Genomic DNA, 40,572 nt, shown 5'->3' on the forward strand with positions numbered 1-40,572 from the left:
TTACCCCTGAGAAATGTGATCTCTAGTCCCCGTACGCCGCTGCAAACGCAGCGAAACCCTCGCCTCGGCCAATGTCTTGAGCGCAGCGGATGACACCCTCCAAACTGTGGGAGGGGGCTTGCTCCCGATGGCTGAGTGTCAGGCACTGATGTTTTGACTGATCCACCGCTATCGGGAGCAAGCCCCCTCCCACATTTGGTTTTGTGTGCAGTCGGGTAATGGCGAGGAAAATTCCGACATGGATTTGGGGTTACCCCTGAGAAATGTGATCTCTAGTCTCCGTACACCGCTGCAAACGCAGCGAAACCCTCGCCTCGGCCAATGCCTTGAGCGGCGACTTGGCCTTTGACCTGGAAGGTTCGAAACGAGAGCAGTTGCTGGCTGATCGCATACACACTGGCGCAGAACCGACGAGCGCCGCAAGCAGCAGGTGACACGCTCCAAACTGTGGGAGGGGGCTTGCTCCCGATGGCTGAGTGTCAGGCACTGATGTTCTGACTGATCCACCGCTATCGGGAGCAAGCCCCCTCCCACATTTGGTTTTGTGTGCAGTCGGGTAATGGCGAGGAAAATTCCGACATGGATTTGGGGTTACCCCTGAGAAATGTGATCTCTAGTCTCCGTACGCCGCTGCAAACGCAGCGAAACCCTCGCCTCGGCCAATGTCTTGAGCGGCGACTTGGCCGTTGACCTGGATGGTTCGAAACGAGAGCAGTTGCTGGCTGATCGCATACACACTGGCGCAGAACCGACGAGCGCCGCAAGCAGCAGGTGACACGCTCCAAACTGTGGGAGGGGGCTTGCTCCCGATGGCTGAGTGTCAGGCACTGATGTTCTGACTGATCCACCGCCATCGGGAGCAAGCCCCCTCCCACATTTGGACTGTGTTCTGTCTGGGAATGATTGGGTGGGCTTTAACGAGGTCGTATATTCGCAGCTTGCGGGCCTTTTAAACCTTGTGTGATGTCAAACTCTACTTTTTGGTTTTCTACCAGGCTTTTGAACCCCTCCGTCTGAATTGCCGAAAAATGGGCAAAAACATCCGCACTCCCATCATCCGGGGTAATAAAACCATACCCCTTCTCCGCGTTGAACCACTTCACCTTACCTGTTGCCATTGCCGTTCTCCTCTACACCGCTGGCCCCACCTGGGTGTCATTGCTCGCACTGACGGGGAGCGCATAAACGCCCTTGGGTTTATGGATCATCTGAAACGTTACCGGCTCACCAATCGACAGTGCAGCCCAATGCCAATCGCTCCAATCGATGAAAACGTTTTCTTCGCCGCCATCCAGCGCAATCAACCACTCTCCCCGGGTCAACTCATAGGATTTGACAGTACCTGTAGCCACTTTCAAGACGGCTCTCCCCTGCATCTCGGTTACTACATACGCGCAGTGCTTGGTAGGTAATAAACAACGGAAAGCACCCTTTGACTACTGTCAAAGTTGACAGGTAGACGTGAGCGACCGATGAGTGTTAGGCGAATCATGCATCCGGGGATTTTTTTCGCTTGCGGGGGTTTCGCGGCTTGGGAGGGGTGGGTAGCACTTCACTGCATTGCGTGCCTGCCGACTGAACGGCAACCGCGTTTCCATCGCGATCTCGGGCAATAAAGCCGATGCCCTTGACCGCATCAAACCACCTGACCGTACCCCTATCCATCACCGCCTCCCGAGCCGCGCAGGGCTGCACGGCTCATCGCTCTATCAAACAGTGAAGGCGGCGTAGTGGCTACTGTCAAAGTTGACAGGTAAACAGCCCTCTCTGTAGGAGCGAGCTTGCTCGCGAAGATGGGTAACGATAACGCAGGAAGCCAGGATGAACTCGCCGACGGTGAGTTTTTCGCGAGCAAGCTCGCTCCTACAGTGAGCAGCAGCGTTCAGGAATCGCGACGCAGGTCCGGCGGGATAGGCAGGTCCTTGAGCGGCTCCGGCCGCTTGCCCTTGCCGGCGCGGTATTGGCGGATCTGGTAGACATAGGCCAACACCTGCGCCACCGCCAGGTATAGCCCGGCAGGGATTTCCTGATCCAGATCCGTGGAGTAGAAAATCGAGCGCGCCAGTTCCGGCGATTCCAGTAGCAGAATGTCATTGGCCACGGCGATTTCGCGAATCTTCAGCGCGGTAAAGTCGCTGCCCTTGGCCAGCAACATCGGCGCGCCGCCCTTCTCCGGGTCGTACTTGAGGGCCACGGCGTAGTGGGTCGGGTTGGTGATGACCACATCGGCGTCGGGCACCGCCGCCATCATCTTGCGCTGGGACATTTCGCGCTGCAGTTGGCGAATGCGTTGCTTGACCTCGGGGCGGCCTTCCTGGTCCTTGTGCTCGTCGCGCACTTCCTGCTTGGTCATCAGCAGCTTCTTATGGCTTTCCCACAGCTGGATCGGCGCATCCACGGCGGCAATGATGATCAGCCCGCAGGCCATCCATAGCGCACTCCAGCCCACCACTTGCACACTGTGAATGATCGCCGACTCCAGCGGCTCATGGGCAATGCGAAGCAAGTCGTCGATGTCGGACGACAACACCGTCAGCGCTACAAACAGGATCAGGATAAATTTCGCCAGGGCCTTGAGCAGCTCCACCAACGCCTTGCCGGAGAACATGCGCTTGAGCCCGGGCCCCGGGTTCATGCGGCTGAACTTGGGCGCCATGCTGCCCGCCGCGAACAGCCAGCCCCCCAGGGATACCGGCCCGATCAGCGCCGCCAACAGCAAGGTGATGAGCACCGGTTGTACCGCCAGGATCGCGATCTTGCCCGAATGCAGCAGGTACAGGCCCATGGCGCCAGGGCTCAACAGCACCTCGCGGGGCAGGGAGAAGTTGAGTTTCATCAACTCCATCAGGTCCAGCGCCAGGCCACCGCCGTAAATCAGCAGGCCACCGGCGCCGGCCAGCATGACGGCCAGGGTGTTGAGCTCTTTGGAGCGGGCGATCTCGCCCTTTTCCCGGGAGTCCTTTTTACGTTTCTCCGTGGGGTCTTCTGTTTTGTCCTGGCCACTCTCGCTCTCGGCCATGGCTCAACGCGCCCGTGCCAGATCACGTAAGAACTGCAAGGCGTCGACCGCCAGCGGTTGATACTGATTGAGAATGTCGGCCATGCCGATCCAGAAAATCCCCATGCCCAATACCAGGGTCAAGGGGAAACCAATCGAGAAAATGTTCAATTGCGGCGCCGCGCGGGTCATCACGCCAAAAGCGATGTTAACCACCAGCAAGGCGGTGATCGCCGGCAACACCAGCAACAAGGAGGCGCCTAGTACCCAACTGAGGCGACCGACCAATTCCCAGAAGTGGTTGACCACCAGCCCCGAGCCCACCGGCAAGGTGGTGAAGCTTTCAGTCATGACCTCAAACACGACCAAGTGGCCGTTCATCGACAGGAACAGCAGCGTCACCAGCATGGTCAGGAATTGCCCGATCACCGCCACCGACACGCCGTTGGTGGGGTCGACCATGGAGGCGAAGCCCATGCCCATCTGGATCGAGATGATCTGCCCGGCAATCACGAACGCCTGGAAGAACAAGGTGAGCGAAAACCCCAGCAACGCACCGATCAGGATCTGCTCGGCAATCAGCAACAGCGCACTGAGGTCCAGCGCATTCACCGGTGGCATCGGCGGCAGCCCGGGCACAATCACCACGGTAATGGCAAACGCGAAATACAAGCGGATACGCCGTGGCACCAAGGTCGTGCCGAACACCGGCATGGTCATCAGCACGGCGGTGACGCGAAACATCGGCAAGATGAAGGACGCCACCCAGGTGCTGATCTGGGTGTCGGTCAATGCCAGCACAGATTGCATCGGGTCAGCCGATCAACTGCGGAATACTGCCGTACAACTGCAGGATGTATTCCATAAAGGTGCGCACCAGCCACGGGCCGGCGACGATCAGGGTGATCAGCATCACCAGAAGGCGCGGCAGGAAGCTCAAGGTCTGTTCGTTGATCTGGGTCGCGGCCTGGAACATCGCGACCAGCAGGCCGACCAACAGGCTCGGCACCACCAGCACGGCAACCATCATGGTGGTCAGCCACAGCGCTTCACGGAACAGGTCGACTGCTACTTCTGGGGTCATAGCCCTATACCCCTCCGAAACTGCCGGCCAGGGTGCCGATAATCAGCGCCCAACCGTCCACCAGCACAAACAGCATGATCTTGAACGGCAACGAAATGATCAGCGGCGAGAGCATCATCATCCCCATCGCCATCAGCACGCTCGCCACCACCAGGTCGATGATCAGGAACGGGATAAAAATCATGAAGCCGATCTGGAACGCCGTCTTCAATTCGGACGTCACGAACGCCGGTACCAGGATGGTCAGCGGCGCCTGATCCGGGGTGGCAATGTCGGTGCGCTTGGACAGGCGCATGAACAGCTCAAGGTCGCTGGAGCGGGTTTGCGACAGCATGAAGTCCTTGATCGGGCCCTGGGCCTTGTCGATCGCGTCCTGGGCCGTGAGTTTCTCGGCCAGGTACGGCTGCAGGGCTTGCTGGTTCACCTTGTCGAACACCGGCGCCATGATGAACAGCGTCAGGAACAGCGCCATGCCGGTGAGGATCTGGTTCGACGGCGTCTGTTGCAGGCCCAGGGCCTGGCGCAGGATCGAGAAGACGATGATGATCCGCGTGAAGCTGGTCATCAGCATCACAAACGCCGGGATAAAACTCAGCGCGGTCATGATCAGCAGGATCTGCAGGCTGACCGAGTACTCCTGGGCGCCGGCGGCGTTGGTGCCCAGCGTGATCGCCGGGATCGACAACGGGTCGGCGGCCAGCACCATCGGCGCGGCCAGTAACAGCATGAGCGTCAATAAAACGCGCATTACTTCTTATCCTTCTGATCCTTGCCCAGCAACTCCATCAGGCGCTGGGCGAATTCTGGCGTGGCAGCCTCGGTCTTGGCCACCGCTACCGGCGACTTGAGCACGTGCAGCGGGGTGATACGGCCGGGCGTGATGCCGAGCAAAATCTGCTCGTCACCGACTTGCACCAGCACCAGCCGATCACGCGGGCCGAGGGCGCGCGAGCCGATCATCTCGATCACCTGGCCGTTGCCCGGGCCGATGCGCTGCACGCGGCGCATCAACCAGGCCAGCACGAAGATCAAGCCAACCACGAGCAACAGGCCCAGCACCAACTGGGTCAATTGCCCGCCAATGCCGCTGCTGACGACCGGCGCCGCAGCCGCCGCTTGCGCGACCGGCTCGGCCGCCAGGGCGCTCAATGGCAGCGCCAGAAACAGTCCCGCCATCGAACACTTCATCTCAGCGCAACTTCTTGATGCGTTCGCTCGGGCTGATCACGTCGGTCAGGCGGATGCCGAACTTCTCGTTGACCACCACCACCTCGCCATGGGCAATCAGCGTGCCGTTGACCAGCACGTCCAGCGGCTCACCGGCCAGGCGGTCCAGCTCGATCACCGAGCCCTGGTTAAGCTGCAACAGGTTGCGGATGTTGATTTCGGTGCTGCCCACTTCCATGGAGATCGATACCGGAATATCGAGGATCACATCCAGGTTCGGGCCGTCGAGGGTCACTGGGTCATTGTTCTTCGGCACGCTGCCGAATTCTTCCATGGACAGGCGGTTGCCGGCCGGTGCCGTGGCGGCGTCGGCGGCCAGCAGCGCGTCGATGTCGTCCTGGCCAACATCGCCGGTTTCTTCCAGGGCCGCGGCCCACTCATCAGCCAGGGCCTGGTCTTCGGCGGAAGTGTTTTCGTGTTCGGTAGCCATTACATGTCCTCGGCGAAGCAAACAATCATAAATAGGGATCAGCGACGGTTGATCGGCTCAACCACTTGCAAAGCCAGGTTGCCTTTGTGGGAACCGAGCTTGACCTTGAATGACGGCACGCCGTTGGCGCGCATGATCAGTTCTTCCGGCAATTCGACGGGGATAATGTCCCCGGGCGCCATGTGCAAAATATCCCGCAGGCGCAACTGGCGACGGGCCACGGTCGCGCTCAGCGGCACATCGACGTCCAGCAGGTCTTCGCGCAGGGCCTTGACCCAACGCTCGTCCTGATCGTCCAGGTCGGACTGGAAACCGGCGTCGAGCATCTCGCGCACCGGCTCGATCATCGAATACGGCATGGTCACGTGCAGGTCGCCACCACCGCCATCGAGTTCGATGTGGAAGGTGGAAACGACGATGGCTTCACTGGGGCCGACGATGTTGGCCATGGCCGGGTTCACTTCCGAGTTGATGTACTCGAAATTGACTTCCATGATCGCCTGCCAGGCTTCCTTCAGGTCGATGAAGGCTTGCTCCAGCACCATGCGCACCACGCGCAGTTCGGTAGGGGTGAATTCACGCCCCTCGATCTTGGCGTGACGGCCATCGCCGCCGAAGAAGTTGTCCACCAGCTTGAACACCAGCTTGGCATCAAGGATGAACAGCGCGGTGCCGCGCAGCGGCTTGATCTTGACCAGGTTGAGGCTGGTGGGCACGTACAGCGAGTGCACGTATTCACCGAACTTCATCACCTGCACGCCGCCCACCGCCACGTCCGCCGAGCGGCGCAGCATGTTGAACATGCTGATACGGGTGTAGCGCGCGAAACGCTCGTTGATCATCTCCAGCGTCGGCATGCGTCCACGGACGATGCGATCCTGGCTGGTCAGGTCATAACTTTTGACGCTGCCAGGATCGGCAGCCATTTCGGTCTGTACCAGACCATCGTCCACGCCATGCAGCAGCGCATCGATTTCATCCTGGGACAGCAGGTCTTGCACGGCCATGTCGTGATCCTACTGCAATACGAAGTTAGTGAAGAGCGCCTGCTCGACCACGACTTTGCCGAGCTCTTTCTGGGCCACTTCCTGCACGCTGGCAGTGACCTTCTGGCGCAGCATTTCCTGGCCGACCGGAGTGGCCAGGCTGTCGAAGCTCTGCCCGGAGAACAGCATCACCAGGTTGTTGCGGATCACCGGCATGTGCACCTTGAGCGCATCCAGGTCCGCCTGGTTACGCGCCAGCAAGGTGATGCTCACCTGCAGGTAGCGTTGACGACCGTTCTGATTGAAGTTGGCCACAAAGGCCGGAAGCATCGGCTCGAAGATTGCCGGTTGCTTGACGTTACTGGCGGTTTCGGCGGCGGGTGCCGGCTTGCTCGCACCGCTGTGCATGATGTACCAGGTGCCACCAACCGAGGCACCGATGGCCAGGAGCAGGCCCAGCACAATCAACAGGATCAGCTTGAGCTTGCCTTTGCCTGCGGGTGGAGTTGCTGCGTCGTCGCTCTTCGCCATGCCAATAATCCGTCACTATTCGGGGATTCATAGATCTTCGGAAAGGCAAGAGCAAGTGTTATGCCAGAGTTGTCTGGAATGAAGGCAACCCACATTTGGATCTCTATTTGACTTAGGTCAGGCGTAATAGTCGACAGCGCTGGAGCCGATCACAGTTGAGGTCACTGGCGCTGCAACTTCAGCCACGTCAACGTGACTGTCAGTGTCAGCGCTATCACCACGCCGACTGCTACTGCTCACGCCCCGCGCCTGGCCCTGCTGTTGCTGCTGCTCCTGCCCACGGGATTGGTCGGACACATTGACGTCCACCTGCCCCATCCCCTGCTGGGCAAACATCTCCCGCAGGCGACCGGACTGGCTTTCCAGGGCCTCACGCACCACCGCATGCCCACTCATGAAGCTGACCTGCGCCTGCTGGTCTGCCGTCATGTTGACCTTGATATCCAGGCGCCCCAGCTCAGCCGGCTGCAACTGGATCTCCGCCGACTTGAGGTTGGCGCTGGACAAGTACATCACGCGGTTGACCACCTCCTCGGTCCAGCCGCTCTGGTGCATGGCCAGCGGCGCATTCGCCACCGGCGGCAAGGCATTGGCGGTTTTCGGCGTGGCGGCCTGGGTCAGTGCAGCCAAGCGGTTGGCAAAATCATCGACGCGGGTGTCGCTGCTGGCGTCTTTCAGATCCTTGAGGCCACCCTCAATCAGCCCGCCGAAGGCTTTGTCGCCGCCCTGGTCAGTGCTGTCCTTGGCGGCTTGCTGGTCGACCATATTGGCCAGGCCGGCAGCAAAGTTCTGTGCGGCGGAGGGCTGATCCTGCGTCGGCGCTGCGGTTTTCTGCGGCGCCTGGCTGCTGGCCGACACGTGACCGCCCTGCTCCATCGCCAGGCGCACGGCCGGCATCGAGTCCAGGGGGTCGGCCTCCGGGTCGAAGGCCGGTTGCTTGGGATCGTCCGTAGCGGCGACAGGTGGCGCAACGAGCGGCTGGGCGTTGTCGTCTTTGGCGGCGACAGGTGCCGCAGTTTCCACCGGTACCGGAATAGGGACCGGCGTGACGGCGGCAACCACTGCCGGGTCGACGACGGGATCGACCGGAGGTTGCTGCGCTACAGACGGGTCGGCAGGTTTGTCGTCGTCGCTGCCGTCGGACTTGGCCGGCGACTTGGCAGGCAAGGGATTGCCGCTATCGGCAACCGCTGGCGTGCTGGCGGCAGGCTTGTCATTGCTGGCAACCGGCTTGGAACTGGTGTCCGAAGGCTTGTCGCGGGTGACTTTCACCGGGCTGTCGTCGGTCTTCAGCGCTGGTTTCACGCTTTGGTTGGCAAACACTTGAGCGAAGCCAGGGCCCTTGTCGCGCGGGTCCACAGCCGCAACCGCAGGTGCAGCGGCAGGCGCTTGAGGCTTGGCCGCGGCGGCAGCCTGAAGGAGCGAATTGGGGGCGACTGGCATAGGTAAAGGTCTCCACTGCACAGGGGGTCGGGGATGCAGTATTGGGAGCAGGAGCAAGAGTTGGGCCAAGTCTGCGGGACAAGGACAAATGACAGGTAAAACACAGTCTAAATGTGGAGCGGGCTTGCTCGCTCCCACAGTTTGATCCGCACAGGACGGGTACAACTGTGGTGATTCAGAGACCGAAGCGCTGCCTTTCCGACTCATACAGCGGCCGCACCAACGCAAACTCATGATCAATCTGGTCAACCAGCGCACCCAAGTCCGCCGTCAGCTCGACGGACTCCGCCTCCAGCCGCTGACACAAATACGCCAACCGCACCGCCCCAAGGTTGCCACTGCTGCCCTTGAAGCTATGGGCAATGCGCCCCAACGCCTTGGCATCATCACGCGACTTGCGCAACGCCTCGACGCGCTTTTGCGAATCGTCCAGAAAGGTGTCAAGCAACTTGGGGTACTCAGCTTCCATGACGTCCTGCAAACCCAACAACACTTCAGGGTCCAGATGAATCTCAGCCACTTGCTCGCTCCTTGATCAAGAATCGGCGGATTATGCCAGAGCCTTCCAGCAAAACTCCACGCAGACACTGCGCCCGCCATCCGACCAGCGTACATCGCTGCTCAGTTGACGCACCAGGCTCAAGCCTCGGCCAGACAGACGGTCGATGTCCAGGGGCCGAGCCAGTACCTGCTCCACGTCAAACCCAGGGCCGCTGTCCTCGATGCGCAGCGTCATTTTGCCGCCCGTGTCGGTCGGTACCACGTGCACATGCACTCGCACATAACCGTCATTCAATTGCGTGAGGCGCTCATTGCGCTGGCGGTAATAGTCGGCAAACCCACGCGCATCACGCTTGAGCCGTGAATCCAGGCCCAGCACGCCATGCTCCAGGGCATTGGAATACAGCTCGGCCATCACACTGTAAAGCGCCCCGCTCTGCTCGCGCAGGCCGTGGACCTCCAGGAGCAGTTGCAGCAAGTAAGGCAGCGGGTTGTAGTTTTTAAGGGTCTGCGCGCGAAACTCGAAACTCACCGACCAGTCCAGCGGGCAAGACTGGCCGCTGTCGGCATACATCGGCTCGACGGCCCGCAATGGCTGAGCGGCCTGCAAAGTGATCTCGACCATGCTGACGTCATCCCGTGCCTGGCCACGGAACGCCGCCAGGGCGCGCTCGATATCTTCGAAAAGGCGGTCGGGCACGCGATTGGTGGCAAACACCTGTTGCAAGCGCTCGGCGCCGAACAGTTGATCGTTAGCATTAGCCGTATCCAGCACACCGTCGGAGAGCAAAAACACTCGGTCGCCCAGGGCCATCGGCCAGACTTCCGTGCTGTCATCAAACGCCTCGGCCGATAGCACGCCCAGCGGCAAATGCCGCGACACCAACGGCGTACGCTTACCCGTGGCGACTTCATGCACATAGCCTTCGGGCATGCCGCCGTTCCACACCTCCACCACACGCCGCTGGGCACTGAGGCACAACAGGGTGGCGCAGCAGAACATGTCCACCGGCAGGATGCGCTTGAGCTTGGCATTCATCTCGCGCAAGGTTTGCGCCAGGCCATAGCCCTTGGCGGTCATGCCGTAGAACACCTCGGCCAGGGGCATGGCCCCGATGGCCGCAGGTAGGCCGTGCCCCGTAAAGTCGCCAAGCAACACGTGCATATCGCCAGACGGGGTATAGGCCGCCAGCAGCAAGTCGCCATTGAACAGCGCGTAGGGCGATTGCAGGTAGCGGATATTGGGCGCAGCGTTGATGCAGCCCGTATGGGCGACCTTGTCGAACACCGCCTTGGCCGCACGCTGCTCATGCAACAGGTAGTCGTGGTGCCTGGCGATCAGGTCACGCTGTTGCAATACTGTGGCCTGCAGGCGGCGCAGGCGGTCCATGGCGTTGATCTTCGCCGCCAGGATCACCTGGTTATAGGGCTTGGGCAGGAAGTCATCGCCGCCGGCATCCAGGCACTGGGCCAGGGCTTCGCTTTCGCGCAGCGAGGTGAGAAAGATGATCGGCACCAGCGCCTCGCCCGCCAACTGCTTGATCTGCCGCGCCGCCTCAAAGCCGTCCATCACCGGCATAAGGGCGTCCATCAGCACCAACTGCGGCCGCTCGCGGGCAAATACCTCGACAGCTTGCGCGCCGTGGGTAGCAGTGAGCACCTGATGGCCCTGACGCCGGATGATGGTCGACAGCAACAGCAAATCGGCGGCGCTGTCTTCGGCGATCAGGATCGTCAGTGGCTCAAGGACTGGGGCCAGGGCGCTCAACTGAGATCAAACAGTTTGTCGAAGTTGGAGATGGCGAGGATCTTGCGCACATCGGAGTTGCTGTTGATCACCTGCACTTCAGCGTCGTCGCCACCGGCATGGTCACGCAACAGCAGGAGCATGCCCAGGGCCGAGCTGTCCATGTAGGTGGTTTCCTTCAGGTCCACCACGTAGATCTCGGGCACTTTGTAGAACCGCTCGTAGGCATCACGAAAGGCTTGGTGGCTACCGAAATCGAACCGCCCCTTGACCGTGATCGTCAACTTCGTCCCATCCAGGGATACTTCTGACTTGACTGACATGTGACTGCTTCCTTGTCATTGGCACTGTGCAACAAGGTTTAGCAGGCGAACCGGATCCGAGCAACACCGTCGATCAAATGTGGGAGGGGGCTTGCTCCCGATATAGGTGTGTCAGCCAACAAACTCATTGCTGATGCACCGCCATCGGGAGCAAGCCCCCTCCCACATTTGAACTGCATTTCAGGTTAGAACTGTTCGGGGCGGGGAAGGCGTTGGGACAGCTCATCGAGCAGCTTTTGCTCGCGCTTGTCTTCGATGGCCCGCGCTTCGTCGATATAGCGCTGGACCAGTTTGCGCAGCCCTTCAACCCGGGCAAACGCCTGCTGCCAGCTTTCCCGGGCCTTATCGAGGTTGCTCTGGTGCCAGGCCAGGCTCTGGCGCTGCTGGCCGACGGCGGTTTCCAACTGGTTGAGAAAGCCCTGGTAGCCCATCAGCCACTGGCCGGACACGCCCTTGCTGCCGCGCTCGATCCACTGCTGCTGGTACTCGCCGCGAAAGCGCTCCAGGTCGCCCAATTTGCTTTCGGCCAGGCGTACCTGGCCTTGAAAGTAACCCAGGCGCTGCACAGCGGTTTTTTCGGCCTTTTCGGCCATGTCCACCACTGGGGCCAGACGCGAGGAGCGAGTGCTGGCCATGGCTTAGCCGCCGGGCGCCGGGGCGAAGATCGAACCCAGGTGCGCTTCGCTTTCGCCCATGCTGATTTTGTCGTTGAGGCCCTGGCGCAGGTAGCTCACCAACTGCAGCTGCAAGGCGATGGCCAGGTCGGTCTCGCGATCGCCACCGGCCACGTAGGCCCCCACGCTGATCAGGTCACGACTCTGTTGATAGCGCGACCACAGCTGCTTGAAATACTGCGCACGGGCCATGTGTTCCGACGTGACCACTGCCGGCATCACCCGGCTGATCGACGCTTCGATATCGATGGCCGGGTAATGCCCCTCTTCCGCCAGGCGCCGTGACAGCACGATGTGGCCGTCGAGCACGCCCCGCGCCGAGTCGGCAATCGGGTCCTGCTGGTCATCGCCTTCGGACAGCACCGTGTAGAACGCGGTGATCGACCCCCCGCCCGCCTCGGCATTACCGGCGCGCTCCACCAGCTTGGGGAGCTTGGCGAACACCGACGGCGGGTAGCCTTTGGTGGCGGGCGGCTCGCCGATGGCCAGGGCGATTTCCCGCTGGGCCTGGGCGAAACGCGTGAGCGAATCCATCAACAACAGGACGTTCTTGCCCTTGTCGCGAAAGTATTCAGCGATACGCGTGCAATACATGGCCGCGCGCAAACGCATCAGCGGCGCATCGTCCGCAGGCGAGGCGACGACGACCGAACGCTTGAGCCCTTCTTCGCCCAGGCTGTGTTCGATGAACTCTTTCACCTCACGGCCCCGTTCACCGATCAGCCCGACCACGATGATGTCGGCCTCGGTGAAGCGCGTCATCATGCCGAGCAACACCGACTTGCCCACGCCGGTACCGGCGAACAGGCCCAGGCGCTGGCCGCGACCGACCGTCAATAAACCGTTGATGCTGCGAATGCCCACGTCCAGCGGCACGCTGATAGGGTTGCGATTGAGCGGGTTGATGGTCGGGCCGTCCATCGGCACCCAATCCTCGGCTTTCATGCCGCCCTTGCCGTCCAGCGCACGACCGGCGCCATCCAACACGCGGCCGAGCATGCTCATGCCCATGGGCAGGCGGCCGGTGTCGGCCAGCGGCACCACGCGGGCGCCGGGAGCAATGCCCGCCAGGCTGCCCACCGGCATCAGGAAAATCTTGCTGCCCGAGAAGCCCATCACTTCCGCTTCGACCTGCACCGGGTGGTAGCTGTCGTCGTTGATCACCATGCAGCGGCTGCCCATGGCGGCACGCAAACCCTCGGCTTCAAGGGTCAGGCCGACCATGCGCAGCAGGCGCCCTTCGAGGATCGGCTGGCCAGGCAACTGCGTGACCTCGGCGTAGCCGTCCAGGCGCTTGGCGAAGCTGGTGCGTTCAAGGCGCATCAGAGGCGTCCAGGTCAACGCTCAAGTCAGGCTCTGCCGGATGCAGGGCTTGCTCATGCAGTTGATCAAACAATTTGGCCATGATCTGGCTGATACGGGTTTCCACCGTGGCGTCGATCCGGCTGTGTTCGGTCTCGACACGGCAACCACCAGGCAGCAACGAGGCGTCCTCGACGATGCGCCAGGTTTCTTCATGGCGCTCGCGCAAGGCTTTGACCTGTTCGAAATCCTGGGGGTTGATGTACAGCCGCACATTGCCGACGCCCAAGGGCAGCAGCTTGAGGGCTTCGCGCATCACCTTTTCGATCTGAGTGGACTCCAGCACCAGCTCACGCTGGATCACCTGGCGGGCGATGTGCTCCACCAACCCGACCATGGACTTTTCCAGTTGCGAGTCCTGTTCGGCGATCGGGTCGAACAGGCCGCCCATCAAACGTTCCAGGCTGGCCAGCTTGACGCTGAGCGCCTCCTCGGCTTCCTGGCGGACCTTGAGCGTGGTGCTGCGAAAGCCGTCTTTTTCACCGGCCGCAAAACCTTCGTTGTAAGCCTCCTGGCGGATGGCTTCCAACTCTTCAAGGGTCAGTGGCTGGACTTCATCCAGCGGCACTTCTTCCATTTGCGCGGGCGGTTCCTCTACCGGCTCAGGCTCGGGTTCCGGCACATGCGGGTCGAAGCTGGGCAACGACCAGATATCGAACCCACCGACATCCCGCGCGCGAATCAGATCGCTGGGCGTCTCATCTTTGTTCGACATGCGCGGGGCCTTAGATCATTTCTTCGCCGCCCTTCCCGCCGAGAACGATTTCTCCGGCTTCGGCCATACGGCGGGCAATGGTGAGGATTTCCTTCTGGGCGGTTTCCACGTCGCTGACGCGTACCGGGCCTTTGGCTTCCAGGTCGTCGCGCAACAGTTCGGAGGCACGCTTGGACATGTTCTTGAAGATCTTTTCTTTGACGTTTTCGTCGGAGCCCTTGAGGGCCAGCACCAACACGTCGGAGGACACTTCGCGCAGCAGCGCCTGGATGCCACGGTCGTCGACATCGGCGAGGTTGTTGAACACAAACATGAGGTCTTCGATCTGGCCGGACAGGGTGTCGTCGATCTCGCGGATCGAGTCCATCAACTGGCCTTCGACCGAGCTGTCGAGGAAGTTCATGATGTCGGCCGCACGCTTGATACCGCCCAGGGTGGTGCGCGCGGCGTTGGAGTTACCCGAGAACTGCTTCTCGAGAATCGTGTTCAGTTCTTTCAGGGCCGCCGGTTGCACGGTGTTCAGCGACGACACCCGCAGGATGATATCCAGGCGCACTTTGTGGTCGAAGTGGCCGAGCACTTCGCCGGCCTGGTCCGGGTCCAGATAAGCCACGACAATGGCCTGGATCTGTGGGTGTTCGTAGCGGATCACGTCGGCAACCGCGCGCGGTTCCATCCATTTCAGGCTGTCGAGGCCACTGGTATTGCCGCCCAGCAGGATGCGGTCGATCAAGCCGTTGGCTTTGTCTTCGCCCAGGGCCGAGGTCAACATCTTGCGGATGTAGCTGTCGGAGCCCACGCCCAGGCTGGTCTGGTCGCCGACGATCTCGACGAACTCACTCATCACCTGTTCGACTTGCTCGCGGTGCACATTGCGCATCTGCGCCATGGCCACGCCCACCCGCTGAACCTCTTTGGGGCCCATATGGCGCAGCACTTGCGCAGCGTCGGTCTCACCCAGGGACAACAGCAGGACTGCGGCTTTGTCGACCTTGGTGAGCTTGGCAACAGCGGCTCGATTATCACTCATCTGCGTTGATCCACTCTTTCACGACCTGGGCCACACGGCCCGGGTCTTCTGCCACCAGACTCTTGATTGCGTTCAACTGAGCGTCATAGCCTTCGCTCGGGCTTGGCAACAGGATGCTTTGCGGGCCACCCAGGCTGACGCGGTCGTTGGCCAATTCGCCATCCAGGCCGCCCATGCCGCCCAACTCGACGTCGCCGCCGGCCAACGCGAGCTGCTTCTTGCCGTGACCGGTGATGTTGTTGAGCACCGGGCGCAACACGCCGAATACCAGCACCAGGATGAACAACACACCCAGCACTTGCTTGACGATGTCCCAGAACCACGGCTGAGTATAGAACGCCGGGTCAGCGATCACTTCGCCACGTTCGGCGGAGAACGGCATGTTGATCACGCTGACGCTGTCACCACGGCTGGCGTCGAAACCAACGGCGTCCTGTACCAGGCGAGTGAAGCGCGCCAATTCGTCGGCGCTCCATGGGGCACGAGTGACCGCACCATCAGCGGGGTTGACCTTGACCTGATCATCGACCACCACCGACACCGACAGGCGGTTGATCTTGCCCTGCTGCTGCTTGGTGTGGCTGATAGAACGGTCGAGTTCGAAGTTCTTGGTGGACTGGTTACGCTTGTCCGCCGGGTACGGTGCGAGCATGGGCTGGCCAGTGGCCGGGTCCATGATCTGCTGGCCGTTGGCGTCCAACAGCGGCTGGCCGGGCTGGATGGCACCTGCGCTCGCCGCAGCGCCACCAGTGGTTTGCGGCGCCGAAGCCGGGGCCGGTGGCTGGTTGCTCAGGGCACCCGGCACACCTTGCGGGCCATTGCTGGCAGTGCGTTGTTCGCTGGTGGACTGCTCACTGCGCAAGGCCGGCTGGTCGGGGTTGAACTGCTCGGACGTCGACTCAACGGCGCTGAAGTCCACGTCGGCGGACACTTCCGCTTTGTAGCGATCATTGCCCAGCACCGGTTGCAGGATGTTGTGCACACGCTGGGTGAGCATGCTTTCCATGCGACGGCTGTAGTCGAACTGCTTGCCGGCCTGAGTCAGCGAGGAGTTCTCGGCCTGATCAGACAGCAGGTTGCCCTTCTGGTCCACCACGGTGATTTGCGATTTGCTCAGTTCGGGAACGCTGGTGGCCACCAGGTTGATGATCGCCAGGACTTGGCCAGGCTCCAGGGAACGGCCGGAAAACAGCTCGACCAATACCGAGGCGCTCGGCTTGCGTTCGTCACGCACGAAGACCGAGCTTTTCGGAATGGCCAGGTGCACGCGGGCGCCCTTGACGTTATTCAGGCTGGAGATGGTCCGCGCCAGTTCGCCCTCCAGGCCACGACGGTAGCGGGTGGCCTCCATGAACTGGCTGGTGCCCAGACCCTGGTCTTTATCGAGGATTTCAAAGCCGATATTACTGTCCGACGGCGTAACGCCGGCAGCGGCCAGTTTCATCCGCGCACGGGCCACATCATCGGCCTTGACCAGCAGAGCGCCGGAGTTGGGCTCCACGGTGTAGGCGATGTCCGCGGCGGCGAGGGTTTCCATGATCTGCTTGGAATCCATGCCCGCCAGGCTGCCATACAGCGGGCGGTAATCAGGTTGCTGCGACCACAACACCACGGCAAAACCAATCGCCACGCTGGCAGCCAGGCCGACCATCAGGCCCACCTGACGCAACATGGTCATTTCCGAGAGGTTTTCCAGGAACGACAGGCCAAACAGCGGCGGCTTGCCGTCTGCCTTGGCGGGTGCGTTGTCCACGACTGCTTCTGCCATGACTTAAATCTCGTCCTTAAACCGGCATCTGCATGATGTCTTGATAAGCCTGAACCAGCTTGTTACGTACTTGGGTCAAGGCTTGAAAGGAAACACTGGCCTTTTGCGAAGCGACCATCACATCGGTGAGGTCCACGCCGCTCTTGCCAATCTCGAAGGCGGTGGCCAACTGATTCGACGCTTGCTGGGTATCACTGACTTTGTTGATTGCCTGACCGAGCATGTCGGCAAAACTGCTTTGGCCCAATTCCGGCGCTGGCGCGACGGATTTCGGTTGAGCCATGGCATCCATTTGCATGGAGCGCATATCCAACATCAACCGATTGAACTCAATACCCTGGCTCATGACCTTCTCTCTCCGACGACCCGCAATTTTTTGACACTACGCAGCGGTTGCTAGGGGTGGTAGCAACAAGGGTGCCAGATCCGTGGCGATTCGTAAGAAAAGGCGACAAACCCTGTCGGCCTATGTATTTGTTATGTCGCGAAAAGATACGCTTCCACGTCCATTCCCGCGTCGCGCATCTGCGCCAGCTTGTAACGCAGGGTGCGGGGGCTGATACCCAGGCGCTCGGCCGCCTCTTTGCGACGACCCCGTTCGGTGCGCAGGGTGTCGATGATCATCTGGAATTCGCGGCGGCGCAGGTCATCGCCCAGGGCGCCGACTGACTCCCCTTCAGCGGCGACCGGTGCCGGCGCCAGGCTCGGCAACGGTGCAGCGCCGCTGCCCATGGCCAGGCAGAAGTCTTGCGGCTGGATCAAGCCGCCCTGCTGCAAAATCAGCGCGCGCTGGATGGCGTTATCCAACTCACGCACGTTGCCAGGCCAGGGGTAACCGATCAGGCAGGCCTGGGCTTGGGCCGACAACCGCGCCTGGGCATGCTTCATTTTTTTGACGTGATTATTCAGCAGGCGCTCAGCCAGCGGAATGATATCCGCCGGGCGCTCACGCAACGGGCGCCAGGCCAGGGGGAATACCGAGAGCCGGTAGAACAAGTCTTCACGGAAGCGCCCCGCCGCCACTTCACCCGCCAGGTCACGGTTGGTGGTGGCCACCACACGGATATCCAACTGGATCGGCTTGCGTGCGCCCACACGCTCCACTTCCCGCTCCTGCAGGACCCGCAGCAATTTGGCTTGCAGGCCCAGGGGCATTTCCGAAATTTCGTCAAGCAGGATCGTGCCGCCGTCAGCCTGTTCGAACTTGCCAGCCTGGGCCGCAATGGCGCCGGTGAACGAGCCTTTTTCATGGCCGAACAAGGTGGCTTCCAGCATGTTGTCGGGAATTGCCGCGCAGTTGATGGCGATAAAGGGCTGTTTGGCGCGACTGGATTGCTGGTGGATATAACGCGCCAGCACTTCCTTGCCGGTGCCCGACTCGCCGGAAATCAACACGGTGGAATCGCTGCGCGCCACTCGGGCGGCCAGCTCCAGCAATTGCGCGCTGGCCGGCTCAAAGGCAATCGGACCTTCACCCTCGATGGCCGGGATCACGCCCAGGGCATGCCGGGCGACCAGTTCGATCAACGCCCTGGGCTCGAACGGCTTGACCAGGTAATCCGCCGCACCTTGGCGCATGGCGTCCACCGCACGTTCCACGGCGCCGTGGGCGGTCATCAGCAGCACCGGCAGTTGCGGCTGGCGCGCACGCAGCAGGCCGAGCAATTGATGACCATCCATGCCAGGCATGTTCACGTCGCTGACCACCAGGCTGAAAGACTCTTGCTCCACAGCCTCCAAGGCGTCCTCGGCAGAGCCCACCGCACGGTAGTCATGGCCCGCCAGCAGCAGCGTGTCAGCCAGTGCCTCACGCAGGGCGCGATCGTCTTCCACCAATAAAACCTTGATTGCCATGCTCTTCTACTCCGCGCTTGCCGCGCCAGAAAACAGCGGCAAGGTCATCAATGCACAGGTGCCACGCCCCAACCGGGAACGCAGTTGCAATTCTCCCTGATGGGCACGTGCCACTGCCTTGACCACGGTCAGGCCCAAGCCGGTACCGTTGGTCTTGGTGGTGAAAAAGGGTTCGCCCAGGCGCTGCAGCACCACGGGGTCAATGCCACTGCCGCTGTCACTGATGCACAGGCGCAGGGTTTGCTCGCGGGTGTACAGGTGCACCTTGAGCCGTGCGCCCGGGCCGCTGGCCTGGGTGGCGTTTTCAATCAGGTTGAGCAGCGCGCCGACCAGCGTGTCACGGTTGCACAGCAACTCGCCTTGGTGGCTGTCACACTGCCAACGCAGGTTGGCATCCTGAACATGGGTGGCAGCTGCCGCCTGCAAGGACTGCATCAAGCCGGCAGGCGTGATGCGGTCGGTCAGTGGCAACTCACCGCGGGCAAACACCAGCATGTCGCGCACCTGGTGCTCCAGTTCATGCAGGCGCTCCTTGAGGCGCCCGGCAAATCGTTGATGGGTGGCGGCCGGCAGTTGCTCATCAGTCAAATGACTGGCGTAGATCAACGCCGCCGAGAGTGGCGTACGGATCTGATGCGCCAAAGAAGCGACCATCCGCCCTAACGACGACAACCGCTCATGCCGGGCCAGCTGGTCTTGCAGGTGACGGGTTTCCGTCAGGTCGTTGAGCAACACCAGTTGGCCAGGCTCGGCGTCCAGGGAACGGGTGGCGATGGACAGGCGGCGCCCATCTTTGAGGGAGATTTCATGGCCGTCGTCTTCACGGGGCGCGAAGCAACGGGTAATGACTTCGCGCCACAGCTCGCCTTCCAGCGGCAGCCCGAGCATGTCGCAGGCAGCCGGGTTGGCTTCGCGTACGCGGCCCTGATCGTCGATGACGATCACACCACCCGGCAGCAGTGACAGTAGGTTTTGCAGACGGTTGGCCAGGCGCTCTTTCTCCGCCAGCTCTTCCATGCGCTGGGCGCTGACGACGGCCAACTCGCCTTTAAGCTCGGAGACCCGCGCCTCCAGCAGGCTGTAGGAGTCAGTCAGTTGGCTGGACATCTGGTTGAACAGCGAAAACGCCTGTTCAAGACCCTGCCGGCTCTGCTGCTCTACAGACGGGACAAGCCCCTGGAGCTCAGGGACCGAAGATAGTTGGGCGGCGTGGGGCATCATGCTCTCTCGCTTGGCTGACCGTCAGTTAAACGGAACGTTGCGAGGGCTGTAGCAATACCCGTGCCGAAAAAAAACTACTTACAAATCAGCAGGTTAAAAAACAGGCGTCAATCCTCCGCCTGTTCATCACCCTCTTTGCGACTCATACCGTACTTGCGCATCTTCTCCACCAGGGTGGTTCGACGGATACGCAGACGCTCAGCAGCACGGGCGACGATGCCGTTGGCGTCGTCCAGGGCTTGCTGGATAAGCCCTTGCTCGAGGTTGCCGAGGTAGTCTTTCAGGTCCAGGCCCTCTGGCGGCAACATGGCCGTGGCACCGAAATCCGGGGTATGGCCGTTGATGGCCACCCGCTCTTCCATGTCACTGCGCAGGCTGTCCACCAGTTGCTCGTCTTCATCATCGACGTAGCGGAATTTTTTCGGCAACTCGACCACGCCGATCACACCATAGGGATGCATGATCGCCATACGCTCCACCAGGTTGGCCAGCTCACGAACGTTACCTGGCCAGCCATGGCGACACAGCGACATGATCGCCGCCGAATTGAAGCGGATCGAACCGCGCTTTTCGTGCTCCATGCGCGAAATCAGTTCGTTCATCAGCAACGGGATGTCTTCCACGCGCTCACGCAGCGGAGCCATCTCGATCGGGAATACGTTGAGGCGGTAGTACAGGTCTTCGCGGAAGCTGCCAACCTCGATCATGCTTTCGAGGTTCTTGTGGGTCGCGGCGATGATGCGCACATCAACGCTCTGGGTCTTGTTGCTGCCCACACGCTCGAAGGTACGCTCTTGCAGCACACGCAGCAGCTTGACCTGCATCGGCAGTGGCATGTCACCGATTTCGTCAAGGAACAGGGTGCCGCCATTGGCCAGTTCAAAACGCCCGGCACGGCTGGTGATTGCCCCGGTAAAGGCGCCCTTCTCGTGGCCGAACAGTTCACTTTCCAGCAGCTCCGCGGGGATCGCCCCGCAGTTGACCGGCACGAAGGGCCCGTCACGACGCTTGGAGTGATAGTGCAGGTTACGCGCCACCACTTCCTTGCCGGTGCCCGACTCGCCCAGGATCAACACACTGGCGTCGGTGTCGGCCACTTGCTGCATCATCTGACGCACGTGCTGGATCGCACGGCTGGTGCCGACAAGGCTGCGAAACAGGTTGGGCTCACGGTGACGACCGCGCTCACGGGCCTGGTCGTACATCTCGCGATAGACCTGGGCACGGTGCAGGGAATCGAGCAATTTGCTATAGCTGGGCGGCATTTCCAGGGTGGAAAGCACGCGACGGCGCTGGTCTTCCGGAAGGTCAACGGAAGAAATATCGCCCATCAGCAACACGGGAAGGAACTCATCCCAGGTCGACAGTGTCTTTAACAGGCCCAGAACTGCGCCAGGAGCGTTTACCGTCCCGATCAGCACACAAATGACTTCACGGCTCGATGACAAAGAGCTGACCGCCTGCTGCCAATCATGGCTACCGCAGGGCAAATTTTCTTCACCGAGAAAATTTAAAATCACCGCTAAATCGCGGCGACGGACGCTATCGTCATCAATCAGCAGAATTTTGGTTTCACGCCACATGCAATAGCAACTTCCCTAGTAAAACGCTTCTGCCCCAGAGTGAGGGCAATCTAGACGGATGTAAGATTTATTACCTTACTAGACGCCTGAAATCTGAAAACAGCACTAGTTAAGTCAAAAATGCTGGCACAGTCAAATATATGACGCGCCGTTCGGGATTAACTGAGCCATTCAACCGAACAGATGGTAAACCTTTGACGCACTTTCCGCTCGGTTGATCAACGACATCTCTTCGAAAATCGCCTGGCGCTCGCCAGTCGTCACCTCAAGCAACTGCTGATACACCGCCAGCAAGCTCTCCAGCTTTTCCCGTAGGGCGTCTTCGTCCACCGGCGCATTATTAAGCGCCTCATCGATGACCGCACGGCAACCCATATCCAGTTCACCGATGGCGTCCCAGTTACGTTGTGCCAATGCATCGACCAAGGCTTCGCGGGTCTCGTCAATCCGTTGCAGGGCGTGGCTCATGACATCATCCTCAGGCCCGAGGGCCTACAGTGTTGCAATACCGTCCCAGCCTTCCTTGAGCGTAATCATCAGGCCGGCCACTTCATCGATCATCGTGACATCGCTCTTGCTGTTGGCTTCCAGCAAACGCGTGGTCATGTAGGCATACAGGTTATCCAATTGCTGCAGCGCGGCCGGATCATCGGTTTTTTCCGGGTTCAAGCCGTCACGCAAGCCAATCAGGATGTCGATCGCCTTGCCCAGCAACAAGCCCTTTTGCGCGATATCACCACGAGCCATGGCACCCTTGGCCTGAGCCATGCGATCCAACGCGCCCTCCATCAGCATCTGCACCAGACGGTGCGGGCTGGCCTCGGAGACCTGGGCATGGGAATTGACCTTCTGGTATTGGCGAAGGGCTCTCATGGGATTCATGTTTCTACCTCGTGACAGGCAACAGCTAAAAAGAATGGGCTCTGATTATTATGTCGACGGTGTCGCAAAAAACTTTAAGCCGATGGTTTGGCGAAGGGCACGCCCGATCAAGGTAATCGCCTTGTCGGGCAACCTCAGTGAGGATCAACTGGTCTTCGGACTATTCAGCGCATTAAGCGTGGTCATGACGCTGGAGCGCTGGCTGGTGAGCTGGGCGACCAGGTTGTTCATCGTGGTGTATTTGGCCGTCAAGCTCGTCTTCAATGCCGCCATGCGCGCAGTCAAAGTGTCTTGCTGGGTTTGCAGGTCCTTGATGTTTGCCGAGAGCGTCGACGAACGCGTGGCGAGAACCCCGGTGCCACTCAGCGCGTAGCTGTCAGTCGCGGACTTCATCCGAGCCAGCAGCCCCGTGTCACCGTTGAAAATGCCGCCGATATCAGTCGGGTTGGTCGCAACAGCCGCACTGAACAGCTTATCGTCGATACTCAGCTTACCGGTCTTCTGGTCGGTGTTCACACCGAACTGGGCCAGGGATTTCAACGACCCTGTCCCCCCCAACGCGTTCAGCTCGGTGCGGACGGCCGAGGTCAGGGTACGCAGGGTAGCGTCGCCCGTCAGCGCGGCAGGCGTCGTGGAACCATCAGCGTTGGTGGTTACTGCGGTCTCAGTGCTGATCGCAGTGATCAAGGCGTTATAGGTATCGACAAAACCCTTCACCGAACTTTTGAGGGTGTCTGTGCTTCGCGCGACCGTGATGGTCGACGCTACGCGCTGAGCATTAGGGTCCGTAATGCCAGCAGGCAGAGGCGACACCGCCGTCAACTTGATGGTCACGCCGCTGATCGCGTCGCTCAGGGTGTTGCTCTTGGATTCCTGAGCGGTGCCGTCAATGGTGTACTTCGCATTCTGCGGCGCAGTCACGACTGACGTTCCGGCCTCCATGCCGGTATTACCACCAAGGGTAATGTCGGTGCCAACACCGGTATTGGTCGACGTCATGACCAGACGGGAACCGGTGGCGTCAGTCAGGATGTTAGCGCTCAGACCTGCACTGCTGTACTGCGCGTTGATCGAGTCACGCACCTGCTGCAACGTTGCGCCCGGCGGAACACTGACACCATAGCTCTTACCGGATTGGGAAATCTCCAGGGTCGTCGAGGTAGTGCCCGTATTGACGACCGTCTTTGCCCCCCCCACATAAGTCTGGGTAGCCACCTTCGAGGCGGTTGCCAATTGGTTGACCACCAACTGGTAACTGCCCGCAGAGGCGCCGGCGCCCAGGGTGACGGTCGAGACGTTGTTATCCGAGGTCGTTGCCGCCAAACCGCCGATACTGGCGTCTTTGGACATGTTGTCCATGGCGCCGCGGAACGCATCAAGTGCTGCTTGAATTTTGCCGATCGAAGACAGCTGGGCGGTCGACGTTTGCGTCTGTTTGTTGATCTGCGACTGCTTGGGTGCTTGTTCCGCGTTCACCAATGCCGTCACGATCGACTGGGTATCGATGTTCGTAACTGGGCCGCTAACCGTTATATCACCCATGACTGTTCTCCTGATCCGGGGCTGGCGCTTTCTTGACGGACGACGCCTCAAGCAGCTTCAGCAACAAAATTCATGCCAGCTCAGACTTTCGCGTCAAACAACACACTGCTGGCGTCGTGAAGGCTTTGTGCGAGTTTCAACGCAGTTTCCGAAGGAATCTGACGAATCACCTCGCCGCTTTCGGTCGCAATGACCTTGACCACCACTTGATGGGTGGAGTCATCGATGGAAAATTCCAGGTTGCGCTGGGCAGCCTGAACGAAATTGCGAATATCCGTGACCGCCTGTTCAAGGTCGGACGGCTTCGAGTCTTGCTTGGTTTGCACCGCGGCAACCGTAGGATCTACCTTGGCTCTCTGCGGGTCGGCACTTACAGGAGCAGGAGCACTCTGTGGCGCCACTGCCGGATAAGACAGGTTCAACTTGACGCTCATGTCCATGTCCAATCTCCTCATCATGCAAAAGACAAAAGGGCACGTAAACGCGCCCTTCCGTCAGTCATCTACCCATGGCTATTACTGAAGCAGCTTCAGTACAGCGGAAGGCAGTTGGTTGGCCTGGGACAGGATCGCAGTGGAAGCCTGTTGCAGGGTTTGTTGCTTGGTCAGCTGAGCAGTTTCTGCAGCGTAGTCAACGTCCTGGATCTGACCGCGAGCGGCGCTGGAGTTGTCTGCAATGCTCTGCAGGTTGGCAACGGTGTTGTCGAAACGGTTTTGTACAGCACCGAGGCCAGCACGCTGGGAGTCGATGTCCGAGATCGCCTGGGTGATCACGTCGATCGCGTTTTGCGCGTTGGCAGCGGTAGTCACGTCGGTGTTGTTGACGGTGGTTTTGGTGGAGTTGGCAGCGGTAGCAGCACCGGCAGCGAACACACCGGCTACACCCGGGCCGTTCAGCGCGTAGCTGCTGGAGGAGTTCAGCGAAACAGCACCGGTAGCAATGATCGCGGTGGCGGCCAGTGCAGTAGCAGCACCGTAGGTACCGGTGCCGTCTTTGGTTGCAACCGAGATACCAGCAGCACCGCCGTCACCCGCGTTGAAGGTCAGGTTCTCACCGGTGTCGGATTTAACCGACAGAGCGTTGGTCGACGAATCGTAGTTAACGCTGATGCCCAGCTTGGCAGCGTTGGACGCCAGTTGGCTAGCCAGGTCGGAAGTGCTGGTCACGCCAGTGAACTGAACGGCTGCACCGCTGCCCACTTGCAGGGTGAAGTTAGCGTTCGGAGGAGTAGCAGCACCAATGGTAGCCGCGTTCACGGTGAACTGAGCTTCGGTGCTGGCGGTAGCAGCCAGGCCGCCGACGGCGCCGTTCATTTGAGCAGCGATCTGCTTGGCGGAAGCGCCAGCTGCCAGGGTAACGGTTGCAGACTGGCCACCACCGGTAACGGTGATCGCGCCACCAGCAATACCTGTTGCCGAAGGCGTCAGGGATTGGGTTTTCAGCTGCTGCGAACCAATGTTGTTGGCTGCAACGTTACCGATGCTCATGTCGATGGTCTGGTGGGCGTTGGCGCCGACCTGGAACGAAGTCGTACCGAACGAACCGTCCAGCAGGTTCTTGCCACCGAAAGTAGTGGTGGTTGCAATACGGGTCAATTCAGCAGTCAGAGCGGCGTATTGAGCCTGGTTCGACTTACGGTCTTCAGCGCTTGGCGAGCCGTTAGCGGATTGCAGAGCCAGGGTACGCATGCTTTGCAGGATGTTGGTGGACTGCTGCATCGCGCCTTCAGCGGTCTGAGCAATCGAGCTGCCGTCGTTGGCGTTTTTGATCGCAACGCCCAGGCCGTTGATTTGGCTGGTCAGACGGTTGGAGATTTGCAGGCCGGCCGCATCGTCTTTGGCGCTGTTGATACGCAGGCCGGAGGACAGACGCTGCATGGAGGTTTGCAGGGCACCGGAAGCCTTGTTCAGGTTGTTCTGTACGGTCAACGAAGCAAGGTTAGTGTTTACTGTTAAAGTCATGACGAAATCCTCGTGGGTGGTGTACTGCGGCTTCCGGCCCTGGCAACCGCCGGGTGTGGCCTAGAGAACCTTCGTAATAGTTATCGTCGTGAAAGCAAGTTGCTTGAGGACTTTTTTGATTTTTTTTACTAGCACGATGCCACCCTTTGCAATTCAAGCGTTTACGATAGCTCAACCCCCCGCATTTGCTGGATTTTCTGGCGCCAAATAAAAAACGCCCAGGCTCTTTCGAGCCTGGGCGTCTTTTTGTGCAGCACGATCAACGCCTCACGAACGATAGAGAATCGCCGAACCCCACGACAAGCCCACACCAAACCCACTGATGGCGACACGCTTCCAGTCGGCATCCATCATGTGCTTTTCCAGCAACAGAGGAATGCTCGACGAAACGGTGTTGCCGGTCTCGACCATATCCTTGATGAACTTCTCAACCGGGGCGTCTTCGAAACGCCGGGCCACGGCATCCACGATCGCCGCGCTGCCCTGGTGAATGCAGAAGGCATCGATTTCGTCAGCCTTGAGCCCCGACTCGTCGAGCAGCTCATGCAGATGCGCCGGCACTTTGAGCAAGGCAAAGTTGAACACCTGGCGGCCATTCATGAAAAACACACCATCGCTGACCTTCAGGTGCGGCGCCCCGGAACCGTCGGTGCCGAACTTGGACTTGCCCAGCAACCAGGGAGCCTCTTCGCCCATCCAGGTGGCGGTGGCGGCGTCGCCGAAGAGCATGGTGGTGTTGCGGTCTTGCGGGTCGACGATCTTCGAATACGGATCGGCGGTGATCAGCAGGCCATTTTTCAGGCCGGTGGCTTCCATGAAGCCCTTCATCGCGTAGATGCCGTAGACATAGCCGGAGCAGCCCAGGGAGATATCAAACGCCGCCACGTGCGTAGGCAGGCCCAATTTGTCCTGGACGATAGCGGCCGTATGGGGCAAGCCCTCTTCATCGCCGTTCTGGGTCACAACGATCAGCGCGTCGATGGATTCGCGCTTCAATTGCGGGTTGTTGGCAAACAAGGCATTGACCGCCTCGACACACAGGTCGGAGGTTTCCTGCGCAGCGTCCTTGCGAGGCAGGAACGCCGAACCGATCTTGCCGATGATGAATTCTTCATCCTTGGCGAACTTGGCACCCTGGGCGTAATTATCGATCCCGTCTGCCGGCACGTAACTGGCGATGCTTTTTATGCCAATCATTGTGGCTTCCCAATACTAAATAGCTGGAGAACACCCCTCGGGCTACGCCGGGAGTGCTGACAATAAAGGGGATAACCCCGTAAAAAACTCGCTGAAAGCCGTCCAGTAAAGACCTTCGGGCGACTTATCCTTTTCACACGATACAGTGAAGATGCGCTTTATGACTCACAGGTCACTCAATTTTGTGCGCTTTATGCAAAACCCTGCAACATTCCCTGCGCTAAAACGACAACGGCCCACCCTGTTGCCAGGGTGAGCCGCGTACTCTGCCGCCGATTACATCCGGCTGAAAAGGCTCAACTGGGAGATTTTCACGAAGGCCAGTTGCGAGGCTTGCAGCATGGTCTGCTGCAGCGTCAGGTCGATGGCTGCCTGCCCCATATCGACGTTCGCCAGCGACGACATCGTAGACGTGTTGGCCAAGCCCAGGCTGGTGTTTTCCTGGCCTTGAATATCCAGGGCGTTCTGGCGTGCACCAATCGAACCGCGCACTTGGTCGATTTGCGCCGAAGCGTTGCTCAGGTTACCGATCGTGGTGTTCAACGCATCCTTGAGCGCGTTCTTGGCGACCTGGTTGCCCTCCGCAGGCGCCAGCAGCGCCTTGCGCAACTGGCCCAGGGTGTCCAGGGCGTTCATATTCTTATTACTGGTGGCACCAACCGAAAACTGGTCACCGGCGCCCGGCGTGCCGCTTATGCCAAAGGTCACCCCAGCGGTGGTGATCGACGTCGCGCCCGCCGCGATGGTACCGCTGGCAATGGCCTTGCTGTTGGCGCTGTACGGCTGGGCGAACACCTGATAGTCGGTGCCGCTGGTGAACTTGATGACGGCGCCCGAATTAGGAAAGGTACTGGCGTAAGCAGCCTGATCCGTCACGCTACCACCGGTCAGTTGCGCCGTGGACGCATTGCTGGCCGTGCGCGAGACGCTGAAAGTGTCCGGCTTGCTTTCCAGCGTGAACGCCTTGCCGGCCACCAGGGCATCAGAAGGAGCACCCGTGGCAACATCCGGGCCCAGGTTCAGGCGGATGTCGAACATGACCCCGCGCAGGTTGACGCTCGAAGCGCCCTCCTTGGTGGCATCGAATGTACCGTTGCCGGTGATTTCAGAGGTAACGTCGTTACCGTCCTTATCGGTCACGCTGTATTGGGTACTGCTGGCGAAGGTCAGCTTATAAGGCTGGCCATCGGCAAAACTCTTGGTGTACGCCGTGCCGGAGGTGACCAGGCCAGCCGAGATCGCGACCGAACCGTCATTGACCGACGGCGGCAACAGCGTCGCTTGGGTGCGACCGGTGTTGGACGAGCTCTCGAGCAGTGCCTTGCCGGTGTCGCCCGCAGCAATCGTCAGGTTGCTCGATACTTGCAGGCTCAGCGGCGTCTCATCCCCCTGATAGGTGTAGGTGCCATCGTTGTTACGGCTGTAAGGCGGGGTATCAGTCTTGGCCCCGGAGAACATGTAATTGCCGCTGGAGTCCTTGGAGTTGAGCAGACCCAGCACATGATCCTCAAGCGCCCCTACCTGGCTGGCAAGCGCCTTGCGATCGTCGTCGCTGAGCTGCAGGTTACCGGCCTGCAATGCCAAGTTCTGAGCGGTTCCGAACGCGAGGTTAATGCTTTGCAGCACGCTTTCTTCGTTGGTCAGCGAGTTTTGCAGGCTGGTGATGTTGCCGCTGTATTGCCCCAGCATGTCTTTCTGCTGTTGCAGCATCAGCAACTGAGCGGCCGCGACCGGGTCATCCGAAGCGGTCTGCACACGCACACCGGAACTCGCCTGGTCCTGAGCCTTCACCACACCCGCGTAGTTGTCCTGATACTTGCTGGAGCTGGTGTCGAAATACTGCTGTGTAGAGATACGCATCGTTCCAGACTCCTTTAAAGGGCGTTAATCAGTGTGCTGAAGGTTTCTTGCGCGGCCTTGATGATCTGCGACGACGCGGTGTAGTACTGCTGGAACTTGATCATGTCGCCCGCCTCCTCGTCCAGGTTGACCTGGGACACGGAGTTGCTGGCCGCCTTGTTCGCCGCCAGCAAGGCCGCAGTGGCGGTGCTGTCGGTGTTGGCCTGGGCAGCCTTGGAACCGACCTGGGAGACCAGCCGGCTGTTGGCACTGACCAGGCTGACACCCGCATTGCCATCCACCGCACCGACCGTCGCCTTGGTCTGCAACCCCAACAACTGCTGGGCGTTGCGGCCGTCGGAAGTGGCGCCACTGTTGAACGAAAAGGTGGTGCTGTCGCCGTTGGCGGGCGAACCGGACACCGTGGTGTCAAAGCTGAAGCTCTGGCCTGGAATCAACGTGCCGGTAGCATCGCGCATCGGCACATTCACGGTGATCTTGTTGCCTTGGCCCGGGATGATGCTGCCGGTGCCGATGGCGTTGCCCTGGGCATCATTGACGGTGTACGACTGAGTACCGTCCGCCGCTGGATTGCCGAACACCATCTTCACCGGCATCGAGTTTTCGATCCCGGTGCGCAGTTGAGCGGTAGCGGCGCCGCCGTTGATATCGATCGGCACCGTCAATGTCGGCGGCGTGAATGCGCCGGTGCCGGTGTTGGTCTTGCTGGCATTGCCGGCCAATGGCCCGGCGAATGCGAGTTTGTTCGGGTCCTTGAGGTCGACACTGATACCGCTGGCACCGTTGGCCGTCGGGCTGACCTTGAAGCTGTCACCGGCCGCGACAGGCCCGTTGCCATTCAACGCCAGGGTGAAACCATCGATCACCGGCGGCGGTGCCGTGGTGGTGTCGAACGAGCCCATGGCCTTGCCATCGGACCGCACCACGTTGTACTGGTTGCCACTGGTGAAGGTGACCTTGTAGTCAAACGTTGACAGCTTGCTGCTGTCGGCAATCGTTACGTTCAGGTTGCCCGAGCCTGCGCTGTTACCGGAGGCGGCCTGGCTGCGCTGGGAGATAGCGGCTGCACTGTTGATATCACTGAACAACGAGGAACCGAAATCGCTGTTCAGGTCCAACCCTTGCCCCAGTTGGCTGTTGACGCTGTCGGCAGCGGCAATGGCAATGCGCCCCAAGTCGTTGATCGCAGGAATCAACGCATCACTGCGATACCGCAACAGTCCACCGATGCTGCCGCCACTGACCACATTACCGATGTCCATCGGCACGTCGCCCATGTTCAGCTGAAGGGTGTACTGGCTGTTGTCGCTCTTGCTGGGGACGGCCGAAATGGTATTGGCGACATTACCCTCGACCAGCGATTGCCCGGTGCCGGTGGTGATGCTGAGTTGGCCGTTCTTTTCGGTTGCGGTCACGCCGATCAGTTCGTTGAGCGAACGCACCGCCTCATTGCGCGCATCCAGCAGGTTGGCCGGGGCGCTGGTCGTCGAGCCTTGGGCCTGGGAAATCTGGCCGTTCAGCGAAGCAATCGACGAGGTCAGTTTGTTGACCTGGTCACTCATGGTGCTCAGTTGGGCGTTGATGCCTTCTTTTTGCTGGGTCAACTGCGTGGAAATCGCATTGAAACGGTTGCTCAGGGTCTGGGCACTGGTGATCAACAACTGCCGTGCAGACACATCACTCGGCGTCGCCGCAGCGGTCTGCAAAGAGGCAAAGAACGCACTGAGCACGGCGGACATGCCGGTGGACTTGTCCGACAGGGTCTTGTCGATCGCAGCGGCCTGGCCTGCGTAGGCGGAGGCATCGCTGTTGAGCGCGGTGCTGCTCTGGTAGGCAGCACCGAGGAAATCGTTATAAATGCGGCGCACATCCGCCAGGGTCGTGCCGCTGCCGATGAACACGCCACCGTATTGGTTGTTGGCGTTGGCGTTCTGGGTGGTCTGCTGACGCGAGTATCCCGGGGTATTGACGTTGGCAATGTTGTTACTCAGGACCGACAGCGATCCTTGAGCGGCGTTGAGCCCTGACATCCCGATACTGAGCAAACTCATGGTTCAGACCTTATAAATGTGTGGTTGCGCCAGCGGCAGCGTAATTCTGGTAACTGTTCATCGTTTTTGCGATCTGCGAAATCTTGCTGGCGTAATCCGGGTCGGTTGCATAACCGGCTTTTTGCAACTCGCGTACAAACTGTTCCGGGTTGTCGGCTGATTTCACAACTTCTTTATAGCGATCATTGCTTTGCAGCAACGTCACCAGGTCATGGAAGCTGTCCTGGTAGGAGTTGTAGGAGCGGAATTGCGCCGTCTCCTTGACCATCGCCCCATCGCGAAACTCGCTGGTGATGGCACGCGCTTTGCCACCCTGCCAACTCTGGCCGGCTTTAATACCGAACAGGTTGTGGCTGCTACTGCCGTCCTGGGCGCGCATCACCGATTTACCCCAACCGGTTTCCAGCGCCGCCTGGGCGACCAGGTACTTCGGATCGACGCCAATACGTGCCGCCGCCGCCTTGGCCATCGGCAGCATGGTGGCGACAAATTCATCCTGCGAGCTGAACGCTTTCTTCGCGGGCGCCAGCGGCGGCTGGGCAATGGCGCGGCCATAGACCTGCATGCGCCCGCTCTGCACCGCAAAGCTGTGCGCGCTGCTGTTGACCACATTGTCATCGGCAGCGCTGTTGCGCAGTGGCGCGGTTTTTGCGACGCCCGCCACATCCGTGTTCGGCACGATGCCGGCAAGCAGACGATCGGTCAGCTTGCTCGGCAAGGCGATACGGCGCTGGTTCATCAGCGCCATGTCGTTGGCGTGGGTATTGCTGCCCTCGGGGACGGCGACACGATACGCCCACAGAGGACGCTGGCCATTGGCGCGACCCAGTGGGCCCTCAGCTTTAGTGCCTGCGGCGATTTCAGTCGGCACATCGACTTTCTTCACCGGCGCATCCGCCGCCGGGCCTTGCAGGGTGGCGGCCTGGGCGTCCACCGGCTTGTTCTTCTGCATCTGGCGCATCAGCACGTCCGCCAGACCGATACCGCCACCTTCACGGGACATCGAGACGGCCAGTTGCTGGTCGTACATTTCCTGGTATTGCTTGGCGGCCGGGGTGTTCAGCGGGTTGTCCTTGCCCAGGGCCTCGGTGGCCGAACGCATGGACTTGAGCATCTCGCTCAGAAACAGCGATTCGAACTCCTGCGCCACCTTGCGCATATTGCCTTCGCTGTTCTTGTCGGCACCGACCTTGAGCTGGTTAAGCCGGTTCAAGTCGGAGTAAGACCCCGAATCCGCCGTGCTGCTGATCCCGCTCTTGCGCATATCCATGGCCATGGCCTCAGATCACTATCAGGTCGGCTTGCAAGGCGCCGGCCTGTTTCAGGGCTTCGAGGATCGCCATCAAGTCGCCAGGGGCTGCGCCCACCTGGTTCACCGCACGGACAATCTCGTCCAGGGTGGTACCGGGGCCGAACTTGAACATCGGCTTGGCTTCTTGCTGAGCATTCACCCGTGAACGGGGCACAACTGCCGTCTGGCCATTGGACAACGGCCCAGGCTGGCTGACGATCGGGTCTTCGGTGATGGTCACGGTCAGGCTGCCGTGGGTCACCGCCGCCGGCGACACCTTGACGTTCTGGCCAATCACGATGGTGCCGGTACGCGAGTTGATAATGACCTTTGCCACCGCCTGGCCCGGGTCAACCTCAAGGTTCTCCAGGATCGACAAGTAGTCGACACGCTGGCTTGGGTCCAGCGGCGCCGTCACGCGAATCGAGCCGCCGTCGATGGCCTGGGCCACGCCCGGGCCGAGCATGTCGTTGATCTTGTCGACCACGCGCTTGGCGGTGGTGAAGTCAGAGCGGTTGAGGTTCAGGGTCAGGCTGTTGCCCTGGTTGAAACCGCTGGGCACGGTGCGCTCTACCGAGGCGCCGCCCGGGATCCGGCCGGCCGACGGCACGTTGACGGTGATCTTCGAACCGTCGCGACCTTCGGCATCAAAACCGCCCACCACCAGGTTGCCCTGGGCGATGGCATAGACGTTGCCGTCGATACCTTTGAGCGGCGTCATCAGCAACGTGCCGCCGCGCAGGCTTTTCGAGTTGCCCATGGACGACACGGTGATGTCCACCACCTGCCCGGGCTTGGCGAACGGCGGCAAATCGGCACTGATCGACACCGCTGCGACGTTCTTGAGCTGTACGTTGCCCGAACCTGGCGGCACCTTGATGCCGAACTGCGAGAGCATGTTATTGAAGGTTTGCAGGGTGAATGGGGTCTGGGTGGTCTGGTCACCCGTGCCATTAAGCCCGACCACCAGGCCGTAGCCGATCAACTGGTTGGACCGCACGCCGGAAATGCTGGCGATGTCCTTCAGGCGTTCGGCCTGGGCCACCGCGCTCAAGGAAAGCAACAGGGCCGCCGCCATCAGCTGTTTGAGTTTCAAAGTGGCCACCTAGAAAGGGAACAGCGGGCTAAGGAAGAAACGGTCAAACCAGCCCGGCTGGCTCGCATCGGCAAACGAACCCGTACCCGAGTAGGTGATGCGTGCATCGGCAATTCGCGTCGAGGAAACGGTGTTGTCAGTGGAAATATCATCGGCGCGGACCATGCCGGCAATGCGCACCAACTCGTCGCCGGTATTGAGCGTCATCCACTTTTCACCGCGTACGGCAATGATGCCGTTGGGCAGCACATCGGCCACGGTCACGGTGATCGAACCCGTCAGGCTGTTGCCCTGCCCTGCGGCACTCTTGCCGTTGGTGGCGCGGTCGCCGCTGTAACCGGCATTCAGGCTCAGGTCGCCATCGCCCAACGGGTTATTGGTGCTCGGCACGCCGCCGAACAGTGAGGTCAGGCCAATGCTGGTCTTGCTGGTCTTGCCAATCTGCGAGTTGGCGTTCTTGCTGGCCTGGGTCTTCTCGTTCAGGGTGATGGTGATGATGTCGCCGACGCGGAACGCCTTGCGGTCGCTGTACAGGTTCTGTTCAAAACCGGCCTGGTAGATCGAGCCATTGTTGGCCGCTGCCGGCAACGGCGTGCGTGGCAAGACCGGCGCGTAGTACGGGTCATTGGGTTTCGGCGTCGGGGCGACACAGCCCGCGAGCACGGCGATCCCACTCAATGCCAGAACAGAAACATAGCGATTCATGACCCTAACCTCACGGTGTTGCAGGCGCCCTCAAGGGCGCCCCATAGACTTGATTACAGATTCTGCGTTACGAACGAAAGCATCTGGTCGGCGGTGGAAATCACCTTGGAGTTCATCTCGTAGGCGCGCTGGGTCGTGATCATGTTGACCATCTCCTCAACCGTGCTGACGTTGGAGGTTTCCAGGGTGCTTTGCAGGGTGGTGCCGAAACCGTTCAGGCCAGGGGTGCCGATTTGCGGCGCGCCGCTGGAGGCGGTTTCCAGGAACAGGTTGTTGCCCGTGGCCTGCAGGCCCGCCGGGTTGATAAAGTCGGCGGTTTGCAGGTTACCGATCACTTGCGATGCCGGGTTACCGGCCACGGTGATGGACACGGTGCCGTCGTTACCGACGGTGAAGGTCTTGGCATCGGCAGGCACGACGATCGCGGGCTCCAGGGCAAAGCCGTTGGCAGTCACGATCTGGCCGTTGGAGTCCAGGTGGAACGTACCGTCACGGGTGTAGGAGGTCGTGCCGTCCGGCTGCAGGACCTGGAAAAAGCCACGGCCGTTGATGGCCATGTCCAGCGGCTGACCGGTTTGTTGCAGGTTACCGGCACTGAAGTTCTTCTGGGTGCCGACGATCTGCACACCGGTACCCAGTTGCAGGCCCGACGGCAGTTCGCTGTTCTGGGTCGACTGGGCGCCTGGCTGACGTTTGATCTGATAGAGCAAGTCCTGGAACTCGGCGCGATCACGTTTGAAACCCGTGGTCGACACGTTGGCCAAGTTGTTGGAAATGGTGGTCAGGTTGGTGTCCTGGGCGGACAAACCTGTTTTGGCAACCCATAGAGCCGGAAGCATGCTGTTCTCCTTCGTGCGCCTGTTTGTTGGCGCTGCGCTGCAAAATTAGTAATCGGTCAATAACGCTGCTATCAGCTCATCGCCAGAACGCGGGTCATCGCTTGGTCGTCTTCTTTAGCGCTGTTCATCATTTTGATGTGCAGCTCGAACTGCTTGGAAAGCGCCAGCACCGCCGTCATTTCTTCAACGGCATTGACGTTGCTCGCTTGCAGGAAGCCTGACGTCAGCTTGACGTTCGCGTCGGCCTGGGCCGGCTTGCCATCCTTGGTGTGGATGGTGCCGTCCAAGGCTTTAGTCATGTTCTTGAGGTCGGGCTGGACCATCTTGATGCGGTCCACTTCCGCCATCACCCGCGGGCCTTCGCCCATTGCGCGGATACTGATGGTGCCGTCCGAGCCCACTTCGATTTTCTGCTGGGGCGGTACGGCAATCGGACCACCGTTGCCCATGATCGGCATACCGTTGCCGGCCCGCAGCACCCCCAGCGCATCCACATTCATGCTGGCGCTGCGCACGTAGGCTTCGCTGCCATCCGGGGTTTGCACGGCCATCCAGCCATCGCCGCTGACGGCCACGTCCAGGTCACGGCCGGTTTCAATCATGGCCCCTGGGGAGAAGTCAGTGGCCGGCCGCTCGGTCATGGCAAATGCCCGCGCCGGAAAGCTGTCACCGAACACCGGCATCGAACGCGCCTGCTCAAGGTCGCGCTGGAAACCGTTGGTGGAAATGTTCGCCAGATTGTTGGCATGGGCCTTCTGCGCCAGTGCATTCTGGCTGGCGCCGGTCATTGCCACATAAAGGTACTTGTCCACGCTCTTTCCTCTTTCTGACGGACGCTTGCCGCCCACCGCTGTACTGATGAGGCTTAAGCAATTTGCGAACCAACTTTTCAAAAGAGGCTGGAGCCCAGGCGGTGCGGGGGTTTCGTGGAGATATTTGAAATAGGGATGGAAAAAACAGTCGAAAAAACGGCGGACTACTGCCGCCAGCGGCAAACACCAGTCTCACAAGCGACAAAGATCCAATGTGGGAGGGTTTCTACAGTGAGTTATTCATGCTCTGGCTTGCGAGTCGGTGCTGCGCTATCTGCAAGCCTGAGAGCAGGTAATTCTCAAGGTAGAAAGGCAACCCATGTGGGAGGGGGCTTGCTCCCGATTGCGGTCTGTCGGCTAAGCATCTGCTGACTGATACACCGCCATCGGGAGCAAGCCCCCTCCCACATTTTTCGTTGGGTTTCTACAGTGAGTTATTCATGCTCTGGTTTGCGAGTCGGTGCTGCGCTATCTGCAAGCCTGAGAGCAGGTAATTCTCAAGGTAGAAAGGCAAGCCCCCTCCCACATTTTTTGGCCGCGCTGAGTCAGCAAACTATTTATCGGACTTGAGTACTTCGTAATCGCGCAGCTTGTTGGCGATGGTGGTGTGCGACACCCCCAGGCGCTTGCCCAACTGCCGACTACTCGGGTGTTCGGCATACAGGCTTTCCAACACAGCCTTCTCAAAGCGCCCGACGATATCTTCCAGGCTCCCCTCCAGGGAAAAATCACCCAGCGGCTGGCGCACGCCATAGTCTGGCAGCCGGACATGCTCAACTTTGACCGTGCCGCCCTCACACAACGACACCGCCTGGAACAGCACGTTTTCCAACTGCCGCACATTGCCCGGCCAATGGTAATGACTGAGCCGCTCCATCGCCGCCGGGGCCAGCTTGGGCAACGGGCAACCGATCTGTCGGCTGGCCTGATCCAGGAAGTGCTCGACCAACGGCGCGAGGCCGTCAAGGCATTCGCGCAAAGGCGGGATATGCAACGACAGCACGTTCAAGCGGTGATACAGGTCCTGTCGAAACTCACCGCGTGCGCAGAGCTCGGACAAGTCCACCTGAGTCGCACAGATCACACGCACGTCGAGGTACACCTCTTCATCACTGCCGACCCGACGAAAGCAACCGTCCTGCAAGAAGCGCAGCAACTTCACCTGCAACCGCGCACTCATTTCCCCCACACCGTCGAGAAACAACGTACCGCCCGCCGTCAGCTCCAACAGCCCGAGCTTGCCTTCGGCACGCGCGCCTTCAAAGGCACCGGGGCCGTAACCGAACAGCTCGGTCTCGGCCATCGACTCAGGCAAACCGGCGCAGTTAAGCGCCATCAATGGCGATTGCCCGCGTGGGCTGGCCAGGTGACAGGCGCGGGCCAACAACTCTTTGCCGGTGCCGGTTTCGCCTTCTATTAATAGCGGCGCATCCAGCGGTGCCATGCGCCGCGCTTCGCGCACCACCGCCGCCATGACCTTGGAGCTCTGGAAGATGCTGTCGAAACCGCGCAGTTCTTGCTTGCGCACGTTGTAGATACGTTCACCGACCCGGTCGGCACGGTGCAGCGTCAACACCGCGCCGGCCATGGCTTCGCTGTCATCGTGTTCGGAGGATTGCAGGGGCGCGATATCCGCCAGGAACACATCACCCTTGACCTTGACCCGCAGGCCATTGATCCGCGACTTGCTGGCGCGCACCAGTTCGGGCAAATCGAAATCCTCGGCATAGCGCGACAACGGAATACCCGGCACCTCATCCACCCGCACCCCGAGCAACTGCGCCGCCGCACGGTTGGCGGCGACGATAGAGCCGCCCATGTCGATGGACAGCACCGGAAACTCCAGCGCACCCAGCAGCGCATTGAGCTCCATATGCCGACGTTCACTGGGCATCAGCCCCACCCTTTTGACGCCGAATACACCGGCAATCGCCTCGAACTGCGGGCGCAGTGCCTGGAACTGCATGTTCACCAGGTTCGGGCAGAACAGGTAGATGGCATTGCCATGCTCACCGCCGACCTCGCCCTTGGCGACGTTGACGCCGTACCCCACCAACAGGTTGAGGATGTCCCGCAGGATGCCGATGCGGTTCTGGCAGTGCACTTTGATACGCATGGAAAGGCTCGAAAAGTAGGGAGGCGCCGCGTCTTTTTGCCGCTGGGCGCAGATAGTCGTCAAGATTATGTGACAGCGAGTCACCTTTTCACAGCCCAAGACACAGATAAGGCGCATACCCGTAACGAATACTTTACGAAAACCGGTGATTTTTCCTACACACCCAGGCAAGACCGCGATGGAATCCGGCGCTGTTCGGGTTATCAATAGATGCATCGCAGGACATAACAAGAACGAATGCCTAGCAGGAGAGCCGTATGAAGCAGACGCAATACGTGGCCCGCGAGCCCGATGCGCAAGGTTTTATCCACTACCCGCCGGAAGAACATGCGGTGTGGAACACCCTGATCACTCGTCAGCTGAAAGTGATCGAGGGCCGCGCCTGCCAGGAATACCTGGACGGCATCGACAAGCTCGGCCTGCCCCTGGATCGCATTCCCCAACTGGGTGAAATCAACAAAGTGCTGGCCGAAACCACCGGTTGGCAAGTCGCCCGCGTGCCGGCGCTGATCCCTTTCCAGACCTTCTTCGAATTGCTCGCCAGCAAGCAGTTTCCGGTGGCGACCTTTATTCGCACTCGCGAAGAATTGGACTACCTGCAAGAACCGGATATTTTCCACGAGATCTTCGGCCACTGCCCGCTGCTGACCAACCCCTGGTTCGCCGAGTTCACCCACACCTACGGCAAGCTCGGCCTGGCGGCCACCAAGGAGCAACGGGTCTACCTGGCGCGCCTGTACTGGATGACCATCGAGTTCGGCCTGGTGGAAACGCCCCAAGGGCGGCGCATCTACGGTGGCGGCATTCTGTCGTCGCCTAAAGAAAGCGTGTATTGCCTGTCGGACGAACCCGAACACCAAGCCTTCGACCCGCTGGAAGCGATGCGCACGCCGTACCGCATCGACATCCTGCAACCGCTGTATTTCGTATTGCCCGAGCTCAAGCGCCTGTTCGAAGTGGCGCAGGAAGACATCATGGGCATGGTTGAACGCGGGATGGCGTTGGGGCTGCACGCACCGAAATTCCCACCTAAACCCAAGGCCGCGTGAGCCTCAGCTTTTAAAGCCAGGTGAGTCTGTTCCCTGGCCCCGCGTTGCTTTAGGGTGACGCCACTGACGACCGTTTTTCAAACACTCGAATTCAGGACACCGACATGACCACCTTGAACCAAGCCCACTGTGAAGCCTGCCGCGCCGACGCCCCACAAGTCAGCGACGAAGAACTGCCGGTACTGCTCAAGCAGATTCCCGACTGGAACATCGAAGTGCGCGACGGCGTGATGCAGCTGGAAAAGGTTTTCCTGTTCAAGAACTTCAAGTTCGCCCTGGCCTTTACCAACGCCATGGGTGAAATCTCCGAAGCCGAAGGCCATCACCCTGGCCTGCTCACCGAATGGGGCAAAGTCACCGTGACCTGGTGGAGCCACTCCATCAAGGGCCTGCACCGCAACGACTTCATCATGGCCGCGCGCACCGACGAAGTGGCCAAGGACGCCGAGGGCCGCAAGTAATGCATTTCGATGCCATTGGCCGCGTGCCCGGCGACCCGATCCTCGGGCTGATGGACCTGTATGCCCAGGACACCCACCCGAACAAATTCGACCTGGGCGTGGGTGTGTACAAGGACGACCAGGGCCTGACGCCGATTCCCCATTCGGTGAAGCTGGCGGAACAGCGCCTGGTCGACACGCAAGCCACCAAGACCTATATCGGTGGCCACGGTGATCCGGCGTTCGGCAGACTGATCACTGAGCTGGTACTCGGCGCCGACTCGGCATTGATCCGCGAGCGCCGTGCCGGTGCCACCCAAACCCCAGGTGGCACTGGCGCCCTGCGCCTGAGCGCCGATTTTATCGCCCACAGCCTGCCCGGCCGTGGCGTGTGGTTGAGCAACCCGACCTGGCCGATCCACGAAACCATCTTCGCCAAGGCGGGCCTCAAGGTCAGTCATTATCCGTACGTAGGCGCCGACAATCGCCTGGATGTGGCGGCGATGCTGGCAAGCCTGTCCACGGTACCCAAAGGCGATGTGGTGCTGCTGCATGCCTGCTGCCATAACCCGACCGGCTTCGACCTGTCCCAGGATGACTGGCACCAGGTTTTGCACATCGTGCGCGAGCGCCAGCTGCTGCCCTTGATCGACTTTGCCTACCAGGGTTTCGGCGATGGCCTGGAGCAGGACGCCTGGGCGGTGCGGCTGTTTGCCGCCGAGTTGCCGGAAGTGTTGATCACCAGCTCCTGCTCGAAAAACTTCGGCCTGTACCGCGACCGCGTGGGCGCATTGATCGTGTGCGCGGCGGATGCAGAAAAACTGGTGGATGTGCGCAGCCAACTGGCGAATATCGCGCGTAACCTGTGGTCGACACCGCCGGATCATGGCGCGGCCGTGGTCGCCACCATCCTCGGTGACGCCGAGCTGAGAAAGCGCTGGAGTGAGGAAGTCGAAGCCATGCGCTCGCGGATCGCGCAGTTGCGTTCCGGGCTGGTGGAAGCCTTGGCGCCCCATGGCTTGGCCGAGCGATTTGCGCATATTGGTGCGCAGCGCGGGATGTTTTCCTATACCGGCTTGAGTGCCGAGCAGGTCAAACAACTGCGTGAGAAGCACAGTGTGTATATGGTCAGCTCAGGTCGGGCCAACGTGGCCGGGATTGATGCAACGCGCTTGACGCTGCTGGCGCAAGCCATTGCCGACGTTTCCAACTGAACAAACCGGGAATGTGAGAGGGGGCACGCCCCAATACCAT

42 protein-coding genes are annotated in these 40,572 nt (G+C 60.3%); 3 read left to right on the forward strand and 39 right to left on the reverse strand.

Annotated features, from left to right (window positions below):
• Positions 1–272: 272 nt before the first annotated feature.
• From M5B43_RS16360 to M5B43_RS16550, 39 genes are all read right to left on the reverse strand, one after another.
• Complete coding sequence (locus tag M5B43_RS16360) at positions 273–437, reverse strand: hypothetical protein (RefSeq protein ID WP_248751063.1); 165 nt, start codon at positions 435–437, stop codon at positions 273–275.
• A gap of 176 nt (positions 438–613) precedes the next feature.
• Entirely contained in the window at positions 614–778 is a 165-nt protein-coding gene (locus M5B43_RS16365; protein ID WP_248751064.1) for a hypothetical protein, read from the reverse strand.
• A gap of 136 nt (positions 779–914) precedes the next feature.
• Complete coding sequence (locus M5B43_RS16370; RefSeq protein ID WP_248751065.1) at positions 915–1,118, reverse strand: cold-shock protein; 204 nt, start codon at positions 1,116–1,118, stop codon at positions 915–917.
• Positions 1,119–1,130: 12 nt separating this feature from the next.
• Positions 1,131–1,352, reverse strand: coding sequence for a hypothetical protein (locus M5B43_RS16375; protein ID WP_248751099.1), 222 nt, complete (start codon positions 1,350–1,352; stop codon positions 1,131–1,133).
• A 530-nt stretch (positions 1,353–1,882) separates the two neighbouring features.
• Positions 1,883–3,019: a flagellar biosynthesis protein FlhB gene (flhB, locus tag M5B43_RS16380; protein WP_248751066.1), complete on the reverse strand. Its 1,137-nt coding sequence runs from the start codon at positions 3,017–3,019 to the stop codon at positions 1,883–1,885.
• 3 nt (positions 3,020–3,022) lie between these two features.
• Positions 3,023–3,808 (reverse strand): flagellar biosynthetic protein FliR, encoded by a 786-nt coding sequence (gene fliR / locus M5B43_RS16385; protein ID WP_248751067.1) that lies wholly within the window; start codon positions 3,806–3,808, stop codon positions 3,023–3,025.
• Positions 3,809–3,812: 4 nt separating this feature from the next.
• Positions 3,813–4,082, reverse strand: coding sequence for a flagellar biosynthesis protein FliQ (gene fliQ, locus M5B43_RS16390; RefSeq protein ID WP_071486515.1), 270 nt, complete (start codon positions 4,080–4,082; stop codon positions 3,813–3,815).
• A 4-nt stretch (positions 4,083–4,086) separates the two neighbouring features.
• Entirely contained in the window at positions 4,087–4,830 is a 744-nt protein-coding gene (gene fliP / locus M5B43_RS16395; RefSeq protein WP_248751068.1) for a flagellar type III secretion system pore protein FliP, read from the reverse strand.
• A complete protein-coding gene (fliO, locus tag M5B43_RS16400; protein ID WP_248751069.1) occupies positions 4,830–5,270 on the reverse strand; it encodes a flagellar biosynthetic protein FliO in 441 nt (146 codons plus the stop codon). Before fliO ends, fliP begins: the two co-directional genes overlap by 1 nt.
• 1 nt (position 5,271) lies before the next feature.
• Entirely contained in the window at positions 5,272–5,739 is a 468-nt protein-coding gene (gene fliN / locus M5B43_RS16405) for a flagellar motor switch protein FliN (RefSeq protein ID WP_248751070.1), read from the reverse strand.
• Positions 5,740–5,777: 38 nt separating this feature from the next.
• On the reverse strand, positions 5,778–6,746 hold the full coding sequence (fliM, locus tag M5B43_RS16410) for a flagellar motor switch protein FliM (protein ID WP_248751071.1): 969 nt from the start codon (positions 6,744–6,746) through the stop codon (positions 5,778–5,780).
• 9 nt (positions 6,747–6,755) lie between these two features.
• A complete protein-coding gene (gene fliL, locus M5B43_RS16415; protein WP_071486520.1) occupies positions 6,756–7,256 on the reverse strand; it encodes a flagellar basal body-associated protein FliL in 501 nt (166 codons plus the stop codon).
• A 117-nt stretch (positions 7,257–7,373) separates the two neighbouring features.
• Positions 7,374–8,699 (reverse strand): flagellar hook-length control protein FliK, encoded by a 1,326-nt coding sequence (locus M5B43_RS16420; RefSeq protein WP_248751072.1) that lies wholly within the window; start codon positions 8,697–8,699, stop codon positions 7,374–7,376.
• Between the two features lie 175 nt (positions 8,700–8,874).
• On the reverse strand, positions 8,875–9,219 hold the full coding sequence (locus M5B43_RS16425) for an Hpt domain-containing protein (RefSeq protein ID WP_248751073.1): 345 nt from the start codon (positions 9,217–9,219) through the stop codon (positions 8,875–8,877).
• Positions 9,220–9,249: 30 nt separating this feature from the next.
• The gene (locus M5B43_RS16430) at positions 9,250–10,968 is read right to left on the reverse strand and encodes a fused response regulator/phosphatase (RefSeq protein WP_248751074.1); all 1,719 of its coding nucleotides are present in this window, start codon (positions 10,966–10,968) and stop codon (positions 9,250–9,252) included.
• Positions 10,965–11,270, reverse strand: a complete 306-nt coding sequence (locus M5B43_RS16435) for an STAS domain-containing protein (protein ID WP_248751075.1) — start codon at positions 11,268–11,270, stop codon at positions 10,965–10,967. The genes M5B43_RS16430 and M5B43_RS16435 overlap by 4 nt, the downstream gene beginning before the upstream one ends.
• Positions 11,271–11,455: 185 nt before the next feature.
• On the reverse strand, positions 11,456–11,905 hold the full coding sequence (gene fliJ, locus M5B43_RS16440; protein WP_248751076.1) for a flagellar export protein FliJ: 450 nt from the start codon (positions 11,903–11,905) through the stop codon (positions 11,456–11,458).
• 3 nt (positions 11,906–11,908) lie between these two features.
• Positions 11,909–13,267, reverse strand: coding sequence for a flagellar protein export ATPase FliI (gene fliI, locus M5B43_RS16445; RefSeq protein ID WP_248751077.1), 1,359 nt, complete (start codon positions 13,265–13,267; stop codon positions 11,909–11,911).
• Positions 13,257–14,021: a flagellar assembly protein FliH gene (fliH, locus tag M5B43_RS16450; protein ID WP_248751078.1), complete on the reverse strand. Its 765-nt coding sequence runs from the start codon at positions 14,019–14,021 to the stop codon at positions 13,257–13,259. Before fliH ends, fliI begins: the two co-directional genes overlap by 11 nt.
• A gap of 10 nt (positions 14,022–14,031) precedes the next feature.
• On the reverse strand, positions 14,032–15,051 hold the full coding sequence (gene fliG / locus M5B43_RS16455; protein ID WP_248751079.1) for a flagellar motor switch protein FliG: 1,020 nt from the start codon (positions 15,049–15,051) through the stop codon (positions 14,032–14,034).
• Positions 15,044–16,819, reverse strand: a complete 1,776-nt coding sequence (gene fliF, locus M5B43_RS16460; RefSeq protein ID WP_248751080.1) for a flagellar basal-body MS-ring/collar protein FliF — start codon at positions 16,817–16,819, stop codon at positions 15,044–15,046. Before fliF ends, fliG begins: the two co-directional genes overlap by 8 nt.
• A gap of 16 nt (positions 16,820–16,835) precedes the next feature.
• Positions 16,836–17,165 (reverse strand): flagellar hook-basal body complex protein FliE, encoded by a 330-nt coding sequence (fliE, locus tag M5B43_RS16465; RefSeq protein ID WP_016972029.1) that lies wholly within the window; start codon positions 17,163–17,165, stop codon positions 16,836–16,838.
• A gap of 131 nt (positions 17,166–17,296) precedes the next feature.
• Positions 17,297–18,673 carry a sigma-54 dependent transcriptional regulator gene (locus tag M5B43_RS16470; RefSeq protein ID WP_248751081.1) on the reverse strand — a complete coding sequence of 459 codons (1,377 nt, stop codon included), beginning with the start codon at positions 18,671–18,673 and terminating at the stop codon, positions 17,297–17,299.
• Between the two features lie 6 nt (positions 18,674–18,679).
• Complete coding sequence (locus M5B43_RS16475) at positions 18,680–19,891, reverse strand: ATP-binding protein (RefSeq protein ID WP_248751100.1); 1,212 nt, start codon at positions 19,889–19,891, stop codon at positions 18,680–18,682.
• A gap of 110 nt (positions 19,892–20,001) precedes the next feature.
• Positions 20,002–21,477 carry a sigma-54 dependent transcriptional regulator gene (locus M5B43_RS16480; protein ID WP_248751082.1) on the reverse strand — a complete coding sequence of 492 codons (1,476 nt, stop codon included), beginning with the start codon at positions 21,475–21,477 and terminating at the stop codon, positions 20,002–20,004.
• A 171-nt stretch (positions 21,478–21,648) separates the two neighbouring features.
• Positions 21,649–21,945 (reverse strand): flagellar protein FliT, encoded by a 297-nt coding sequence (locus M5B43_RS16485; protein WP_248751083.1) that lies wholly within the window; start codon positions 21,943–21,945, stop codon positions 21,649–21,651.
• Between the two features lie 24 nt (positions 21,946–21,969).
• Positions 21,970–22,359 (reverse strand): flagellar export chaperone FliS, encoded by a 390-nt coding sequence (fliS, locus tag M5B43_RS16490; protein ID WP_078834283.1) that lies wholly within the window; start codon positions 22,357–22,359, stop codon positions 21,970–21,972.
• Between the two features lie 144 nt (positions 22,360–22,503).
• Entirely contained in the window at positions 22,504–23,901 is a 1,398-nt protein-coding gene (gene fliD, locus M5B43_RS16495) for a flagellar filament capping protein FliD (RefSeq protein ID WP_248751084.1), read from the reverse strand.
• A gap of 80 nt (positions 23,902–23,981) precedes the next feature.
• Positions 23,982–24,341: a flagellar protein FlaG gene (locus M5B43_RS16500; protein ID WP_248751085.1), complete on the reverse strand. Its 360-nt coding sequence runs from the start codon at positions 24,339–24,341 to the stop codon at positions 23,982–23,984.
• Between the two features lie 75 nt (positions 24,342–24,416).
• Complete coding sequence (locus M5B43_RS16505) at positions 24,417–25,862, reverse strand: flagellin (protein WP_248751086.1); 1,446 nt, start codon at positions 25,860–25,862, stop codon at positions 24,417–24,419.
• Between the two features lie 267 nt (positions 25,863–26,129).
• Positions 26,130–27,059, reverse strand: coding sequence for a ketoacyl-ACP synthase III (locus tag M5B43_RS16510; protein WP_248751087.1), 930 nt, complete (start codon positions 27,057–27,059; stop codon positions 26,130–26,132).
• 276 nt (positions 27,060–27,335) lie between these two features.
• Entirely contained in the window at positions 27,336–28,919 is a 1,584-nt protein-coding gene (locus M5B43_RS16515; RefSeq protein ID WP_248751088.1) for a flagellar hook-associated protein 3, read from the reverse strand.
• Between the two features lie 14 nt (positions 28,920–28,933).
• The gene (gene flgK / locus M5B43_RS16520) at positions 28,934–30,970 is read right to left on the reverse strand and encodes a flagellar hook-associated protein FlgK (protein WP_248751089.1); all 2,037 of its coding nucleotides are present in this window, start codon (positions 30,968–30,970) and stop codon (positions 28,934–28,936) included.
• Between the two features lie 10 nt (positions 30,971–30,980).
• The gene (gene flgJ, locus M5B43_RS16525) at positions 30,981–32,246 is read right to left on the reverse strand and encodes a flagellar assembly peptidoglycan hydrolase FlgJ (RefSeq protein ID WP_248751090.1); all 1,266 of its coding nucleotides are present in this window, start codon (positions 32,244–32,246) and stop codon (positions 30,981–30,983) included.
• A gap of 4 nt (positions 32,247–32,250) precedes the next feature.
• A complete protein-coding gene (locus M5B43_RS16530) occupies positions 32,251–33,339 on the reverse strand; it encodes a flagellar basal body P-ring protein FlgI (protein WP_078738632.1) in 1,089 nt (362 codons plus the stop codon).
• A gap of 27 nt (positions 33,340–33,366) precedes the next feature.
• Positions 33,367–34,062 (reverse strand): flagellar basal body L-ring protein FlgH, encoded by a 696-nt coding sequence (flgH, locus tag M5B43_RS16535; protein ID WP_248751091.1) that lies wholly within the window; start codon positions 34,060–34,062, stop codon positions 33,367–33,369.
• Between the two features lie 53 nt (positions 34,063–34,115).
• Positions 34,116–34,901 carry a flagellar basal-body rod protein FlgG gene (flgG, locus tag M5B43_RS16540; protein ID WP_248751092.1) on the reverse strand — a complete coding sequence of 262 codons (786 nt, stop codon included), beginning with the start codon at positions 34,899–34,901 and terminating at the stop codon, positions 34,116–34,118.
• 71 nt (positions 34,902–34,972) lie between these two features.
• On the reverse strand, positions 34,973–35,713 hold the full coding sequence (locus M5B43_RS16545) for a flagellar basal body rod protein FlgF (protein WP_248751093.1): 741 nt from the start codon (positions 35,711–35,713) through the stop codon (positions 34,973–34,975).
• Positions 35,714–36,266: 553 nt separating this feature from the next.
• Positions 36,267–37,829, reverse strand: a complete 1,563-nt coding sequence (locus M5B43_RS16550) for a sigma-54-dependent transcriptional regulator (protein WP_248751094.1) — start codon at positions 37,827–37,829, stop codon at positions 36,267–36,269.
• A 257-nt stretch (positions 37,830–38,086) separates the two neighbouring features.
• On the opposite strand from M5B43_RS16550, the gene phhA reads away from it, so the two are divergent.
• The 3 genes from phhA to M5B43_RS16565 all read left to right on the forward strand — a co-directional run bounded on the left by phhA (position 38,087) and on the right by M5B43_RS16565 (position 40,532).
• Complete coding sequence (gene phhA / locus M5B43_RS16555) at positions 38,087–38,878, forward strand: phenylalanine 4-monooxygenase (protein WP_248751095.1); 792 nt, start codon at positions 38,087–38,089, stop codon at positions 38,876–38,878.
• 104 nt (positions 38,879–38,982) lie between these two features.
• Positions 38,983–39,339: a 4a-hydroxytetrahydrobiopterin dehydratase gene (locus M5B43_RS16560; protein ID WP_010208721.1), complete on the forward strand. Its 357-nt coding sequence runs from the start codon at positions 38,983–38,985 to the stop codon at positions 39,337–39,339.
• The gene (locus M5B43_RS16565) at positions 39,339–40,532 is read left to right on the forward strand and encodes an amino acid aminotransferase (RefSeq protein ID WP_248751096.1); all 1,194 of its coding nucleotides are present in this window, start codon (positions 39,339–39,341) and stop codon (positions 40,530–40,532) included. Before M5B43_RS16560 ends, M5B43_RS16565 begins: the two co-directional genes overlap by 1 nt.
• The last annotated feature ends 40 nt before the right edge of the window (positions 40,533–40,572 follow it).

The sequence above is a fragment of the Pseudomonas sp. MWU15-20650 genome (assembly GCF_023242475.1).
Taxonomy (GTDB): Bacteria; Pseudomonadota; Gammaproteobacteria; order Pseudomonadales; family Pseudomonadaceae; genus Aquipseudomonas.

What these genes read in the sequence shown, in the direction of transcription:
- M5B43_RS16370 (WP_248751065.1), bottom strand. Translation starts at nt 1,118, where the DNA reads ATGGCAACAGGTAAGGTGAAGTGGTTCAACGCGGAGAAGGGGTATGGT.
- flhB (WP_248751066.1), bottom strand. Translation starts at nt 3,019, where the DNA reads ATGGCCGAGAGCGAGAGTGGCCAGGACAAAACAGAAGACCCCACGGAG.
- fliR (WP_248751067.1), bottom strand. Translation starts at nt 3,808, where the DNA reads ATGCAATCTGTGCTGGCATTGACCGACACCCAGATCAGCACCTGGGTG.
- fliQ (WP_071486515.1), bottom strand. Translation starts at nt 4,082, where the DNA reads ATGACCCCAGAAGTAGCAGTCGACCTGTTCCGTGAAGCGCTGTGGCTG.
- fliP (WP_248751068.1), bottom strand. Translation starts at nt 4,830, where the DNA reads ATGCGCGTTTTATTGACGCTCATGCTGTTACTGGCCGCGCCGATGGTG.
- fliO (WP_248751069.1), bottom strand. Translation starts at nt 5,270, where the DNA reads ATGAAGTGTTCGATGGCGGGACTGTTTCTGGCGCTGCCATTGAGCGCC.
- fliN (WP_248751070.1), bottom strand. Translation starts at nt 5,739, where the DNA reads ATGGCTACCGAACACGAAAACACTTCCGCCGAAGACCAGGCCCTGGCT.
- fliM (WP_248751071.1), bottom strand. Translation starts at nt 6,746, where the DNA reads ATGGCCGTGCAAGACCTGCTGTCCCAGGATGAAATCGATGCGCTGCTG.
- fliL (WP_071486520.1), bottom strand. Translation starts at nt 7,256, where the DNA reads ATGGCGAAGAGCGACGACGCAGCAACTCCACCCGCAGGCAAAGGCAAG.
- M5B43_RS16420 (WP_248751072.1), bottom strand. Translation starts at nt 8,699, where the DNA reads ATGCCAGTCGCCCCCAATTCGCTCCTTCAGGCTGCCGCCGCGGCCAAG.
- M5B43_RS16435 (WP_248751075.1), bottom strand. Translation starts at nt 11,270, where the DNA reads ATGTCAGTCAAGTCAGAAGTATCCCTGGATGGGACGAAGTTGACGATC.
- fliJ (WP_248751076.1), bottom strand. Translation starts at nt 11,905, where the DNA reads ATGGCCAGCACTCGCTCCTCGCGTCTGGCCCCAGTGGTGGACATGGCC.
- fliI (WP_248751077.1), bottom strand. Translation starts at nt 13,267, where the DNA reads ATGCGCCTTGAACGCACCAGCTTCGCCAAGCGCCTGGACGGCTACGCC.
- fliH (WP_248751078.1), bottom strand. Translation starts at nt 14,021, where the DNA reads ATGTCGAACAAAGATGAGACGCCCAGCGATCTGATTCGCGCGCGGGAT.
- fliG (WP_248751079.1), bottom strand. Translation starts at nt 15,051, where the DNA reads ATGAGTGATAATCGAGCCGCTGTTGCCAAGCTCACCAAGGTCGACAAA.
- fliF (WP_248751080.1), bottom strand. Translation starts at nt 16,819, where the DNA reads ATGGCAGAAGCAGTCGTGGACAACGCACCCGCCAAGGCAGACGGCAAG.
- fliE (WP_016972029.1), bottom strand. Translation starts at nt 17,165, where the DNA reads ATGAGCCAGGGTATTGAGTTCAATCGGTTGATGTTGGATATGCGCTCC.
- M5B43_RS16470 (WP_248751081.1), bottom strand. Translation starts at nt 18,673, where the DNA reads ATGGCAATCAAGGTTTTATTGGTGGAAGACGATCGCGCCCTGCGTGAG.
- M5B43_RS16475 (WP_248751100.1), bottom strand. Translation starts at nt 19,891, where the DNA reads ATGCCCCACGCCGCCCAACTATCTTCGGTCCCTGAGCTCCAGGGGCTT.
- M5B43_RS16480 (WP_248751082.1), bottom strand. Translation starts at nt 21,477, where the DNA reads ATGTGGCGTGAAACCAAAATTCTGCTGATTGATGACGATAGCGTCCGT.
- M5B43_RS16485 (WP_248751083.1), bottom strand. Translation starts at nt 21,945, where the DNA reads ATGAGCCACGCCCTGCAACGGATTGACGAGACCCGCGAAGCCTTGGTC.
- fliS (WP_078834283.1), bottom strand. Translation starts at nt 22,359, where the DNA reads ATGAATCCCATGAGAGCCCTTCGCCAATACCAGAAGGTCAATTCCCAT.
- fliD (WP_248751084.1), bottom strand. Translation starts at nt 23,901, where the DNA reads ATGGGTGATATAACGGTTAGCGGCCCAGTTACGAACATCGATACCCAG.
- M5B43_RS16500 (WP_248751085.1), bottom strand. Translation starts at nt 24,341, where the DNA reads ATGGACATGAGCGTCAAGTTGAACCTGTCTTATCCGGCAGTGGCGCCA.
- M5B43_RS16505 (WP_248751086.1), bottom strand. Translation starts at nt 25,862, where the DNA reads ATGACTTTAACAGTAAACACTAACCTTGCTTCGTTGACCGTACAGAAC.
- M5B43_RS16510 (WP_248751087.1), bottom strand. Translation starts at nt 27,059, where the DNA reads ATGATTGGCATAAAAAGCATCGCCAGTTACGTGCCGGCAGACGGGATC.
- M5B43_RS16515 (WP_248751088.1), bottom strand. Translation starts at nt 28,919, where the DNA reads ATGCGTATCTCTACACAGCAGTATTTCGACACCAGCTCCAGCAAGTAT.
- flgK (WP_248751089.1), bottom strand. Translation starts at nt 30,970, where the DNA reads ATGAGTTTGCTCAGTATCGGGATGTCAGGGCTCAACGCCGCTCAAGGA.
- flgJ (WP_248751090.1), bottom strand. Translation starts at nt 32,246, where the DNA reads ATGGCCATGGATATGCGCAAGAGCGGGATCAGCAGCACGGCGGATTCG.
- M5B43_RS16530 (WP_078738632.1), bottom strand. Translation starts at nt 33,339, where the DNA reads ATGGCGGCGGCCCTGTTGCTTTCCTTGAGCGCGGTGGCCCAGGCCGAA.
- flgH (WP_248751091.1), bottom strand. Translation starts at nt 34,062, where the DNA reads ATGAATCGCTATGTTTCTGTTCTGGCATTGAGTGGGATCGCCGTGCTC.
- flgG (WP_248751092.1), bottom strand. Translation starts at nt 34,901, where the DNA reads ATGCTTCCGGCTCTATGGGTTGCCAAAACAGGTTTGTCCGCCCAGGAC.
- M5B43_RS16550 (WP_248751094.1), bottom strand. Translation starts at nt 37,829, where the DNA reads ATGCGTATCAAAGTGCACTGCCAGAACCGCATCGGCATCCTGCGGGAC.
- phhA (WP_248751095.1), top strand. Translation starts at nt 38,087, where the DNA reads ATGAAGCAGACGCAATACGTGGCCCGCGAGCCCGATGCGCAAGGTTTT.
- M5B43_RS16560 (WP_010208721.1), top strand. Translation starts at nt 38,983, where the DNA reads ATGACCACCTTGAACCAAGCCCACTGTGAAGCCTGCCGCGCCGACGCC.
- M5B43_RS16565 (WP_248751096.1), top strand. Translation starts at nt 39,339, where the DNA reads ATGCATTTCGATGCCATTGGCCGCGTGCCCGGCGACCCGATCCTCGGG.